This is a genomic window from Halalkalibacter urbisdiaboli, assembly GCF_002156385.1.
Classification (GTDB): Bacteria; Bacillota; Bacilli; order Bacillales; family Bacillaceae_D; genus Halalkalibacter_A; species Halalkalibacter_A urbisdiaboli.
In genome coordinates, this window is sequence record NZ_MVJM01000002.1 from 57,672 (window position 1) to 115,342 (window position 57,671).

Sequence of the window (57,671 nt, forward strand, 5' to 3'; positions counted from 1 at the left end):
ATACACTTCAAGTGCTACTTTTACTTGCTGTTTTTTTAACCAGTGGTAAATTTGAGATTTTCCAGATAGATGATACGCTGATTCAGCCTCAAGTTGAATTTTACAGGCTTTATCCTTCTCATGTGCAAAATGCCATTGAATTTTCGAACCAAGTTTTAAACGAACAGATGCTTGACAAGCTGGACAATAAAAATTTACTCTTTTACGAAGTTGCTTTAATTCGTCCACATTCCATGGTTCAGCCATTGAAATTAGAATGCCATTTTCAGTTTTTGCTGTTAACATAACCCACCTCCTTAAATTCTCATAATAAATTCTATCCCCTTTCTTAAAAAACCTTCAAAAAGTAAAAAATTGGTCAAAAAAACATGTTAATTTTTACTTAGAAACCCAAGGTCACAAACCGACCGGCCATTCTCTTCGCTCGCTGCTCACCGAAACGAGTAGACCGCTCGTTCCGGTCGAAAGACAAGCAGCGGCTCCGTTCTTTTTTTATGAAAAAACCCAAGGTCACAAACCGACCGGCCATTCTCTTCGCTCGCTGCTCACCGAAACGAGTAGACCGCTCGTTCCGGTCGAAAGACAAGCAGCGGCTCCGTTCTTTTTTTATGAAAAAACCCAAGGTCACAAACCGACCGGCCATTCTCTTCGCTCGCTGCTCACCGAAACGAGTAGACCGCTCGTTCCGGTCGAAAGACAAGCAGCGGCTCCGTTCTTTTTTTATGAAAAAACCCAAGGTCACAAACCGACCTTGGGTTTCTATAGTAATGGGGAGAGGAGTCTTGATGTGGATTCAATGATTCTGTGATAAATAGAGCGATTTTTAAATAGTTCATAGCTAATTTGGTTCGAGTGCTCTAAATCATATACAAAATCACTGACTAAGGTTGTTACACTTTTTGTTCGATAAAGGTACGCATTGACTTCAAAATTCAGATGGAAGCTACGCATATCCATATTCGACGTTCCTATTGAAGCAATTTCATGGTCAACAATAATGTATTTACTGTGCATAAAACCGCGATTGTATTCATAAATTTTCACACCTGTTTCCAATAACTCTGGGAAATAAGAACGTGATGCGTGAAAAACAAGACGCTTATCTGGTCGGTTTGGAACTAACAAACGAACATCAATCCCACTTAAAGCTGCAATTTTCAATGCGCTTAAAATATCATCATCAGGAATAAAATACGGGCTTGCAATCCATATTGACTTTTTTGCTGAAGTAATCATCGAGAAAAATAGCTTTTTATTTATCTCCCAACGTGTATCAGGTCCACTCGCAATCATTTGTACTCCGCCATCAGGCTTTAATGAAGCTAATGTAGGTGATAAATAGCGTGGACTTAAAATGGTTTCACCCGTTTGATAAAACCAATCCTGTAAAAAAACCAATTGTAATGAACGCACAACTTCTCCTCGTACATAAAGATGTGTGTCCCGCCAATAACCGAAATACTTGTGCTTCCCAAGATACTCATCTCCAATATTTAGGCCCCCTACAAAACCAACCACTCCATCAATCACTGCAATTTTGCGATGATTACGATAGTTAATGGTATGTGTTAAAAAAGGGAGCTTCACTGGTGAGAAAGAAACCATCTGAACACCAGCCCCACGTAATTCTTGGATATACGCTTTCGATAATTTCCAGCTCCCGACAGCATCGTATAGGAAGCGAACCTCGACTCCTTCATTTGCCTTTTCTATAAGGATATCTTTTAATTCATGCCCAAGATCATCATTTCGAACGATATAATATTCAAGATGAATATGGTGCTCTGCCATACGTAGCGCCTGGAGAATATGTGCATACGTTTCTTTCCCATCTGTTAATACTTTTGTCTCACTCGCAAACGATATCGGATTGTTTCCTAGCTTATGAGCAAGCCGAAATAAGAGCTGCTGATGCCCTCCCATTTTTCGCAATTGATCTTCATCCAACTGCCGTGACCCTTCGATTTTGTGAAAAGCTTGCTCATCCAAAATTGCTTTTTTAGAAAATGTTCGATTTTTACGATGATTTTGCCCAAACATTAAGTAAAAGATAAATCCAACAATCGGAAAGACCGCTAAAACAATTAGCCAGGTTAACGTTTTGGTCGGATGTCGATTTTCAAGGAAAATAACAACACCTATAAATATACAGGATAGTGTAACTAACACACTAATTGCACCAACAAACCACCCTCCCCAGTACCCCTTTGTCATATATAAAATCACTAATACGAAAGAGAGGAATGCTAAGATGTTTATATTGTTTTTCATCGTTCTTTCTCCCCTACAAACCATTCTGTACTCTATTATAAAAAAATAGAGCCGATTTCTCACGAAAATCGGCTTCTACACTTCATGTTAGCGCTTTGCAAATGACTTTCTTAATACGCTTAATGCGCTTTCTCCAACAATTTCTTTACCGTATTCTCTAATACGATAAATGGAAACATCAGATTCAAAGCCATATTCAAGCATTTGACTTAGCATATCATCTTGTTCATCTTCATTATAGGTTTCATCGTTAAAGACCACATGCAAGTAATAACGTCCCTCAAAATGATAAAGTTCATTTTCCAAATCATCTACAAAGAAGTTATGGCTAAGTGCAATAATGTCTTCAAAATCTTTAAAGCTGATAATCAATTCTAGATGGTCAGCTTCTTCATCAAAATCATCTGTATCGTCTGACATCAAATCAACAAGATTTTGTTCGATATCATTCTTATCCTGTCCTACTGGTATTTCCAGGCGAACGTTCCCATCTGACACTTGCCCTCTTGTCACAACAATTTCTAAACCCTTATCTAAAGCATGAACTTGAATCCATAAAGGTCCATCTAATTCAAACTCATCTCTATCATTAGCTTCGTTCATCATTTCGAAGAAGAGCTCTTCTCCACGCTCACGATTGTACCAAATCTCATCCCTGTCAAAACCTCGGTCCTCAATATCTTTATACGTAATAAAGAATTTAATTGTCGTCTCATTAACGCGTTCAATATCCATTTCGCTCTCCCTCCTGTCATTTTGATTCTAATGGAGAAGAACTTCCATTAAAAACATACATATTTACTTCATTACCCTTTTTCTAGGTTTTCAACCCTGACTAGAAATAAGATATTCAGAAAGAGCTTGTTCTTTCTGTTATCTCTATTTTATGATAAAACCTTTGAAAATGGAAATCTTAAAATTTGGATTTAATTAGATTTTTCAGAAAATAACCTTATACTACTTAAAAAATCCAAAAAAAACAGATTCATCCTCGCTTTTTTATCATAAAATTCATTCCTAATCAATATACGTTTCTTATACGGGTTTTAAGAGACAAGCCTCTTATTAACTTTCTATTCTCAATGATCACCATATGAAAAGTCAAGATTGAATATTAATAAAAATTCAAAGAATTTAAAAGGATGATGCAAAACATGGACACTGAATTTATCATTTCTCTTCTGACAATCATTGGAGTCGACATCATTCTCGGTGGTGATAATGCAATCGTTGTCGCTCTAGCTTGTCGAAACTTACCCGTACATATTAGAAATAAAGCAATTGTTCTCGGGATAACGTTAGCTCTGTTTATTAGGATGGGACTCACCGTCGTTGCGGTCGAACTTCTTGAAATCCCATTTCTACTTGCGATTGGAGGGGGCCTGCTTATCTTTATCGCATATAGCTTATTATCCGAACAAGATGATGAAGCAAATATTGATGGGGGTACAAGTCTATTAAGTGCAATAAAAGCGATCGTCATTGCAGACTTTGTAATGGGATTTGATAACGTAATAGCTGTTGCTGGGGCTGCTCATGGCAATAAGGTACTTGTAATGATTGGACTTATAGTCTCAGTACCGATCATTATTTGGGGAAGCAAATTAATTTTAAAAGCATTCGATCAGTTCCCTATTATCATTTATGTCGGAGCTGGTATTCTCGCTTTTACTGCTACTCGAATGATTACACATGAAGAAATGCTTGCACCATTATTTATCCATCACCCTATGTTTAAAATCGGATTTCAAATCGCTGTCATAAGTGGAGTCCTTCTCTTTGGTTGGTTAACCAAGCAAAGAAAACAAACGTACTCCTAATATAGAAAGCCTTCTACAAATCAGTTTGTAGAAGGCTTTTATTAATTGACAAGGCGTTGAGCCTCTTGTAAGTGGAATGTACGGACTTTTCTAGGTAAGAAACGGCGAATCTCCGCTTCATTATACCCTACTTGTAGCCGCTTCTCATCTAAAATAATAGGGCGACGAAGTAATCCTGGATTTTCACTAATGATTTTAAATAATGTTTGTAAAGGTAAATTTTCAAGTTCCACATTTAATTCTTGAAAAACCTTTGAACGAGTTGAAATAATTTCATCAGTTCCATCTTCCGTCATACGGACAACTTCCTTTACTTCTTCAACTGATAAAGGGGATGAAAAAATATTTCGTTCTTCAAATGGTATATTATGTTCCTCTAACCATGCCTTTGCTTTACGGCATGAAGTACAGCTTGGTGATGTTAATAATGTAACCATCTTTGGACCTCTCCTTCCAGAATTTGAGATCTATGACGAACAAGGTTGTAAAATCTTATAGATTATCAACTTATATTATATAAGATCGTTAAACACTTGTATAGACATATGAAAAAAATAATTGAACAAATATTAAACAACATACGACAATTTATATCTACTCTGTTATTTCCTTTAAACTTTACCCTAATAACTCTATCATAAACCTTTTTATCGAAAAAAAATACCTTTTTAAACATAAATGTTTATTTAGTCACAACTTTATAAAATCCCCATTTTCCACTCATACTTGTCGCGTAATCGTCACACGTTAATAGATGTACCCAAATTTGAGAATCCTTACAAATGATGGACTCTACATAAAACAACATCAGTTTAACTAGGAGATGAAGATGTTGAAGACACACGCTTTAGTCATTATCGTCCTTTTATTTACAGCCTGTTCAACAGAAGACATAACGAATGAACAAATCGATAAACAAATCACGCTCGTTGAGACGGAAACGATTAAACAATCTCCTCTTCAGCAGAATATTGAATTGTCTTCCGGTCAAATCATCCCTCATACAAAAATTCCTTTGTTTACTTCACTCCCTCTTGAAGTAACAGATGTTCATGTAAATGTGGGAGAAAAGGTTCAGCGGGGTGACATACTTTTAACACTTAATGACGAAAAAATAAGGTACCAAGTAAACCAAGCAAGAGAGGCGGTAAATGAACTTGAAAAAGGTTTAAATGAGGCCATCCAATTTAATCAAACAATCAAGAATAATGTTACAGATATCAAAGCCCTCGAAGATGATATAAGGCAGTCAATTGAACAATCACAAGCATTAGTACAATCGTTTTCTTCAGAGGAGGAAATCCCACTCCTAAATATTTTACAATCATCGTTAGAAGTATCCATAAAACAAGCTGAACTGACACAGAAAGCAGGGTTTCTGAGCCAAGCAATTCCAATTAATACGTTTGAGATAGAAGCTCAATTAAAAAATGCAAAAGAAAATCTACGACAAGCAGAAGAAACTTTAGAAGCAACAAAATTAACAGCTCCAATTACTGGTGTTGTTGCTCAACTTGATGCTGTCCAAGGTCAAACAATACTACCTAACCAACCTATTGTCCTAATTGCAGACTTAATGCAAATGAACGCAACCTTTTCTGTAAACAACTATCAAATGATGCAACTTCAACAAGGAATGAAAGCTCAAATCAACGTACCAGGTTTAGCTGAACCAGTAACAGGTGAAATCAAAACGATTTCCCCATTAGTTAATCCTGAAACTAATTCTTTTGTCGTTCAAATTCCTCTCAATAATGAAGATTTAGTTTTAAAAGGTGGAATGCGTGTAACAGCTCAGGTCCATATAGAGGAAGTTAAGGACTCTCTCGTCATTCCTACGGAAGCTTTGTTATTTGGGGAGGATGGACCCTATACCTTTGTTGTCAAAGGGACTCAAGTTAGACGGCAACCCGTAAAATTAGGTGTAAGAAATAACAACCTCCATCAGGTCATTTCTGGTTTAAACAGTGGAGATCTCGTTGTTACGACTGGTAAACATCGTCTTGTCGAAGGTTCTGAAATAAAAATCCGAAGTGAGTGAGCACATTATGAATGTAGTAAAATTATCAGTTTTACGTCCAGTAGCCATGTCCATGTTTATCCTATTATTACTCATATTAGGGATTGTCTCACTTCGTAATTTGCCCGTGGATCTCTTTCCAGAACTCACCTTTCCTGTTGTCGCTGTCACAGCCTCCTATGAGGGTGCGGGTCCAGAGGAAATTGAACAGCTCGTTAGTCGGCCATTAGAAGAGGTGTTGTCAAGTATACCTAATGTCGAATCTATTTCTTCTACATCTCGGACAGGTGGATCACTTATTTTAGTTTCCTTTAACTGGGGTACCGACATAGACTTTGCTACTTTAAACATGCGTGAAAGGATAGACCAAATTCGTGATGTGTTACCAACTGAGGTTGCTACGCCTCAAGTCTTACGTTTCGATCCTAGTCTTTTGCCGATCGTACGACTTGGAATTACTCAAACTGGTGTAGATTTAACAGAAATAAAAAAACTGATTGAATCTGAGATAAAGCCAAGGATAGACTCCATTGAGGGTGTAGCTGCTGTTCAAATTGAAGGTGGAGCCGAAAGAGAAATTCAACTAACTGTTGATCCAACTAGATTAGCTACTTATGGCCTAACATTAAATCAATTACAACAAATCGTAGCTAGTGAAAATATAAATGTACCTGGAGGTCAAATTACGGATGCCAACCAAACGCTACCTATTCGAATCACCGGTGAGTTTACATCCATTTATGATTTAGAACAATTGCCAATTGCTACGAATGAAGGGCTTGTTTTATTGGAAGAGCTTGCCGATATACGTGAAGTTTCCACAACTCAACAAGAAAGCTATCTAAACGGAGAAGCGGCTATTGGTTTAGCTATTTTGAAAGCATCTGGTACAAATACAGTCACAGTTGCTAGAGGGATTCATAAAGAAATAGAGGAATTAAAGCAACAACTCCCGGATGAAATTGATATTCGTTCAATTTTTGATCAAAGCCGCTTTATTGAACAATCAATTCGAGCTGTTGCTTGGAATATTCTCCTTGGAAGCATTCTTGCGTCCGTTGTGCTTTATTTATTTTTACGTAACATTCGAAGTACGCTTATTATTGGTTTATCTATTCCAATTTCAATTACAACAACTTTTTTGTTTATGTTCTTTTACGGAGAAACTCTTAATGTCCTGACGCTAGGAGGGTTGGCACTTGGTGTAGGGATGATGGTTGATAATGCCATCGTTATTTTAGAAAATGTTTATCGAAAGCGCCAACTTGGCCAGAAATTAAAGGAAGCTTCCATATCAGGAACAACAGAAATCGGTGGCGCTATAATTGCTTCTACTTTGACGACTGTCGTTGTCTTTCTTCCAATTGTTTTTGTAGAAGGTCTCGCCGCTCAATTATTTAAGCCATTAGCTATCACTGTATCCTTCTCTCTAATCGCTTCATTAATCACAGCTTTAATTATAGTCCCCCTTTTATCTTCTATATTTATGGAGGTGAGCAATGAAGCATCCGCTTTCCAAAGGGGCTTTGAACGTACAAGAAGCAGTTATAACCGTTTGTTAAAATTCTCATTAATGCGGCCAAAATCAGTTATTATTACAGCACTGCTATTCCTTTCAGCTGCTTTAGCATGTATTCCGTTACTTGGAACCGAATTTCTACCTGCACAAGATCAAAGTTTTGTGAGCATTGATGCAAGACTTCCCGTAGGAGCGTCTCTTGAAGAAACCTATAATATTTCCAAGGAAATTGACGAAAGAATTCGATCCATTCCAGAAGTCGACATCGCTTTTGTAACTGTGGGTGGAACTGATAATTTCACTGTAAGTGCAGGTTCGCAAACAGAAAGGGCAACATTCAACCTTTTACTAACAGATATCCGTGAACGGCAGCGTTCAGATTTAGAAGTTGCCGAAGATGTAAGAAACCGACTTTTAGATATCCCGAATGTGTCAATAAAAGTTTCCGCTAGTGAGACAGGACTAACGGAGTCCCCCATTTCAATTACAATTAAGGGTCCAGATTTATTAACATTACAGCAACTGTCGAGCGAACTTATTGAGCTTATCTCGACAGTTGAAGGTGTTCGAGAGCCTTCATCTAACTATAATAACGGTAGTCCAGAAATAACCGTTTCAATTAATCGCCAGACTGCAGCCTCTTATGGCTTAAGTAGTGTTCAAATTGCTAATACAATAGGGAATGCGACAAAAGGTTTGATTGCGACAAAATTAGCTCGAGATGGACAGGAATTTAATGTTCGATTAAAAGTTGAGGAGAGATATACCTCCTCTGTTGAGCAATTGGAACAACTTTTAATTGAAACCCCATTAGGTGAAGAAATTCCATTAGCAACTGTCGCAGATGTCAAAAGAGGACAAGGTCCGAGTACAATTAGACGCTCTGATCGTTTACGTGAAGTAACGATTACAGCATCTTTACTAAATCGAGATTTAGGTAGCGTTATTTCTGACATTGAAACGAAAATCAAAGAAGATATTCAGCCTATCCTACCAAGTGGTTACCGTATTACCTTCGGTGGACAAAACGAACAAATGAACGATGCCTTTTATAAGCTTAGTGGTGCAATTGCTCTTGCAATTGTTCTTGTGTATATGGTAATGGCAGGGAGATTTGAATCTTTTTTTTACCCGTTTATTATTATGTTTTCAATTCCTGTTACTGCAATCGGTGTGATTTTAGGGTTATTATTAACTTCTCAACCATTAGGAGTTGGTTCACTTGTTGGCATCCTTATTTTAACAGGGATTGTCGTTAACAATGCTATTGTGCTTGTCGACTATATTAATACACTAAAAAAAGAAGGCTACGCGACTTATGATGCCATTATTGAAGCAGGCCCTACAAGGTTACGTCCAATATTAATGACAGCCTTAACTACGATTCTCGGGCTCATTCCATTGACACTAGGTTTTGGAGAAGGGACAGAGATCCAACAACCAATGGCGATTGTTATCGTATTTGGATTAGCGGTCTCAACCTTTATCACCTTAATATTAATACCAGTTATCTATTTCTGTGCGGATAAACGTAAGAGCAGAAAGACTGTAACCTTGCCCTAAAAATAAAAAAAGGTTGTTCCAAAGAGTTTTAACCTTTTGGAACAACCCGAAATAATGTTAGAAGCCTAACGATGAATTGGTTTCTCATCCCTTAGATTTTTTTTAAGATAACCCTTAACGAGGCCACTGAAAAAACCTTGAAAGTCACGCTAGGAAGCAGCAATGGCTCCGCACGTTGCACGCCTGCTACAGGCTTTTTTAAAAGATGGCAACAGCTCCGCACATTGCTTAGAGGGCATTGAAAAAGGGAAAAGCACCCTTTTTCAGTGCCCTCCCCTTAACCCGTTGTTCTTCTTGATGATTGAGGTAATGGACTTCGTTTCGATTTCTCTTTCCAATTCTTCACGTTTTTCTTTAAGAAATCCTTTAACATCTCACGCTTTTTCTTTTTTTGTTCTTGCTTTTTCTTCATTTTCATATGGAAACACCACCTTTATTCATTGGCGTTCCGGAGGACTTATAGACTTGACTGTTCTTTCTCTTCGTCATAAGTTAGCACTTGGTCTACCGCTTCATATGAGGCACCATAAAGTTCTTCGTCCTTATACGTATGAATATTTTCATACGTATGCTTCATTTTTTCATAAATGCTATGCTCGGACTCATCACTTGGTGACCAGTATAATATTTCTAAGACGTTAATTTCGTTCGTTGCAAGAGAGCGTCGTCGGTAGCCAATTGATTCTGCGTGTTTAAAGCCCTCACGGTTATAAAAATTTAAACGTTTTTGTGTGTCTGTATCTTCGTAATCAATAGGTTCAACTTCCAAAATAATCGGTTTCCCTTTTGCTTTTAATTGATTGAGCAACTTTCTCCCTAATCCCTGTCCACGGGCCTCCTTCGAAACAAACAAATAATCGACAAAAATGAAATCATCTGTTTCTACGTACATCATAACATGATTTTGTCCTTCATCCTTATGGTAAATGTCTGCTTTTTCTTTAAGAAGCAGATCCATATGCTCTTTCGATTTCATTTCTTCTATCGGAAAATATTGATTTAATTTTTCGTACCAATTCAATGTTATGACCTCCACACATTGTAGTTACTATTATTATATGCTTGATGTGATAAAGGTTAAACTTTATCATTTCCGTAAATAAAGGTAAGAACATCCTTTTATCATACTTACCTAAGGTTATGTAACGGACACTTAAAATCTCATCCAAATACTTAAGGATGCTAATAAAAAAGCGTGCACAGCAATGGCTCCGTTCGCAACGCATTGCATAAAGGCTGTGCCAAAAGGTTAAAAAACAACCTTTTGGCACAGCCTCTTCTATGGTTTATAATTAACACCTTCTGTATACCTGTTCGAAGCATTCCATAGTAAAAATTCTTGAATTCCGTGTTCATGTAAGGCACGAATCTGTGCCTCCACTTCCTCTTTACCATATTTTTTGTAATTGCCCTTCCCTAACCAGCTAGCTGTAAAATCTTGTATCCATGGTCTAGAGGTTGGTCGATTTTCCAATTTATCTAGCACTTTGTTTTCTACCTTAGCGTATTCACTTGTTAATTCATATGGATAGAGGTCAGGCTTATCAATACCAAAATAAGGTGTCCAGTGACTAGGATAAATCATTGAAGATATAACATCGACATTCTCTGAAATTTTCGAGAAGTTTTGACCAATCCCTGGTGCTTCTTCAATCGTCGCAGAATAACCAAAAATGTCAACTGAAACATCAACATCAAATGAAGATAGTTCTTCTTTCGCATAAGCAACAAAATCAGTAACAGCCTGAACACGACGTTTAACTTTGTTATCTCCGTCTGTATATTCGCCTAACTGATAATCGAGCTGTTCATCACGGCGTTCAAAGCCTTCAGGAAATCGTACATAATCAAATTGAATTTCTTTAAATCCCATTTTTGCTGCTTCCTTTGCAATGTCCACATTGTATTCCCATACTTCTTTTACAAAAGGGTTTACAAAGGATTCACCTCGACCATTTTTCCATACTTGGCCATTTTCGGTAAAGGATAATTCGGGACGCTCATTGGCTAATTGTGTATCTTTAAATACAACGACCCGAGCGATAGGATAGATGTTATTTTTTTCTAATGTTTTTAACAACTTTTCAGTATCTCCGATATATTTTTTTGAGATACCAAAAAATGGTGAATCCTCTTCCGGACGATACGTTAAATGACCAAAATCATCTTTAATGTCAATGACCATTGCATTTAGTTCGGAATGATTAACAAGCTCAAGTAAGCTGTTAAATCGTTCCCCTCCCGCCGAATTACCAGTTACATATACACCGCGAACTCCATCTTCTGGATATGAAAAATGATATCCAGAATCAAATGTAAAGCGTGCCATTTGATCTGGTAAAGAAAGCAGAGTGCGATTCATGGATTTAGTTTGATGGTTTTTCACAGATACTTGTTCGTTTGCATGAATCACTAAAGGTGAAACCACTGCTATTACCATAATCATGAGCACAAAAACCACTTTTTTCCCCATATTTACTCACAGCCTTTTCTCTGGTTTTGTGTCCTCACTGTTAGTGTATGTACTAGTCCTCATCTTTAGCATCCCAATCTTCAGGAAGTGGTTCCTCAAGTTCCATTAGCAATTGTTTCCTTTTAATATCTAACTGTTCTTTATGCCAGCTAAATTGTTCTTTATTTAATAAAAATTGTTTCCCATCGAAAACAGCTTTAATGTGTCCAAGTTGAATTTGTTCAACTATATAATCTTCCGTAACACCTAAATATGTGGCTAGCTCTTGTATACTTACATACATAAGACTACCTCCCATCAAATTATAACGGTTTATGACGAAACTTGTCATTAAAAATCAGAAATGACCTAAGCAATGACTTACCTGTTCAAATCGACAAAGAGTAGAGATTTGTAATTCAGACAAAAAAATAGGTGTCTAAAGGTTATACTCCTTTAAACACCCTTTCTTTAGGCAGAGATCGGAAGGATATGCATAAAGATTAAAAAGAAGTGAAGAACACTCCCTGCAAGAACAAAAACATGCCAAACAGCATGGTGAAATTTAAAGCCACGCCACACATAAAAGATTGTACCTAATGTGTAACATAGGCCTCCGGCAATTAATAAACCGATTCCCGCCACTGATAATGCTTCCATCATTGGCTTTATAGCAAAAATTGCCAACCACCCCATGAGTATATAAAACAAAGTTGACATGAATAAAAATCGTTTAACAAAATATGCTTTAAAAACAATTCCTATAGTTGCCAAACCCCAAACAATTCCAAATAGAGTCCAGCCTAATTTACCTTGAACAACAATAAACATGATAGGTGTATACGTTCCTGCAATAAACAAGTAAATGGACGCATGATCAAAAATTTCAAATAAATTTTTGATTCTTCCCTTTGGCAAGCTATGAAGCATAGTTGATGAAAAGTAAAGCAAAAGCATCGTAACCCCATATATGGTGAAACTAACAATGTGCCAAGCTGTTCCATGCAAACTGGAGAACACGATTAATAAAACTAAAGCAGCTAAGCTTAATAAGATCCCAACTCCATGAGTGATAGCATTGGCAATCTCTTCTGATTTTGAAAAAGTATGTGTTGTACCCATCATCCGCTCCTTTCAGCTTACTATTCATTATATCAGAAATGAATGGATTTAACCGCTTGATAAGAAAAGTTTTATAGCACGAACATGTAATTTTTCCAAACGATGACAGTTGCATCGGACAAACACCATTTATATAATAGTAAAAATACATTCTACACTAAAGGAGGTCGGGCAATGTGAGATATGTAACGCTGTCTCAACTATTTGAGCATCCTATTACACAAAAATATGTTAAACGTTCTGGAATGGCACACGCAATTGCCTGCGCCTACCATGCGTTTCGTTTAGCGAAGCAATTTCAAGTAAACCCAGACCATGCGACTAAAGCGGCCTTTCTTCATGATATTGGGCATTACACATGGTATCGTAACGGGCAATGGGATTATGATTTATATAAGGAAAATGATATCCATGCTATAAAGGGAGCCGAACGGGCACATAAGCTTCTAATACGATTAGGCGAGCATCCCCGAGCTGCAAAAGCGATTGCTCTTGCAATATTATTACACACCGATTCGTACTTGCCAAAAGGACATCTCCATTTAGATCCTCTACAGAGAGTTGTTGCTTTAGCAGACGAAGCTGATGAAGAGCCAAGCGGAGATCATCACTATCGGCAAATATCTGATGCCCGAGCACGTAAAATGCTTGTTGCTCTCGACCGAAAAGTTGAAGATGCTTTACTTTCTTGGGAGAGTATTGATGAACAAAGTGGTTAAAGGTAATGAAAGACTTAGTGATTATATATACAAAAATTACACCGACCTTTTTATGAGAGTTTTGTTCGTTTTAGGGCACACTTTCATATAAGGTCTTTTGTTTTTTTAAAAGGAGGTCATAGGCAAATGGTATTTATTTTGTTTATATTAGCTGCTATTGTCACCGTTTTTGCAGCAATTAAACTCTCTACATATGCGGATACAATCGGAGAAAAAACTTCTTTAGGTGGAATGATTGTTGGCACGATATTCTTAGCAGGTGCTACCTCTCTTCCAGAGGTTACTACAACTGTTTCAGCTATCGTCCTAGACACACCAGACATTGCCATTGGAAATGTGTTCGGAAGCAATATGTTTAATCTTTTAATCATCGCTTGTTTTGATTTATATTTTCGAAAGAACCAAATTTTCCAATCTGCAGAAAAAACTCATTTTTACACAGCTAGCCATGGTCTGTTGCTAATCATCGTCGCTTTATTAGCCTTAACGATTCGTGTTGACTATTCTATCCTTGGTATTGGTATTGATATTTGGTTATTGCTTGGAATATATGCATTCGGAATGTGGGTGATTTCAACCGTTTCGAAAAAGCAATCTGAGAATCAATCCGATTCAAACTCGAATGAAAATGTACCTGACGTTTCAGCCATCCCGTTAAAACGGGCGATTATAGGCTTCATTATTGCGGCTATTTTCATTATGGGAGCAGGAACATTATTAACCGTTACTGGGGACGAAATTGCTGTTGTTACTGGACTTGGCGCTAGTTTTGTCGGCAGCTTTTTAATAGCTTTAACAACATCCTTACCCGAAGCAATCTCCGTTCTAGTTGCTTTACGACTCGGGAATAATAATTTGGCACTTGGCTCAATCCTTGGAAGCAATCTCTTCAATATTCTTATCCTTGGTTTAGCTGACATTCTTTATCGACAAGGTCCGATTTTATTAGCTGTATCAACAGTCCACCAAATAACAGCCTCTGCAGTTGGTATTCTTTCAGTTGTTGTGCTTTACTCACTGATTAGAAACCCACAACAAAATGCTATAAGATACGCCTTACCTTCAGCAGCCCTCGTTTTCCTCTATTTTATATCCTCTTATTTAATATTCATTCAATAGCAAAACGTTCTACTTAAAAGGGGTGGCTCAAAGGCATAAAGCGGGCACAGCAATGGCTTCGTCCACTACGCGCCTTACGATGAGAACCCCACTCATCGTAAGGCTTCTAAAAGATGTAGCGACTACGCTCATTGCATGAAGGCTGTGCCAAAAGATTAAAAAACAACCTTTTGGCACAGCCTCTTCAATTATCGAAATATAACTAAATCTTCCATCATGTCATACGTTAGCCCGCCATTAATTCTTTGCACGATGATCCCATCTTCATCAATAACAATGGTTGTCGGGATACCGATGATTTGGTATTGCTTTAACAGCTCTCCGTTTTCATCTAATAACACATCAAAAGGAGCTCTAAAATGATTTAGGAAAGGTTGGATCTCCTTTTTACTTTTCTCCTGGCTTGTCATATTAATCGCAAGAAATACCCCACCTTGCTTTTTAATCCGCTTTTCCATCTCGACAATGATCGGCATTTCTTCCTGACATGGTGGACACCATGTTGCAAAAAAATTAATAACGACTGGCTTTCCTTCAAAATCTGAAAGCGCCACTGTATCCCCTCGTAACGTTTGTAACTTAAAGGGAACTGCTTCATTGCCTACTTGGACTCCTGATTGTACAGAAGCTGCTACCGCTTCCTCCACTTGTTCAAATACACTTTTCGATTGACTATACATAAAGCCAACACCACATAAAAGGACGATTAACACACTACGATAAAATGCTTGACGACTTTTCATCCTTCATTCCTCTCTTCGTTCAAGATGTTATAATGTAACGTATGTCCAAACAAGCAAAATCATGCGAAATGAGGGAAAAGTAATATGTCCAAATTACAAATTTTACAGCTTGCTGCCGTGATAGCACTTGGCATTTACGTTGTGATTATGTATCAGAGAGGAGACGGTGTGAATTGGTTGTTTTACATCATTGCTGCAATAAACCTAATTTTATGGTTTTTAAGACAAATTGAGCGAAGAAAAACAAACTCTAATTCAATCGAGAATTAATATTTTTTGCATGAACTTTACAAAAGTCGTACATATTAGTTATACGCTAACAGTAAAGGTGATGCTCATGAATCAAAAATTCCATAAGATGAAAGATTTCCTTTATTATTTTCTCGATTTGTTTTTCGAGCTTGAATATGAACATATCGAACAGCCTTCTCTTAGGAAATCGATCAGTTCCAAGAAAATATTAAACAAAACGTAGCTACCGGTTGTTAGGGGTAATTGTATCAAAATTGCCCCTAAGACAGGATATAACAACCTTGTCTCTGTATTGAAATTTGAGCGGGAGTCTTCCCAATCATCTCCCCATCTCCATGAATGAACAATGGCTCGTCACTATCAACTTTAATAGAATCAACTTGATGATACTCAACTCCGTCTTTCGCTACATGGCTTCCATTAAATACACGAGGAAACAACAACAGCAACTTTAATTTTGAAAGTCCGTGGACGATACATACATCTAATTTCCCATCCTCACTTGAAGCCTCTGGGCAGATTTTCATGCCTCCACCATAGTAAGGATGATTTGCAACCGCTATTAACCAAACATTTTCCACTACTTTTTGATTTTCGTTTAATGTTACTTTCAACGTTGACGGTTTATACGAATGAAGGACTTTAAGTACACTTAACACATATGATAAACGTCCAAACCACCTTTTTAACTTCATTTCATTTGTAACTTTAGCGACCATGCCATCAAAGCCTAATCCTATGACAGTTAAACAGTATCTATTTCCAATTTTCATTAAATCGCTCCATTGTTTTTCACTTGTTAATAAGGACTCTAATTCCTTTCTTACATTTTTACTTATACCTCTTGAACGAGCAAAATCATTTCCAGAACCAGTTGGTATGACTTTAAAAGGGAGTGACGTACCTGCTAAATGATTGACCACTTCATGGAGAGTACCATCCCCTCCAAGTACAACTACAGCCTTAATGTTTTCTAAGGTATTTTTTATTTGCTCAATAAAAATGGATACATCGTCTTTCTTATGACTTATAACAACCTGATAGGCAATATCTTGTTCTTGAAGGATCATTTCAATCATTGTCCATTTCTTTAATGCTTTTCCATTTCCGGAATACGGGTTCACGATAAAACCGTACATCGCAACCTTCCTCTCTATTTCAGTAGCAACCATTTTTCCCTACCTAAAAAAACTTATACTAGTGAGCACTAAAAAAGGTGCTTTTCCCTTTGATGTGACCCCCTAAGCAATGTGCGGAGCCGTTGTTGCTTCCTTGAATGACTTTGAAGGGGTTTTTCATTGGCTTCTTATACCTTCTATTTGGGAAAAAGTGAATATTTTCCACGATTATGAGTAAATTACAAATAAACCAAAACCAATTTCCCTCAATGCTACTTCTGGAGGTGTTTATGAAGGCTCTACAATTTGACTTTGATATTCCGAAATACATCTTTACAAAAGCTCTTGGTCGTTGGTTTCCTACCCTTCATTGGGATTCAACATTCTCTTGCCTAAGGTGGCAGGAGACAGATGAACCAACATTACCAAATGAACATTGGGCTAAGGTCAAAGTAAAGTATGGGGGGATATGTGGAAGTGACATGAATTTATTATTTTTACACGATAGTCCAGCCACATCTCCTTTTGTTTCTTTCCCATTTACAATTGGCCATGAAGCGGTCGGACAAATCGCTGAACTGGGACAACAAGTAGAAGGGCTACAAGAAGGACAAAGGGTTGTCGTCAACCCCATTTTATCTTGTGAAACAAGAGGAATGGATCCCTGCCCCGCCTGTCAGCGAGGAGACGAAAGTCTTTGTCATCATAAAACAAAAGGAACCATTGAGCCTGGTTTATTAATCGGAGCCTGTCATAATACAAGCGGTAGCTGGAGCCCCTACCTTGTAGCTCATAAAAGCCAGCTTCTTCCCCTTCCTGATGAAATAAATGATTTAAATGGTGTATTAATCGAACCTTTTAGTTGTGCATTACATGCCGTACTGCGAAATCCACCAAATAAAGGGGAGCAAGTATTAGTGATCGGTGCCGGAGTAATAGGTTTATGTGTCGTTGCAGCTTTAAAAGCACTTAACTTTGATTGTTCCATTACCGTTTTAGCAAAGCATTCCTTTCAAGGTGACATGGCTAAACAATTAGGGGCCGAACATATCGTTTATTTAAAGGATTCATACGTTGAAAAACTCGCTGCACAATTACAAGCCGACTGCTTAAAGCCACTTTTTGGACAAGAAGTTATTCAAGGTGGAGCCCAAACTGTATATGAATGTGTCGGAAAAAAACAAAGCATTCACGATGCTCTTCGTTTTGCAGAAAGTGGTGGGACCGTAATTTTACTAGGTTTAGCCAGTATAATAAAAAACGTTGATTGGACATACGTTTGGTTAAATGAGTTAACAGTTAAAGGTTGCTTCGCTTATAGCTCAAATGAATTTGAAGGAAAGAAAATGAATACCCTTCAAATTGCCGTGGAGTTAATGAGAAGAGGGGAAGTTGATCTCTCTCCATTAATTAGTCATCGATTTCCTCTCCAGCAATATAAACAAGCATTTCAAACTGTAACGAAAAAAGGAAAAGCAAATGTCATGAAAGTTGTATTCGAACACGATCAAACATCTATTGGAGGCTAACCAAATGAGAAACTTCACCTTAGGTTCACAACCATCTAGTCCATATTTACAATGGTTTTCAAAGAAATTAATCTCGACTTTTTCTGAACACGGTTTTTGTTATAAGGACGAAGCTGTTGACCCCCTTCAGCTCGTATTTCATTTTATTACTGAAGATGATATTAAGCCTTTTCGCCGAAAAGCCCAAGCTACATTTGTTGTCTCTATATTAGAAAGTCATGGAAAGCCGTATGACTTATTTACCGAGGTTTATCCATTTTTAATCCGCTCACTCGCTAATCATTTCATTTATGTAAACCATCAATCAGGTAAAACCACATTACATTTTTTAACCCCTGAACAAGGTTGTTATTCCATTGAATATCGTGAAGGTGATGATGTTGAACTATTTTTCACAAAAGTTTATAAACGTCTTCAACCATTAACCTGCTCACAGCTCGTTATAGATAATCACTATTCAGAAGATCTACCTGCTGATTTGTGGGCTGGAGATCGAATTACACGCTCTCTAAGTACCTCCGGAAAAAAATTAGATGAGTTGAATCTATTACCTGCTCCTTTTCCTCTTGAGCATTATTTAAGTAAAAGGGATTTACGTCATCTACAAAAGCTCTATGGATTAGGTGGGTTAAGCTATGGAAACTTAAGTGCTCGTTGTGATGATGAGCATTTCTGGATGAGTGCAAGTGGCATTGATAAATCAAACATGACAGAGATTGGCCGTGATATGCTTTATATTAAAGGGTACAATGAGGAGAATAACCATATTGAAGTAAGCATCCCACCGAATATTCAACCTAAGAGAGCGTCTGTCGATGCCATTGAACATTGGATGATTTATAAAGAGCATCCTAAAGTCGGAGCAATTGTCCATATTCACGCTTGGATGGATGGGATCGAAGCTACCGAGATTAATTACCCATGTGGAACAATCGAACTGGCTGAAACAGTTGCTTCCCTCGTTCGCCAGGCAGAAAAGCCAGAAGAAGCTGTGATTGGTCTTAAAAACCATGGTCTTACGATAACAGGAACTTCATTAGAAAACATATTCGATCGTATTGAAGGAAAAATACAAAATCAAGTTCCAATGTCTTAAATGAACTGTAACAAAATCAAATGGGTTGCCCCATAGGCCAAAACGCCTTTGGACAACCCTTCTTTTTGTTATTCTGTTTTCTCTTTTTTATATTTAGCCATTTCAAGATGATGAATGACATCACTAATTTTTTTCGCAGCATCAGGCTTTTTTAATTTTTTTGCATTTGAGACCATTGTTTGATAATAATGTTTATCAACGAGTACTCGGTCTAAAACAGGTGCCATTTCTTCTGCAAATTCTACTTTTACCGCTGTACCAAACTCCTCTAACAACTCTGCATTCTGCTCCTCATGGCCTGGCACAGGGTCATAAATAATAATAGGTGTTTCACATGCAAGTGCCTCGGACATTGTTAAGCCTCCTGGTTTCGAAATAATGACATCACTTGCTCGTAAATAGCTTGTGAATTTTTCCGTAAAAGGAATCACTTCAATGGAATGTTTACTTTTTACTTTTGTAATTTTTTGTGCGACTCTTTGATTCATACCTGTCATACACAAAACTTGAAGCGGTTGGTTTAGTTGTTCCATATAGTGAAGAATTTCGACATACCGACTTAGTCCGAGCCCACCACCAGTAATGAGCAAGGTTTTCTTATGCGGATCTAATTGGAGAGCCTCTCTAATTTCTGAACGAGGGATCGTTACATCCGGTACAGTCTTGATAGGAATCCCCGTACAATAGCATTGAGCCACCGGTATATTATATTTTTTTGCAAATGATTCAATATGAGGAGACGCAGTAAAATAACCATCAATTTCAGGTCGAATATATGCTGGATGTAATCCCAAATCTGTTATAACAGTGTAAAGTGGAATGTTAAGCTGTTTCTTTTGTTTTAATTTTGATAAGAATGCCGTAACAAATGGATGAGTTGATATCATCACTGTTGTGTTTTGTTTTTTAATTATCGCCTCAAGGCGTTCACAAAAGAAGGAACCTACATGATCCATAATTAAATACCATGAGTATTCCCCACCATATCGATATAATCGTCCCCAAATTTTTGGGGCTAATCGTAGTATCGTTAAATACATCTCTAAAAACATTTTATGCAATAATGGATGAATCGATTGAAATGTATCGATCACACTAACAGATGCACCTTGCTTTTCAAATTGCTCTTTAAGTGCTTTCGACGCTTCGTTATGACCATTTCCAATCGACGCCGAAAATATTGTGATGTGATTCATGACCGAACCTCTCTTTCCTTGCCTGTATTGATGGAAATTCTTAAGAAAAAAGAGTGCTTAGTTAAAGATGAGCAAAATGTATTTATAGTAATAGTTTTCACTTTTTTTGAATGAACATTCATAAGGAATGCATCTTAATTGAAACAGCCTATTTCCATATCAGTTTAAAAACACCATATCTGTGCTAGGTTTTTTCTAAACGATCTGATATGATTTTATTTAGTAGCGATGTAAACGCTGTTCGTAAGAGAAAGGATGTGCAACATGAAAACAGTTTTTTCAGGAATTCAGCCTAGTGGTACGTTAACACTTGGGAATTATTTAGGGGCAATGAAGCATTTTGTAGACATGCAAGACGAATATCACTGTTACTTTTGTATCGTTGACCAGCATGCTATTACCGTTCCCCAAGACAGAATAAAGCTTAGAGAAAATATTAAAAGTCTTGCTGCCTTATATTTAGCTGTTGGTATTGACAACCAAAAGGCGACTTTATTTATTCAATCAGAGGTACCTGCGCACGCTCAGCTAGGGTGGATGTTGCAGTGTGTTTCTTATATAGGGGAACTCGAAAGAATGACTCAGTTTAAAGATAAATCGGAAGGGAAAGAAGCGGTATCAGCCTCTTTACTTACGTATCCTCCACTTATGGCTGCTGATATCTTATTGTATAAAACTGATATTGTCCCAGTCGGTGAAGATCAAAAACAGCATCTAGAGCTTACTAGAGATTTAGCTGAACGATTCAACAAAAAATACAATGATATTTTCACCATACCAGAAGTAAAAATACCTAAAGTCGGGGCTCGAATTATGTCCTTAAATGACCCTTCGAAAAAAATGAGTAAATCAAATCCGAATCCAAAAAGTTACATATCAATGCTTGACGACGAAGGCACCATTCGCAAAAAAATTAAAAGTGCAGTTACAGATACAGATGGGGAAATCCGTTTTAATCGCGAAGAAAAGCCTGCTGTTTCTAATTTACTATCTATATATTCCTTGTGCTCTGGTATAGCTATTTCAGATTTAGAAGAGCAATATAAAGGTAAAGGGTACGGAGATTTCAAAAGTGATTTAGCAGAAGTTGTTGTTAAAACACTCCAGCCAATCCAAGAGAGGTACTATCAATTAATTGAGTCGACAGAGCTTGACGACATCCTTGACAAAGGTGCAGAAAATGCTCATAAAGTTGCATCAAAAATGGTGGAAAAAGCTGAAAGAGCAATGGGACTAGGCCGTAAAAAGCGCTAAAAAAGCAAAATAGCCGTCAATAAAGCATTTTGATTGCAATCAAAAAACGGGAGACTACCGCCTCCCGTTTTCTTTTTGTTTTAATAGCCGTTATTCTTTTTCCATATCTTCCCGACAAAAAAAGAAAGACCTAAGGTACCTACAAGAATCACAATTGCAAGAACCTGCATCACGCCATATGCAAAACTATCCATTTTTCTCCTCCTCACTCTGCCCTTTCACTATTTATTATAGGAGAGAACGAAAGGGTTGTAAATGAGTGAATAAAAACGTTCAAACGTTCCTCACAGAGCATGTCCAATCAAAGATATATCATAGGCTCCAAACCTTGTTCCCTTAGTCACAATTACTTATGTTATAAAGTATGAAGCCATGACTGTATTTTTGGACAGCTAAACTCCACTATATGTTACCCAATTTTTACGTTTACTTAACACTTTCTCCTTGTTCTAATTCCCAAAGCTTTTCAAGAAAGCTTTGCCCCTTTACCATGGCCTCACAAAGTTGATAATGTCGGCTTGTCCAACCTTCTTTAACTGATTGAAATAAGTATCGCCAAGCTTCATCACGTTCCATATGTTGTATGTTCTGGTAATCATGAGGGGCCCATTCCGTACACCAGTAGCGAACTTCAGCCTCATGTCCAGATGTATAGAGTTGATCAAGAGCCATGTAAAGTAATTGTTTGAGTTGACGTTCCTTTCTAGTTAATCCTAGCATATCCTCTGGACTCGGTGATAGGATATGATACCCCTTCATGTCTACTTTATCCTCTAAATCAAATCGTTCAAATTCGTGTTGCACTAAAAGCTCGTACACCATTCTCTCTTGTCTTGGTGTTAACCGACTTTTACGAATCGGCGTTTTATAACCCATTGTGTCAACAGCTATAATTCGACTTCCATCTGTGGCGATAAAACAATAATCAAGCTGTATACGAGACATATTTTTCCTTAAAAAGCTTTGATTATGGACCGCGTCCAAAAGGCGATCCGGTAACTCTGCAATATCATTTTCAATATAATTGAACAAATCCGTACTCACTTTTACAAGGATTGCTTGATCCAGTATTTCAATTCGGTCATCTGGCCGCCACTCAAAAAAACTACAAACATTGTATCCATTTTCTTCACCTTCAAACCAATTGACCCAAACATCCCTAATGTGGACCATACTTTGTCCCCCTTACTGTGAATTGAATTGTATCAACAGTATAGGCAAGGCGTAGGAAGTTTATTCCACGATTCACTAAAACATTCCATACAGTCCTACTCTTTTCTCTTTCTCCCAGTATTCCCTTTCCATGTTAAAGATCCGAAAATCAAAACCATACCAATGATAAATAGATAGAATTCAATTCTTGTCACAATAAACTCTATATAGGCTATAAACTGATAACCTGTCGTTAATAAATTTAAATAGGCAAGCAAACTTATTCCTCCGACTACCGCTAAACAAAAGCCGACTAGTAAGAAAAATAATCTAATCATAAAAATCCCTTCCAAAGTGCAACCTACCGTTAATTAATTCCATTTAGATCCCTCCATTGTAGTAGCGTACATTTTCAATATTTCAGATGAGGAACGTCCTAACCATTCTTTTGTAGTAGCTGGATATTTTGTATTAATCGTTTGCACTACTAAATATCCCCAATAATAACCAAGCCACTTTGGAATTCCTAGTGTTGAAGCTCCATATAAATAGAGGTAATGATTGTCGCGTCCTTTTAAAAATAGATGTGGTTTTAACCAACGTTCAAACCAAGTATCCTGCCAGGTGTCATCATAATAAGAAGTCCAACCTGCTAAGGCATGTTTTCCAACTTCTTCGTTGACTGCAAGTTCCGCAAGACCCTCCATAAGCATAGACTCTACTAATGGTATTGTTTCTTCGGTTTCTTCTGTATTAGATAAGCGGCAAGCATGATGATACTCGTGTGTAACTAATGCACGTACATCATCTTCTTTAATTAATCCATCAATAAACAATATAATAAGCTTGGGGAGAGTCAGTCCCATTTTTTTACCTAAATCAACCGTAATGATAGGATGTTTAGCTTCAACTGGGAAGAGGTATATTGGAATATCGGGCCCACCCCATTTTTTTTTCAACCTTTCAAATTGGTCTTGAACAATATACCACCAATTCTTGTTGAAAAATGTTTCCAGTGTAGATTCGATGTTAGTATCTGCAGAAAACAAACCTAAGTGATTTAAGTAATGGTGAAAACCTTGAATATCTTCGGTTTGAAATCGTTCAGCTAGAGGATAAATAATTGTTTGTTGTTGTAATTTATACTTTTCGATTCCATTACGTTTCGCTAACCATTGCTTCAAATATAGTGTAAGCCACTTATCTGTACGAACGACTCCCATTTTCATTCCTCCTATCCTTATAGATAGTCTATGTGAAATATAAAAAGAATGACCCGTCACTTGACTGAAATTAAACAAAAATTATAGAGAGGTATATCACAGCGGTATGTTTCAAGCAATGTGCGGCCGCCTGTTTTAAAGCTCTCTACAAGTGGGGTTCTTCTAGAGTAGCGTGCAGCGTGTGGAGCCATGGTCTTCTTTCACTAATACACCGTTATTAAGTGCATTATCATTTTCACAATAAAAAAAAGCGGCGGGCCGCTTTTTTACGATATTTCAATTAAAATCTAATTTCCAACTAAAATAATCATTGTTTGGATTTTTTTCATAACGGAGTTTAGCATTAAATTTTGTCCCTTTTTTACTCGTTAACCCTTTTACTGGAGCCACTCCATTCGATAACAGTGATTTCACCATCGTTTTCGTAGGTTTTTTCTTCATCGTTGCCAGAAACTTATCATTTTTCCAGATGACAAATTTACAGCCTTTTTTCCAACCACTGCAGCCAAAGCCTTTCTGTCCTTCAATTACAGCTTGACCACAAAGAGGGCATTTTCCTAAAACCTCATTGGCGTTCTTCCTTTTCGAGACTTCGTGGATGGTCACATCTCTCTCCCTAATTATCGTTGCTACCGCATTTGTTGTGAACTCAAATATCACTTGTAAAAACGACTCTTTTGTTACTTTCTTTTTTTCAATGTCTGATAACGTTTTTTCTAGTCGTCCGGTAAACTCCAAATCGAATAACTCTTTAATTGGGAACGTCTCAACGAAGCGTTTCCCTAAATTAGTACATATCAAGTTCTTATTTTCGCTTTTAATATACCCAACGTCTGTTAATTTCTTAATCGTTTCTGCACGAGTAGCTGGTGTACCTATACTAAAACCACTTAATATCGCTGATAAGATTTCTTCACTTTCTTCACCTTCATCTTTACCTTTACCACATGTCTCCATTATTCTTAATAACGTTTTCTCCGTATGAAGCTTTGGAGGTTTAGTCACATGCGACTGAACTGTTTGGTCAACCGTCCTTACCTCTTCCCCTACATTTACGAAAGGAAGCAGGGTATCCTTTGATTGTATCTTTTCAACGAGCTTCCAGCCATCAACAAGCTGCACTTTTCCTTTCGAATGAAAGACGCCTTTCATAGGTTGAGTTTGAACCTTTGTTATAAGCTTTGTTTCCTCATACTGCGCTAAAGGCATAAACTGCATAATAAAACGGTTCTTTATCGCAGTATAGACTAACTCCTCGTCTTTCGTTAATGCCTTTGGAATGACATAGGTTGGAATAATTGCACTATGGCTTTCAACCTTTGCTGAATTAAAGACACGTTTAGATTTTATAAATTTAATTTCATTTTCATAGAGTAATCCTTTTTTTATAACATCAAGTACTTTCGCAGCTCGGCCAACAAGCGTTTCCTCTAACACGACACTAGCAGTACGTGGATAGGTTATCGCCTTTTTTTCATATAACGACTGCGCCACTTTTAAGACTTTGGCGGACGTCCACCCCCGATATTTGCTTGTCATATATCCTTGTAAATTGGTTAAATTAAATAAATATGGCGGATACTCACGTTTACGCTCCACTGATTTATCTATAATCGTTGCTGGTTGATTCTGTATGGCCCTGGCAAGCTCCTGTAACAGCTCTTTATTTTTGAAGGAATCCTTTTCTTCTACATAAACTCCCTCGTACTCCTCACCTTCTATTGTTGTGAATTTTGCAGTCAATTTATAGTACGGCTCAGCAACAAATTGCTCAATTTCAGTTTCACGATCATAGATAATCTTTAATGTAGGTAATAACACACGACCAACATTCAATACAGAGCCTGTCCCTTTCTGATACTTTAAAGTTGTGACAGACGTTAAATTAATCCCAATAACCCAATCAGCCCACTGCCTACTTATACCAGCATCTTGTAGAGGCTTTAACTCTGTATTAAGTTTTACATTTGTTAAACCATTCCGTACTTCATCAGGTGTCCATTCATTTAACAATAACCGGTATACTGGCAAGGAAGATTTAAGCGAGGCTAAAATCGTATCACTAATAATTTGACCCTCTCGATCGTAATCACATGCAGAAATAATCATCGTTACGTCTGGCCGATTAACTTGTTGGTGGATAATTTTCAATTGCTTTTTTGCTCCAAGATCTTCCTTCTCTCGGTTACGAGGGTTACTTTTTACTTTATATTTAAAGTTTGAAGGAATAAAAGGAAAGTTAGCCATATTCCATTTGGCCATTTTTTTATCATAATCCTTTGCATCGTATAGCTGGAGTAAATGTCCAAATGCCCATGTAATGATATAGCCATTCCCTTCAAAGTAACCGTCTTTCTTTGTTTTTATATTTAATGCATCTGCGATATTTTTTGCGACAGATGGTTTTTCGGCTAGTATCACTTTACTCAAATTCATATCCTCCTTGCTTACACATAACAACATTGTAGCAAAGATTCACGTTTATACTCACTATTTTTTCATTTCTGTGATATGCTAGACCTGCAAATTATATATGAAGGCAACCATAAATTGAGAGCGCATTTGCTAAAGGAGAGCAACTATGAAAACGTTACATTCTAGACCATCTGCTTACACTCATTTTAGCCGTTCTGAATGGGCAGCTTTATCTGCGTCAACAGTAACGCTATCTGATTATGAGCGCAAACATCTCCCTAGTTTAAATGAAACCATTTCAGAAGATGAAGTTTCAGATATCTATTTACCACTTTCACAGCTTTTATATATGCATATGACGAACTCCATGAATTTACATAATGATTTGAATTCCTTTTTACGAAAGGAAACAAAAAAAGTCCCTTTCGTTATTGGAATCGCCGGAAGTGTTTCCGTTGGTAAAAGTACGACAGCTAGATTAATTCAAGCACTTGCTACACGTTGGCCTAACCGTCCAAAAGTAGACTTAATTACAACAGATGGCTTCCTCTATCCGAATGCAACACTCGAATCGAAAGGGTTAATGAAACGAAAAGGCTTTCCAGAAAGCTATGACATAACGAAGCTGATTCAATTTTTAAGTGATGTTAAGTCCGGTTCTCCTTATGTCGAAGCACCTGTCTATTCTCATCTAACCTATGATGTTTTACAGGATCAAGTTCAGGTTGTTTCTGAGCCTGATGTCGTCATTGTTGAAGGAATTAATGTCCTACAAGTAAATAAAAAGAAACGTGAAATTCCTCATCTATTCGTCTCAGATTTTTTTGACTTTTCAATCTATGTTGATGCTGAGGAATCAGATATCATTCAATGGTATATCGAACGCTTTAAGCTTTTACGTAATACCGCATTTCAACGTCCTGAATCTTATTTTCATCAATATCGGCATTTAACCGACAGAGAAGCAACTGCAATCGCCACCGAGATTTGGACAAACATTAATGGGATCAATTTAGAAAAAAACATTCGACCTACACGACACCGTGCTGATTTAATACTAACAAAGGCTGCAGGGCATAGAGTAACGCAAATTTCATTAAAAAAACGGTAAAAGTCCTAAAATAAAAAAAATGCCCTTTTAAGAGGTTTTACGCTCACTAAGGGCATTTTTATCATGAAACTATTTAGCTACCTTCTTCCCCCAGACCGCTTCTCCAAACTGCTCAGAATAGCCTGTAAAGATAATCGTCTCAGTCCAATTTTCCCAGTCCCATGCAGGAGCAACGACTACAGTGTCTACCCAATAATCATTAGGTGCATCATCAGGAGCATACCAATATAGCTTTAATGTGTTTTCTCCGGTTAATTCCCAGTAATCTTGGCTAGTCTCTTCGTTTAGTTTTCCGTTTGATAAAAGAGACAGTTGTTGCGACTGTAAAACATTATCATTTAAACGATCGAGAACAATATTTTCCCACTCTCCTATCACTGCTTTTTTACTCATTTTTTGTTCCACTTCACCCGCATATCGCTGTGGTGAAACTGCTGGCCACCCATCTTCGGTCCAATATAATTTTCTTACATGTAAATGAGACCAATACGGATCATTTCCTGCCCTTGCATTATGAATGAAGTAATAGTCATCTCCATCACGTAATAAACCATTATGTCCTGTCCCCTGCCATCCACTGTCATTCTCAAAAGCATAGGAACCAACAATTTTTGTACCAACATCTGGAGAACCAGTAACACTCTCTATATCTACAAGGTCATTCTCATTATAATCAAGATAAGGTCCAGTAATTTCCTTTGATCTTCCAACTCTCACATTATAAGTATCTTCAAGCCAACCATATGATACAGTCAAATAAAAATAATCGGTATCTGAGTGATACATAATCGCTGGTCCTTCTAATGCTTGGTGGTCCTGTCTCCCCTTATTCGCAACCTGTGTTCCTTGGTTTCCAGGCTCCTTTAACTTTCCTGTCTCTTTATTTAATTCGGTAATATAGATTCCACCAGCATAGGAACCAAACACCATCCATGGCTCTCCCTCTCTATCAAAGATAATTCCCGGATCAATTGCATTTACTTGATATTCATCACCATTTTTAGTCTTGAATACCTCACCTTTGTTCTCCCAAGGGCCTTCTATTGATTGACTCGTTGCTAGTCCAATATATGAGTTTTTTGTACCGAATTCTGAAACAGAATAGTATAAATAAAAGGTTCCATTCATTTCAACAACATCAGGTGCCCAAAATATGGAGGCGCCATTTGTCCACTCCTTTACGTCTTCTGGGACAGCATCAAACACTCGTCCGACAAATTCCCAATTAACTAAATCCGGTGATTTCCGTACCATTATTCCAGGTTTAGGCTCACCAGCTACCATATAGTCAGTTGAGAAAACATAATACATCCCATCAACTTTAATGATTTCTCCATCATGTGTGTTGTTTGTCGTCCATTTAGCTTCATTATGCATAATCGCTGCATCGACTTTCGAAATCGGTTCTTCAGCCGGAGGCTCTGGCATGGTAATACTAACATCTTCTTTCACTAAAAAGTAATATAAAGCTAGTCCTATAAAGAGGCTAAGGAACAATAAGCTAGTTATTATATAAGCTCTGTTTTTCATGGCGTTCTCCTTTTCACTACATTTAACAATTTAGGATGTTTACCTTTCATCACGTTTCTCTATTAAAAAGAAAGAGAATGCCAGAATTCAAACCTGACACCCTCTTCTTCTAAAACAGTTCGTTTACTTTATCGTTACTTCGTATCTGCAACTGGCTTTGTATCAGGAACTGGTTCACCGAAAACTGGGAAACCATCTTCATCCCAAGTTATGACTTGAGCACGTGTGTGACGATTTGGATCGTATAGTGGATCCCCTTCAATCTCTTTATAATTTCTAGCATGATAGATCATTACATCCTGTAACCCATCTTCAGAAACTGTAAAACTATTGTGTCCAGGACCATATTGACCTGTTTTCTCACTTGTTTGGAATACAGGTTCCGGATGCTTTGTCCATGAGTTAGAATCTAGAAGATCACTCGTTTCTGAAGCATAAAGAAGTCCCATGCAGTAGTTATGATTCGTCGCACTTGCTGAAAAAGCGATAAAAATTCTACCTTGCTTTTTGATAACAGCTGGACCTTCATTAACAAGAAACCCTATTTTTTCCCACTCATATTCTGGAGTCGTAATCATTACAGGTTCACCCGTAATCGTCCATGGATTTATCATTTTTGCAATATACAGATTTGAATTCCCGACAATATCAGGATCTTTTTGCGGCCACACTAAATAGCGAGTACCTTCATGTTCAAATGTTGTAGCATCAAGTGCAAATGACTCCCATTTTGTTTTAATCTGGCCCTTTTCAATCCATTCACCTTCAAGTGGATTTTCAGCTTCGTTTTCTAACACGAACATACGGTGGTCAAACAATCCTTCGTTTGTTTCAGCTGTTTTTGCTGCTGCAAAATAAATGTACCATTTTCCGTCAATATAATGAATTTCCGGTGCCCAAATATTTGCGCTCATTGGGCCTCTGTCGTATTTCCACCAAACCGTTTTGGGTTCAGCTTCACCTAAGCCTTGGATCGTTTCAGATCTACGTAGTTCAATTCGATCGTATTCTGGAACAGAAGCTGTAAAATAGTAATAGCCATCTGTATGTTTATACACCCAAGGATCGGCACGCTGCTCAATCACCGGATTACTATAATTATACTTGTCCATCTTTAAATCCCTCCAACTAACATTTTTATTACCTCAAAAATATATTAAAAGCTCTCCATATTATTCTCAGATCCAAGAGCATATGGAGTATTCTATTAACCTTTTATTCCAGTAACAGCCACAGACTCAATAATCTGTCTTTGGAAAATAAGGAATACGATAATAATCGGTAACATCGCTACAACAGATGCTGCCATGATTAAAGGAAAATCATTTTGAATCGCATAATACGCATTAAAGTTCGCAATCATTAATTGAATCGTCATTTTTTCTGGACTGAATAAATAAATTAGTGGACCTAAATAATCATTCCACACAGCCATAAACCATAAAATAACTTGTGCAGCAATTGCAGGTTTGATAATCGGTAAAATAATTCTCCAATACGTTCCAAACATTGAGCTACCATCAATCGTCGCCGCTTCAATTAATTCATTTGAGATTCCATTCAAATACTGTCGTAGAAAAAATAACATAAATACATTCCCAAGCATTTGCGGCACAACTAATGGAAGTAACGTATCAATCCACTCTAATTGAGAGAAAACCAAAAATTGTGGAATCATGATAACTGGGAAAGGAATCATCATCGTAGCTAGTAATCCAAGAAAAATTTTCTCTTTATGAGGAAACTGCATCTTCGCAAATGCAAAAGCCCCTAGGCTTGTTGCAAACGTTCCGAAGAGAATGATCGGAACCGCCATGTATAAACTGTTTAAAAAGCCTAAATGAAGAGGTGCCTTTTCCCAAATTTCTACATACTTTGTCCAAACAAACGGGTCAGGAATCCACTTTGGCGGCATTATTAACGTATCTCGATTATTTTTTAATGACGTTGAGATCATCCAAATTAATGGAGCAATCATAAAGATTGCGCCGGTTGTAAGAAATAAATGGGCTAATGCATTTTTAAGCTTCTTACCCGTACTAGATTTCATCGTTGAAACATTTGATTTTTCATCTATTTTTACCTGTGTCATCTTTTACCCCCCTTATTTTATTCATGTACCCATCTGTTCGACAATTTAAATTGAATGTACGTGACAATAAACATAATAATTCCTAATACCCATGCTAATGCACTAGCATAGCCCATTTCGTAATAAACAAAGGCTTTTTGCCATAAGTAGAACACGACAGAGGCAGCAGCATAATTAGGACCACCGTCCGGCAACATAATCTGAATCTCTACAAAGATTTGTAATGTGTTAATGATCCCTGTAATGATTAAGAAAAATGTAATCGGCGTCAACAAAGGTAATGTGACAAACCGGAACTTATGGAGAAAGTTTGCTCCATCTATTTCTGCTGCTTCATATAACTGTTTCGGAACGTTTTGCAAAGCAGCTAAATAAAAGATAATCGTAATCCCGATTCCCTTCCATATTCCCATGATAATAATCGCTGGTTTAACAAAAGCTTCATTTCGAATCCAACTCGGTCCTTCAATACCGAATAACCCTAAAAAGTAGTTCATTAAACCGTAATCTGTGTTATAAATCCATTGCCATAAAATCGTTACCGCAACTAAAGAGGAGATCGCTGGTAAATAATAAATAACACGATAAGTGGCTGTTCCTTTAATACCTTGATTCATCCATATAGCAATAATTAATGAAAGAAATAGACCTATTGGAACGCCTAGTAAATATACAGCAGTGTTCCAAAGGGACTTCCAAAACTTAGCGTCAGAGAATATCGTAATATAGTTACTAAGACCAACAAATGTAGCTGGTTGGAGAATATTCCATTCTGTCAAACTAATATAAATCGAATAAATCATCGGCCCAGATGTAAATACTACGAACTGAATCAATAACGGTAAAATAAATAAATATGCAAGCATACTTTGTCTTTTTTTCAGAGCATTCACCTTTTCATCACCTCACAAGTAAAATGAATAGAGAGGGTAGAAACGCTTTTACGCTTCATACCCTTCTCAAATCAATTATTGACTAGCTTTTGCTTTGTTCGCTTTTTCAATAGAATTGTCTAGCAATCTTTGAAGCTCAGGTTTTACTTCATGTACATATTCTTCAGCTGTTTTTCTACCTTCATAAACATCAACTACTGTTTGAGCGAAATAGTCAAACCACTCTCTATCATACGTTAACTCATGTGGTAAAGGCTGTGACTGATGTTTGATAACATTTAAGAAAACTTCTTTGCTTTCAGGTTTAAAATCTGCCTCTAAATACTCTGTTTCAGCCATATCTACTAAGTTAGGAACTTGTGCACCACGGTTCATAAGATTACGTTGCGCATCCTCATCAACTGTTAAGTAAGCGGCTAAATCAAACGCTTCTTGAGGATGTTTAGTTGTTGCAGAAACAGCAAATCCTAAAGAACCTAACCATGTACGTGACTCACCAGTATTAGGACTTGCAGGCCAAGGCATTAAGTCATAGTCAAAGTCTAACTCCCAGAATGCTGCTTGATCCCAAGGTCCCATCGGGAACATTGCCGTTGTACCGTTTAACCATCTTTGGTAACTGTTTGTTGATTGCTCTTGTTCTTGAGAAGGTACGACGTTGTGTACTAAACGTAAATCAGCAACATATTGTAATGCTTCGATAAATTCAGGCTCATCAATAATAATTTCAGTTGCATCTTCATTTAACCAATGACCGCCATTAGAGTATACTGCTGGCTCTAACCACCAGAAACCTGCACCAAACTGCTCAATTTCTTTGTTGTTGAATCCAGCATCATTTGGTGTATTACCAGCATTATCAACTGTCAACTGCTTTGCTACTTCAGTAAATTCATCCCACGTGTAAGGGTCTGTACTACTTGGATATTCAAGTCCAGCAGCATCAAACAAGTCTTTGTTATACGCATACGCAAACGGACCTACATCTTTTGGAAGAGCATAAATACGCTCATCAACCGTATATCTTGAAATTCCACTTTCCCACATATTATCTAAATCTAATACAGATGATTCATTAGCTAAATCTGTAATATCAAGAACTCTTCCTGTATCAACATAGAAATTTGTATCTCCAGCACCTAAATAGAAGATATCAGGTGTTCTGTTACCTGCCATTAATGTTTGAAGTCTGGTACTGTAATCATCACCAGGTGTTACAACAAAATCAACTTCGACATGAGGATTTTCAGCTTCGAAATCTGCAATAATTGTTTTATAGATTTCTTCCTCATGTGGCTGTGCCCAAATATTCACTGATAACTTAACTTTTTCTGGTGAATCTGAATCTGAACCGGACTCAGAGCCATTTGAGTTATTATTTGATGAACAACCCATTAAAGAAATACTGATAACTAACAACAATACTAAACTTGTAAACCACTTTTTCTTTGTCATTGTTTAAACACTCCCTTTTCTACATCGTAAATGTTTTTATAATAGAGAAATAATCTCATATTAACTTTTTTCCAATTAAACAAGTACCCGTACTATCCATCCCAGTAAAGACGATTGTTTTCTGCTCATTCTTCCAATCCCAAGCCTCTAAAAACTTTAACTCGATCGTTTCGCCTGTCTCCGTTTCTGAAAGGTGAACGGTTATATCTCCTGTTTTCTCCCATTGATAAGTTTTATCAAGCATGTTAAGTTTTGAATCTTCATAGATTTCGATAATGAAAGAATGGTTCATCCCATCCTTTTCTCTTATAAACTTAACCGTATCCCATTTTCCAATCATTTCACTTTTATCAATTTTCTTAATTTCTTCCCCTGCATAACGTTGAGGTGAAATAAGCGGCCATCCAGTTTCAGTCCATAACATTTGGCGAATCTGCATACAAAACAAATCTTTCTTATCAGGAATTCTTGCATGGTGACAAATATAGTATTGGCCCTCGTCTTCTAAAATGGAGTTGTGCCCCGGTGCCATCCAACCGTCACCGTCCTGAAATTGATACCCAGCCAATAATTTCGTACCGATTTCATCAGAAGGTCTATATTGATCATCGCTCAAGTCTTTTCCGTTGTAATCTAAAAATGGTCCGGTAATTTCTTTTGAGCGCCCAACACGAACATTGTAATTAGAGAATAAAGAGTCATACGATACGAATAAATAATAGTAATCGTATTCAGGGTGATAAATCATATAAGGTCCTTCTACCGCCCCTTCTTTCGTTTCATTCTCTCGTTTCGCAATACAAATCCCCTCATCATTCGGTTCGGCTAATTTCCCTGTCGTTTTATCTAGCTTTACAGCATAGATTCCTCCAAAAAAAGAACCGTAAATCATATATGGCGTGCCGTTTTTATCGGTAATTAAATTTGGATCAATTCCATTTGGTTTATTTTTCTTTGATGTTTTCAACACTTCTCCTCGGTCATGCCAAGGGCCATTGATAGAAGAACTAGTTGCGACACCAATAAATGACTGATTGGTACCAAATTGCGAGGCGCAATAATATAGAAAGTAAGTACCATTCCACTTCACCACTTCTGGCGCCCAAAGGCCTTTTGCTTGTGTCCATTCGAAAGCATCTTTCGGAACACCTTCTAAGGCATGTCCAACCCATTCCCAATCGATTAAATTCGATGACTTACGAATTTGAGCACCAGCTCCTATTTTACAATTCGTTGAACTTGTTTTTGTATCTGTTGAGAACACATAATAAGTATCACCGTCTTTAAAAATAGATGGATCATGAGCATTATAAATGGACCATTCTTGTGGGTTGTCATTTAGTGCACGTTCCACTTCACTTAAATAATTAGGAGGCTTAACCGGCCCTCTCATTTAATTCCCCTCCTTAAACAAAATGATGTAAAATTTATAATTCAGCTACTTGATTAACTAATTTGTTAACTGAATTACATTTATTATAAATTTTTATTGTATGCGCTGTCAACGATTTTATCGATCTTTTAATTTTATTATGAAAATAATTTCTCTGTTATCTCATCCCATCCCAAATATAAAAAGTACTAATATAGCACTAAATACAAGGATAACACTCCTTCTCATAATGATGATTAGGATCAAATAAACTTTATTGTAATATTATGTAATAGAGATAACAGAAAATATATAGCTGTTTTTTTAATGAAAGTAATATTATAATACAATTAACATTTAAGTTAATTAGTAAGGGGGAGTATGATGAGAATAGTTAGTATTCGGTGGAAAAATATGAAGCTTGGTTGGAAGTATGGTTTAGCATTTTTATTAACATTAATGCTGTTTGTCACCTCTACGACCTATATTGTCTTTCAACTGCAATTTACCGAAGATGAAATCGAAAGCCTAAATAAAAATGCAGATCGTTCAATTATTCTTTCTGATTTAATTTTTCTTTATCAACAAAAACTGACTCATATCTACAGCTATTTGCAAACAACAGATATAGATGGTCGCCAGGAGCTTATTCGCTTCAAGTATTATGAAGAAGGAAATGAAAAGATTGATGATTTGCTGTCGGAAATTGAATCATCCTTGTCTTCCACAGAAATGAAAGATTTATATCAACTAGTGATCACGAATGCCGAAAACTTAAATGATGTTTACTATAATGACATTGCATCAGATAAATGGGTCGGCAACCCTACTTATAAAGATCAAGCAAAAGATAAAGCCGATCGATTGAATTTTAATATTAATTTTGCCCTTAGTGAATTAAAGCTCCTACTAGACAGTGAGAGACACTCGTCAAAACAAGAAGCATCAGATCAAATATCGAATACAAAGCTCCTGTTAATTTATTCAATTTTGTTTTCATTAATAGTGGGGACAAGTATTTTATTCATTATAAATAAGTTAATAAATAAAGATTTAAAGAAAATTCTCTTGTTTAGTGAAAAAATGACACAAGGAAATATCTCAGTTGAAGATATAAATTTGCGAGGGAAAGATGAATTTGGACAAATTGGTATAGCTTTAAACAAATTGAAAGCGAGTCTTCATTCTATTATTAATAATCTTTCAGATGTTACTCGGAGTGTCAGTACTCAAAGTGACGTTTTAGAGCGTTCGTCTAATTTACTTAGTTCTGAAAGCCTACATATTACTCAATTTACAAAACAGCTCTTGTCTGTTTCAGAGAAACAATCATCTGCTACATTAGATATTGCGGATAACACAACAACTTTTATGAAAGAGCTTACTATGATTGAAACTTCGGGTACAGAAATTGCGCAATCTGCAGAAAAAATGCTTACATTATCGACAGCTGGTAATGATATGATGAATTCCTCCGTAAGTAAAATGACGAATATTCATTCTACACTTACAGATGCACGAAGCAAGATTACTTACCTGAATGATAAATCAAAAGAAGTAAACATAATTGTAGAAGTAATCAAGAGTATCTCAGAAAAAACAAATCTATTAGCATTAAATGCTTCAATTGAAGCTGCAAGAGCAGGAGATATAGGAAAGGGATTTGCAGTTGTTGCACAGGAAATTAGAAAGCTATCGCAAGAGGTAGAAACATCGATTTCTAAAATTACCGATATCACACTAAACATTCAAAGTGAAACGGGTGTCGTTAATTCAGCCTTATTAGAAGCCTTTAAAGAAACTGAAGAAGGCATTTCCATTATTAAAGAAACTGGTCATAATTTTAATGAAATTCAAAAAAATATTATTTCTACCGTGAAAGAAATCAGAGAAATATCAAGCAAAATATCGACGATGTCAGACGGAAGTAAACAAATTGAAGAAACACTTATACACTTCACTGCTAGTACTGAGGAAACAACTTCAAATATGGAAGTCGTAAATCAATCTGTTGATAAACAAAATCAATCGATCACGGAGATTGAACAAAATACTAAGGCGTTAAATTCAGCTAGTGAGAAATTAAATCATTTAATTAAGCAGTTCCAAATATAAATACCCCCTTTGAGGGCACTGAAAAAGATAAAAACCCAAGGGCACTGAAAAACTACTTCTTGTAACTCAAAGAAGAAGTAATGGCTCCACACGTTGGGCGCCCTGCTATGAGAAAACCACTCATAGCAGGGCTTTCAAAACCAGGCAACGGCTCCACACATTACTTAAAGGGTACTGAAAAAGGGAAACCCATCCTTTTTCAGTACCCTCACAAAATAGAGTTTTTTTTATTTACAAACCAATTCCCCGCTCACCTCATACATAACAGCGTTCCCGCCTACTTTTTTGAGATTTATACACAGTCTTGTTACATAAATGTAAAATAGACTCTTCAACCGCAACATGAAGGGATCCATCCTCTCACTGGAAAATTCTTTATAAAGATCATTTGTGCTCCTTCTGGTAGTTTAGTAGATATCAACTAGTTTAGGAGGCTAACATGAAACAAACATTAATGATTTTTTCACTACTTTTAACCTTTGCCTTTTTTGGGGCTACCGAACAAGTAAAAGCGAATACAACTACCCATGTTGTGAAGCAGGGAGATACATTTTATAAATTAAGTAATCAATATAATCAACCAATCGCTGCAATTAAGCGTATAAATAATCGCACATCGAATGCTATATATGTTGGAGAGAGATTAACCATTCCGGCTGCTGTTTCAAATGCAGAAAAGGACTTGTTAGCAAGACTAGTTCACGCCGAGGCAAAAGGCGAACCTTATGCTGGTAAAGTTGCTGTAGCTACGGTCGTCTTAAACCGAGTCGATAGCAAGCTATTCCCTAACAGTGTAAAAGGGGTTATTAACGAAGTGAGTCCATCTGGACATTATGCCTTTACGCCAATTAAAAACGGTGCAATTAACAATCCAGCTAATGCAGAAGCACACAGAGCTGTAAAAGAAGCGTTAAATTACCGCGGATTAGGTAGCGGTTCACTATACTTCTATAATCCTAGAACCTCAACTAGCAAGTGGGTTGCAAGTCGCCCTCAAACAGTCATTATTGGAAACCATGTTTTTGCTAGATAGGTTGAGACTTTAGGATTAATTGAAGCAAATTATTTAGGGATGAATATCGGGGACTCTCCCCTATTCATCCCTTTATTTATACAAACAAAACAAAATGCTCTTCATCAATGTATTCTCCATTCACTTTAAGGGCTCGTTCTTCTTTTGCAAATGTTTTAAACCCTAATGACTCGTACTTTCTTTTTGCACGTATGTTTTCCTTTGCTACAACTAGCTGAATCTGCTCAATCCCTTCAAGCTTTGCAAATTCTATTGCTTTATGTAATAATGAGTTCCCGACACCTATTCTTCTACATTCAGGTACTACATAGAAGCTTGTAAATGATGCTTTATGCTTCATTTTCGCTAAATGTGATTGGACGATGCCAAGGATCCCAATTAATTGATTTCTTTCCGAAAAGGCTCCTACATAACCGATACTTTTACTAAGTAAGCTAGTAAAATAAGCTATCGACTCGTTTTTCTCTTCATGATAGCTAGCAGCAAATGCCTTGGGAAGCTCATGTAATGCTTGAAGCCGCAAACGTCGAAACATCTCCACATCTTTGACTGTCAACAATCGAATTTCCATCGTTCCCCCCCTTCTACTGGCTATACTTTATTCTTCCATTTTCAAAAAAAATCATGCTTCTCTTTCGCCATTCTTGCGATTCCTGTATATAATGAGGAAAAGAGCGTAGAGGCGGTGTTGAAAAATGAACCGTTTAAACCGAATGAGAAGGGTAACCTCCCTTCGAAGCAATCGCATTCGAACCGATTATGTTAATCGAATGGCCCAATCTCAAAACGTCGAAAAAATTGAACGTGTCGCTCGAATTACAGAAACAAAAACACCACTTCGTCAGCCTTCCGAGAATTATCTGCTATCCTACGACCATTTTTATAAGCAACGACAAGAACTAAAGTTAGAATTTAAAAGATTTTATTATCACGAACAAGCTTTTTTCAATGCAATCAAAACTCTAGATAAGGGTGATACCCACATTCTTTCTCATACGGATCAATTAATTGATAAATACAATAATGCTTTGTTAGCTGTTATTGATTTTGATAAGATAGCTGGAACAGATCATTCCTCAGCTATTCGAGCCGTTTTTCAATCTTTTTCAGAAGCTTTTTCAAAAATTGGTGTCTTTGAAACCGAAGAAGGTCTTCTTAATTTGGATCCTCGTAGATTTATTGCCTTTTTGAAGGAATCAGAAGACTCAGTCCGGACCTTTATTACTACCTTTAAAAGAATGGTCCTTAAAGAGTATCGGTCATTTTTCGCCATACGCCTACCGGTTCAAAAAGGGAATCCTTATGAGCAACCGATATTTTCGATAAAAGGTCTTATTGTTGAAGATATAGGTTAACATAATACTTCTACTACTAAGACATTATAAATGAGTTAATTTAAATAATTTTTAACGTTTGGAGAGTTTTTCATGCGCTATGTTTTATCTCATGTAAATATCGACTTTGATGGTTTTGCTTCATTATATGCAGCTACCTTGCTATATCCAAAATCTATAATGGTCATGCCAGATACTCAGCACCCTACGGTGAGACAATACCTCTCGATTTATCGTGATCATTTTACCTATATATCAATAAAGGATATTAATTGGGAGAACGTAGAGGAGCTTATCCTAGTTGATGTTGCAAATCCTAAACGAGTTGGACTACCTAGCTCGTTACCTGAACATATTCACATATCCGTTTATGATCATCATCCACCTGATGAAAATAATATTAAAGCCAACAAACAACAAATTGAGCAAGTTGGAGCAACCATTACGTTACTGCTTGAACAATTAATAAGCCAAGGTTACGCCCCGACAGAAATTGAAGCTACACTGTTTGGATTAGGCCTATATACCGATACAGGGTCGTTTGCATTCAGCCATACAACATCTCGTGATTTAGAAGTAGCTAGTTTTTTATTAAAGAATGGGATGAACCTTGAGCTTGTTAATCGCTTTTCCGAACAGCTTCTCCTTAATCAAGAACAGCAAATTCTTCAAAGCCTGCTCCGAAATATAGAAACATTTAAAATGGATGGTCAAGTCATTGGACTAACACGTTTTGAACAAGTAACGTACTTAGGTGGCCTCGCTTCACTTACGCATAAAGCTATAGATGCTGCAAATGTTGATGGCCTTGTTTCAATTGTAAAAATGGGTCAACATGTTTACGTTATTGCAAGATCCCAATCTGAACGTGTCAATGTTCGAACACTTATTACACAATTAGGTGGAAATGGACATGAGAAGGCCGCGTCCGCAACAATAAAAAAAAGTGAAATCGCACCTGTCTACACTAAAGTCAAAGCTCTTTTACAAACTATGATTCGCTCAGCAATCACAGCTCAGCTCTTTATGGTTTCCCCCGTGAAGACCGTTTCAACACAATTAACCATTAATGAGGTTGCTGAAAAAATGTTTCAGTATGGTCATACCGGATTCCCTGTTGTTGATGAGCATGAGAAAGTTGTCGGAATCATTTCGCGCCGAGATATTGATAAAGCCTCACATCATCAACTTGGTCATGCACCTGTTAAAGCTTTTATGACAGAAAAGCCGATTACACTGTCACCCTCTGCAACATTAGAAGAAATTCAGGAAACGATGATTCAATACAATATTGGCCGTGTACCTATTGTTTCAGAAGAACAGCTCGTTGGTATTATTTCACGTACAGATGTTATTGAGATCCTTCATAATAAAAACCATCGCAACTCTTTAATTAATTCAGCTATAACCGTACAAAAACATAACGTTAGCGAACACTTAATACAGCAATTAGACAAGAACCTGTTTCATTTACTTAAACAAATTGGACAAGAGGCAGATATAAAAAACGTTCAAGCGTTCCTAGTTGGAGGTATTGTTAGAGATTTATTACTCGAACGAACAAATGAAGATATCGATCTCGTAATTGAAGGAGATGGGATTGCTTTTGCCCATCATTTACATCAAAAATATGGCGGAAGTTTAAAGGAACATGATACTTTTGGAACGGCTTCGTGGACGACGAACTCGGGGGAAAAACTTGACATTGTATCATGTAGAACCGAATACTACGCGCTTCCAGCATCGCTTCCAACTGTAAAGCTTTCTAACCTGAAGGAGGATTTAGCAAGACGTGACTTTACGATTAATGCGATGGCGATAAAGCTAAATACAACATCCTTTGGTGTATTAGTTGATCTTTATCAAGGTATGGAGGACTTAGTGAAACGTGAAATTCGAATCCTTCATAATTTAAGTTTTATTGAAGATCCTACACGAATTTTTCGAGCAGCTAGATTTGCGGCACGGTTTCGTTATCATTTAGCCGCTCAAACGGAAAAGCTTGCACGTAGCTCAGTATCCTATTTAAGTAAGCTGTCGATTAACCGAATCATACATGAATTGGAATTAGTCTTCAAAGAATCATCTTTCATTCAAGCCGTGTATATATTGCAGGAACTAACCGTTTTTGAACATTTGCTAAAAACCAAGACCGAGAACATACAAATTATTCAGCTTGAACAAATCACAACAATACATAAGGCAGTTGATTATTTTGATTGGTTTGCTTTTCTAACTAGCCTTATTTTTAAAGAGGATAATTGGAAACAAGAGCTAACAAAATATGCTATAAAATCGACTCATCAAACATTTCTTGAGGAACTTGAAAGACTAGTAACGTATTTTAAAGAAACGGAAGCGAAGAACATCACCTTTGGAAGCTTTCATCAAAATATGAAGCAAGTCTCCTACCGAGCACTTCTATTTTTTTCGAACTTTACAGAGGCAACGTGCTTTATTCGGAATTATCTTGAGCGAAGAAAAGATGTAAAGCCCTTTTTAAACGGACATGACTTAAAACAATTTGGCATTCCACAAGGTCCAATTTATTCAACTTGTTTGCTCGAATTAGAGTGTTTGATGCTAGATGATAAAATTACTTCGTTTGAGGAAGCAAAAGAATGGGCAATTCAAAAGTACCTGTAGCATCCTCCTTCCTATTACCATTTTTACTAACATGATTCCGCTAGGTCATGGGATACTAAGAACCAAGAAAAAAGCGTCGGACAATAACGAGAGCATTGAAGCAATGTGCGGAGCCGTTGCCATCTTTTTAAAAGCCTGCTATGAGTGGGTTTCTCATAGCAGGCGAGCAACGTGCGGAGCCATTGCTGCTTCCTAGCGTGACTTTCAAGGGGTTTTTCAGTGCCCTCACAATAATAGTCTTTTTCTCCTTTAACTATTCAAATTTTTTCTCAGCAATTGTCGGTTTTTCTGTTATAATATAGGGTGTTATGTAGAAGGAGGAAGGAAATTGGATACCCGAATGAACCGTAAACGAAAACAATCAAAAGCACCTAAGAAAAAGAGACGTAAGCTTTTTCTTATGTTTTTAGCTACATTCTCTGTGCTTTTTCTCGTATCAGCAACGTATGCAATGATCCAATACGAAACCGGTCGTTCCACTGCTGATAACCAAATTTCAAATGAAATTGTAGAATCAACCAATTTAAATAGTGATAACGAATTTATTGCTAATGAACCCGAAAATAATGAACCGATAAATGTTCTATTTATCGGAGTTGATACAGATGAAGGCCAAAAAGCAAGAACGGATACAATCATGATTGCACAGTATGATCCGAACCAAGGTGATGCCAAAATTGCTTCGATTATGCGTGATACCTATGTTGAAATCCCTGGTTATTCTAATAATAAAATAAATGCATCTTTCTTTTTGGGTGGTCCGGAGCTTCTCCGTCAAACAATCGAAGAGAACTTTGATATGGATATTCATTACTATGCAATGGTTAATTTCGACGGATTTGTTAAAGTAGTTGATACGATTGCTCCTGATGGCCTTGCAATTGATATAAAAAAACGAATGTATTACCAAGATAATGCTGCAGATATGTTAATTGACTTCAAACCTGGGCTACAAGCGTTAGATGGTAAAGAGGCTCTTAAATATGTACGCTTTCGAAACGATGGTTATAATGATTATGGCCGTGTAGAACGTCAGCAGGAAGTACTGACATTATTAAAAGACGAATTATTAACTGTTTCCGGCATTGCAAGGGTTCCTCGTTTAATTGGATCGGTCGAGCCTTACATTGATACAAATATAAAGACAAGTAAAATGCTAAGTATAGGAAGAGATTTTATTTTAAATCCGGTTAAAGAGGTTGAAACCTTACGAATTCCGGTAGATGGTGGGTTTACCGAAAGACGATACAGTGTTGGAGACGTTTTGGAATTGGATTTCGAAAAAAACCGCGAAGCCCTACACAGCTTTTTTAGTTCGTCAAACCAATCAGTAGCTACCGAGCAACCGAGCGATCTAGAAGAGGACTCATGAACCTTTGCAAAAGTTTTGAAATAGGAACGTAGCCTGATACTAATGTTAAAGAACGCGTTGTCTCTGCGTGCACAGCAATGGCTTCGTCCGCTACGCGCCTTACGATGAGAACCCCACTCATCGTAAGGCTTTTAAAAGATGTAGCGACTACGCTCATTGCATAAAGGCTGTGCCAAAAGGTTAAAAAACAACTTTTTGGCACAGCCTCTTCTTTGTTTATATATTAGCTAAACTGTTTGAATACTAATGTTGCATTATGACCGCCAAAGCCGAGTGAATTACTCATTGCAGCACGAACCTGCTGCTTTCTTGCTTCATTTGGTACATAATCTAAATCACAATCTGGATCTGGCGTTTCATAATTAATGGTTGGAGGAATGATACTATCCACGATCGCTTTAACTGAGAAAATCGCTTCTACTGCTCCGGCAGCACCTAGTAAATGACCCGTCATTGATTTTGTTGAACTAACCGCTAGCTTATATGCATGGTCTCCAAAAACAGTCTTAGCTGCCATTGTTTCAAACTTATCGTTATAAGGTGTACTTGTACCATGAGCATTTAAGTAATCGATGTCCTCAGGTTTAAGACCAGCATCTTCAATTGCCTGACGCATTGCCCGTGCACCACCTTCACCTTCTGGCGCAGGCGCAGTAACATGGTGCGCATCTCCAGTTGCACCGTATCCTACGATTTCGGCATAAATCTTTGCACCACGTTTTTGAGCTGATTCAAGGCTTTCTAAAATAAGAATACCTGCACCCTCACCCATTATAAATCCATCCCGATTTGCATCAAAAGGTCGAGAAGCAGTTGACGGATCCTCACTCAAAGTGACTGCCTTTGCTGAGCAAAAACCTGCAACAGCCATATTCGTGATTGGGGCTTCAGCACCACCAGTAATCATTACATCTGCATCGCCTCGTTGAATGACCTTAAACGCATCACCTATTGAGTTCGTCCCAGAAGCACATGCTGTAACAGAACAAGAATTGATCCCTTTTGCTCCTGTCATAATTGATACTTGTCCTGAAGCCATATCTGGAATTAACATTGGAACAAAGAACGGGCTTACACGACGATGTCCTTTTTCTAAAAAGTTATGAAATTGCTGCTCATACGTCTCCATACCACCAATTCCAGACCCAATCCATACACCAATACGTGGAGCAATCTCCTCGGTAATTTCTAAATTTGCATCTTTTATAGCCATTAGAGCAGAAGCCACAGCAAATTGAGTAAAACGGTCCATTTTACGTGCTTCTTTTTTATCCATAAACTGTCCTGGATCGAAGTCATGAATTTCAGCTGAAACCTTCATTGGAAAATTTTCAGCTGGTACTCGTTTTAATAAACCAACTCCTGATTTTCCTGCAATCGCATTTTCCCAAGTTGTAGCAACATCAAGTCCTAATGGTGTTACCATTCCAAGTCCTGTTACGACGACACGTCTTTTTTCCATGAATGCTCTCTCCTTTTCAATAGTGCTATCTCAATTCTGTTTAATTATCGTCCCCAGACCATGGCGACCGACCCCCACACTAAGCCAGCTCCAAATCCGACTAAAACGAGGACGTCACCATCTTTAATTTTTCCGGCATGTATTTCATCAACCATGGCCATTGGAATCGAAGCTGATGACGTATTCCCATATTTATGAACAGTTTTTGACATCTTTTCAATCGGTAAATCAAGGCGCTCACGAGCTGCCTCCATAATCCGAATGTTCGCTTGGTGTGGAACAAGAAAGTCAACATCCTCCTTCATTAAGCCAGCTTTTTCTAACACACGTAATGAAGAATCGCCCATTTGCCTAACAGCAAACTTAAACACTTCACGACCATTCATCTCAAGGTAAGGACCCTTTTGATTAATATGCATTGCTCCGGCCCCATCAGCCCCTAACTCAAAAGCAAGAATTCCCTTACCTTCCGAGACAGGACCAAGTACAGCAGCTCCGGCTCCATCCCCAAAAAGTACTGCTGTATTTCGATCATTCATGTCTGTTACTTTCGATAATTTCTCGACACCAATAACCAATACATATTTATATGCGCCCGTTTCAATAAATTGTTGAGCTGTTGCCATTCCATAAATAAACCCAGCGCAGGCTGCGCTAATATCCATTGCCGCGGCCTTCTTTGCTCCAAGCCTTTCCTGAATTAGTGTAGATACCGTAGGAAAAGGCATATCTGGTGTGACGGTAGCAACTAAAATTAAATCAAGTTCCTCAGCTGAGACTTCCGCATGTTCCAATGCCTGTTTTGCTGACTCGTAAGCCATATCTGAGCTCTCGATATCATCAGAGGCAAAGCGTCTCTCCTCTATTCCTGTTCTTGTTCGAATCCATTCATCAGACGTATCTATTCTTTTTTCAAAATCAATGTTTGTCACGACCTGGTCAGCAATATAGCTTCCCATACCGTATATTCCCGCTTTCGTCATGTGTTTTCCCCTTTCACTCTCCACTAGAGTTATTTACGGGTTATTCTTAGTACCTGATACTAATTTTATAATAGTTTGCCTTTTCTGTCTAGATGATAAACAGAATCAGGCAAGTGCCTCCACACCTATGTGATTCTTACACCATAAACTAAAGAGAACCTATATTAAAGGAGGTATAAAAAGATGTCCGAAGAGAAACAGCAACAGCCACAACCCGATTTTTTTACCGATCTTATGTTTGGTTCCCAGGCTCGGCAAAGAGCAGTGTCCGATTCCGGGCAAGGACAAACCGAACCATCATCCAGACCTGACGAGGTAGCATCAACGACCGGGGAAAAACCGAATGAGACAGAACAAACCCAAGTCATTCCAGACAAACAAGTAGAACAGCTATTAATGCTTGTTCAAACGCTTGGCCCAACGATTGAAAAGCTTGCCCCATTAGCCGGTGTCATCCAAACCTTTTTCAAAAATTTCAGTAAAAAGGGGGAAACTGAAACGAAAAAAGGAGCCAATAAATCATGATTTATTGGCTTCCCTGTTCCTACCATTACAGCATTACTGATTTTCCTTTTGGCCAAGCTCTTCCATTAAATCAAAAAAGAGTTTGTCCATTTCATTCAGTAGTTCTTGTTCTTCATCTGTATTTGGCTTCATCTGCTTCGTTTGTTCATAGGTAGAAAGAAAGCCTTCAATATCACCTGTCCGAATTTGAGCAATACTATAATAAACAAAAAGACGAATTTGATTCGCTCCACTTTGCTTCATTAATGTTACAAAGGGGGATAGCTTTTCAATAGCTTCATGATCTTTCTTCTGCTTCACTAGCTGAAATCCTTCTTTCATTTCTAGTGCAAATGCTTTTAATTTTTCCTGTTTGCTCATGCCTACTCGCTCTCCTCTCATGTACTCCTTTGGCTAGAGGTGATTTACAATATAATATTCATAGTAGAAAAAAGACTCAGTCCGGTCAATCCGGCGAGTCTTTTCGATTGTTTATTCCTTTGAGGTTACCTCTTGTTTTCCAAGCTCATAGGCTTCAGACATCACGTTTAACAACAACTCTAGCATCGGCTGCAAATCTTCCATGTTAAGTTCAATTCCCTTATCGTCAAGAAATTTCTTCCCTTCCGGTAAATGCTTCATTGCAATCTGCATAAATTTCATATTCATCTCTGGATTCATTGTAAATCACCTCTTGTCATATCTCTCTCAATAAAGATACTATGTCCGAAGTTTGAACGCAAGTAAAGGCATTTATTCCTTAGGCAGTTCCCCTGTTTCAATATAGTAAAGCACAGCATCTTCAATTTCATGTTTTATCGGTTCAGGAACTTTTGAACTAAACGTCCCAAGCGATATTACACCATCTTGGAAATCATAGATTTGGTTTCCGGCCTCAAGTTTCCCCTCTAAATATTGTTCAGCTACGAGTTCATAAAGATGATCAACATGTTGTACTGTACTTGTTAACACGGTCTTCTCTCCTAAATCAGATTGGTTTCCAACATATCCAATCGCATAGAGACCGTCATTTTTTGCTTCTTCAATTATTTTGATCGTATAACCATCACCCGTCGGATAAAAAACATCCACATCATCCGCTTTCATCTTTTTAAAAAGTCCTAAAGCCTTTTCTACATTCGACCATTCATTGACGTAATCAATGTGAACGTTAGAGTCGGCATTTCCATATGCAGCACCCTCTTGAAAACCCTTTACTTCAGGCTGCCAGGAATAAGCTGCAATTACACCTATTTCTCCACTATTACTCATCTTTGCTGCAACCATCCCCGCAAAGAACCCCATTGCATAGCTTGAAAAATGTATACTTGTAACGTTGTTTCCGGTGACGTCACCATTAAAGCTAACAAAATGAATATCTGGATATTCATCTGCTATTTCCGAAAAAAAGTCAGCAAAAATCCGACCATGTCCAAATATAAGTGAAATGTTATCTTCAGAGAATTCCTTCACAGCTCTCTTTACTTGATCTAATGTATCGACATCTTCTTTAAAAAACACATCCACACCTAAATTACTATGTATATTTAGTAAGCCTTGATAGCCTTTACTATTCCAGCCCCGGTCATCTATCGTCTCTTCTAATAAAAGACCGACACCTGTAACAGTAGAAGGTGTAGTTGTCATCACTGGTTTACATCCTGCAACAAACATTACCATAAGCAGCAAGATAACTTGTATTCGATGAATCTGCATGTTGACACTCTCCCTATTCATTCCATCCTTCTAGTATATCGTATAAATGGCTATTTTTCTTGATTTTTAATGTCCTACTATTCGTTATATCTATTCTAAACTCCTTGTTCCTTGAACAAAATAATGATTTTGTTACCAATTTTTAATCTTTCCTTTCATGAATCAAAAGGAAAAGATGATCCTAACTTATAACCTTGTTATAATGAGTTGTACTCTATTTGTAGAAACGAGGAACAAGAATGACTTATGAACAAGCCGTAAAGTCTCGTCGTACGTTTGCAATTATTTCGCATCCGGATGCCGGGAAAACAACATTAACAGAAAAACTTCTTCTTTTTGGTGGAGCTATCCGAGAAGCGGGGACTGTCAAAGGAAGAAAGAATAGTAAGCATGCCATGAGTGACTGGATGGAAATTGAAAAGCAGCGTGGAATTTCGGTTACAAGTTCCGTTCTTGAATTTTTATATGATGGATACCATGTAAACATTCTCGATACTCCTGGACATGAAGATTTTAGTGAAGATACGTATCGAACCTTAACCGCAGCCGACTCAGCTGCCATGTTAATTGATGCTGCAAAAGGGGTCGAAGCTCAGACGAAAAAGCTCTTTAAAGTTTGTAAAATGAGAGGAATCCCGATTTTTACTTTTATGAACAAGCTTGATCGTCAAGGGAGAGATCCTTTCGAATTAATGGAGGAGTTAGAGGATTTATTAGGTATTCGTTCTTATCCAATGGGCTGGCCAATTGGAATGGGGCAATCCTTTTCAGGCGTTTATGATCGACATGAGAAGAAGCTTGAACTCTATAATCCGAAAAACCCTAAAGCGATTGATGTCATTCAACTAACGGGGCCAGATGATCCAAAATTAGATGAAGCAATCGGAGATTCAGCTCTTGTCGCTCAATTTCGAGAAGAGTTAGAGCTACTTGATGTAGCAGGCGATCCATTTGATGCATCATTAATCGCTAAGGGAGAGTTGACACCTATCTTTTTCGGAAGTGCCATTTCTAGCTTTGGTGTTCAAACCTTTCTAGAGCACTTCTTAAAGCTCTCACCTTCTCCAACTCCACGCGAGAGTACAGGAGGATTGATTGACCCTTTAAACCATCAATCGTTTTCGGGCTTTATTTTCAAGATTCAAGCAAACATGAATCCAGCTCACCGAGATCGTATTGCTTTTCTACGAATTACCTCTGGAAAATTCGAACGAGGGATGGCTGTTAAACATGTTCGTTTAGGTAAACAATTAAAACTTGCTCAACCAACACAGTTTCTAGCCCAAAGTCGAAGCATCGTCGATGAAGCTTATGCTGGTGACATTATCGGCTTATTCGATCCAGGTAATCTACGAATTGGCGATACACTTGTAGAAGGCTCTGGGTTTGAGTTCGATGAAATGCCGCACTTTTCACCTGAGCATTTTAGTGCGATTACAGTTAAAGAGGCATTAAAACATAAATCGTTTGAGAAGGGCTTACAGCAGCTAACGGAGGAAGGGGCTATTCAGCTGTTTAAAACGTATAATCGTTTCACAGAGCAACAAATTGTGGGTGTTGTCGGTGTTCTACAGTTTGAAGTATTAGAATATCGCTTAAAGCATGAATATCATGTCGATATCCAGCTTGAACGTTTATCCTTCTCATTTGCTCGTTGGGTTGATGGGCCTGAAGACGAACTTGAAACGTTTAAGCGTGTCCAGCGAAACTTAGTTACAGACCGTGATGGAAGACTTGTCGTCCTTTTTGAAAATGAGTTTCAAATGCGGACAGCAACCGATAAATATCCTGATTTACAGTTCTACGAAAACTCGTTTTATCGAAAGAAATAAACAGCAACAAGGGTGTCTTAGAAGGTTATCACTAACCTCGTAAGACACCCTTGTCTTTTATCCTTCATTGTTCTCTTGTTTCTCAAGCTCAGCTAGCTTTGCTAACAAAATATGCTGCGGCATATGCATGATTTGCTCAATCGGTACGTTTAAAGATTTCGATAACTTTTGCGCAGTTTCAGCAGATATTTGAAGTGGTCGCATTATATATCTCCTCCCTTTTTACCTCATTGTACCTAATTAATATGGAGAATCCAATTTCTTTATCTTAAAGTTCCTGTCGAGATGATTCTCGTTTCTACATGAGCTGTAATTTCTGCATTTTTAAATGCTGCAGTCCATTTCTCTTTAGACCACCCTGCCGCATTCTTGATTCGGAAATGCTCCCCAACTGCGATCGGATCTATACCTAATTCCTGGGCTTTCTTCATCAGATTTATCATATCCTCTTCTAGCCGCTCACTTATTTTTTCTTGAAGTTCTTCGCGTTTCACACTTGTATCTAATGTTCTTTGTCCATCGTAATCAACAATCGAGCCTCTTACATATAGATGTAAAAATATTTTTGGATTATTCAAATCACCATTGACCTTTGCATGGTAACGAGTCCCTACAAATTTTAGAATCGCCAATTCTTCATCCTTTTGCGATTCTTTCTCTCCCGGAATTTGAATAGAGATATCAGGAAGTTTACGCCGTTTCCTCATCGCTTCAAGTAATTTCGCTTCATCAGGCTCAATCGTATCGATCATTTTATCCTTTTTAAACAGTGCCACCTTAGATATTTTTAATGAATCATTATTTACAAATTCTAAGTATGGTGCAAGTGGATCGGACACTTCATCCGTTTTTCGGTAGATAAAGTGATGCAACGTTGTGAAGGGGCTAAAAGCTGTCACCTCTCTAGGTGTTAATAATTCATTTAAGTACACATTAATCTCAGGCTTATCTTTATAATTAGCAGATAAAATTTCCTCTACATTTCCTTTTACAATCGCAATGTAAACATTTGTGCCTATTTGCGGATCACGATAAATATTCTCGAGTACTTTCCACAGCCCCATCTTCCTTGAATATTCTTCACTAAATAGTAAGACACGTAATTGAGATGTCGTTAAAATTTTATCCGATAAGGTAGAGACATCCATAATCGATTGATGTGGTAATTTCACCACCGTTGAATATTGCTGAACCTTCTCTTCAGCGTCTTTCTGTGGCTGTGGCAATGTCACGGTTACTTTCGTATTCTCCTCATCAACATAATCAAACCCCATGACACCAACCATCCCTAAATCCTCCAAATGAGGGCGCTCTGTATTTGGATTCGTACATCCTACTAAAGTAAAAATAACAGAGATAATCCAGACATAGTAAACCCTATTCATGAGAACCCCCTTTGCGATGTCTAACAGCATGAACAGCTAAAAGAAAAAGTGGCAAGACCAGCAATCCATACCCATAATAAACACTCCACTCATCAAAAAGTTTTAAATGGAAATGAATTGGGATTGGACCAAAAATCAAAAGCCATGAAAGGAAAGCGACTACGATTAAGTGCCATGTTCGGTTTTTATGTTTAGATAAAAGAGCATCCATGCCCCTTTTCGCAACCCATAAATACGCTGAACCTGTTGATAAAATTAAATAGACCCATAATGATGTTCCAAAGTTTTCAATCCGTTCAACAAACGGTAATTGAACGGCCTGAAAAAGATTAAGAATCGGATATTTTAAATTTTGTAGCTGCCACGGTGAAAAATAAACGACACAAGCAATACAAACAATGACATAGATTAGTACCACAATCCAAATACCAATGGTTGTATGAAGATATGCTTTCCGTTTGTTGATTATATAAGGGTAGTAAAACAAAATTAGGCCATAGCCAAACATCGAACGTGCACCATCATGCAACGCTAGGACCCAGCTTTCACCACTCACCTCAAAGGTAGGGATAACATGCAGCCACTGACCAGACTGGAACGCCCATTTTGTATAATAGATCATCCACATCGTAAAAAAGAAACCAATGATACAAAAACGCGCAACTGATTTTATCCCACCAAGTACAATGCTAATTAATACTCCGTATAAAAGAATTGACGGTTCTAATAACGTAAATTGCGGTAAAGTGAATGTCTGAACAAGGCGTAAATACGCTTGCGTGATACTCGCTACTTGTACAACTCCATATAGAAGAAGAATCGCATTCACGATTTTTCCAAAAAATTTCCCTAAGAGTTTTTCGGTTATTCTAAACAATGAATCTTCTGGGTAGCGTTTGCATAGTAAAACTACTGGGATCAAGGTAATATTCGCCAAAATTCCAAGACATATCGGAACAAGCCATTGATTATAGCCCACATGGCTAAGATCTTTAGGTAATGTAAACAAACCCACGCCAACCATAATGTTTTGTGCTAAGAAGATCACATGATATTTATTTAACTTTTTCATCTTCCCTGTATCCATTTACAACTACTCCTCATCCAAAGGCCGAATCAAGTCCTTTTTCGCTCTGGAGATTCCAGGTCTTTTAGCAAAGAATTGAATTGGAGCTCTTAAAACACTATTTAATAGGTCACTCCACTTTCTCGGAATAATTGGAGACATAAATGGCGAGCCCAGGGAAGTCAAATTAGAAAGATGATTGAACATCCAAGCTAATACGATCATTTGCCCAAACATGCCTAACATCCCAGCTGCTAAAATATATGAATAACGAATAAACCGAATCGCGTTACTCATTAAGAAATTAGGCGGAATAAACGAAAGCAATGCAGTTACAGCAACGAGGACAATTAAGATATTACTGGCTAGCCCTGCTTCAACGGCAGCCGTACCAATAACAATACCGCCAACAATACCAATTGTTTGACCGATTTTTGTAGGCATTCGCGCACCGGCCTCCCGCAGGACTTCAATGACAAGCTCAATAATTAACACTTCAATCATTGGGGGAAACGGCACCTGCGAACGTGATTCAGCTAATATCGTTAGTAAATGCGGTGGCAGCATTTCCGGATGAAAGCTTAGTATAGAAACATACGTTGATGTTAAAAAGATAGAAATAAAAAAACCAGCTAGACGTAATGTTCGAAGCATAGTTGTTGTCGTCCAACGATTGTAATAGTCCTCTGGTGAGAAAAATAATTCTAGAAATGTAACTGGAAGTATCGCCGCTTCCGGGCTACCATTGACTATAAATAAAACTTTTCCATTTAATAATTCAAAAACCGCATTATCAGGACGAACAGTCATCCCGAATTGCGGAAATGGAGAAAACGGCTTGTCCTCTAACATTTGTTTTAAAACAGGTAACCCAATAAACCCATGAAATTCAATATTTTCAATTCGTCTAATCACGCGCCGGACATTTTCATCGTTTGCGATATTTTCCATATATAAAATCGCAACATCATTCTTTGTCTCAGTTCCGAGAAGCATCGATTTCGTTTTTAATTGTGGAGAGCGAATTCTTCGCTTAATAAGCGACAAGTTAGTATCTAGACTCTCTACGAATGAGTCTTGTGGACCAACAACCGTTGTTTCATTTTCCGGTGGCGTTATGGATCTAGCGGGTGCACTAAATGTATCTATTTCAATATAAACTTCATCGTCTTCAAATAGCAGGACGGTATACCCACTTACTACGTCGTGAATGAGTTTCGGTAGTTGATCCTTTTCTAGCACCTCATAATTTTTAAAAATGTCCTCTGGATCCGCTGTACTCGTATCCTCTAACGGCTGTAAAACGATTTCCTGTAATGTTGTTGATGTAACAAGTGTACTTAAATAAATGATTGTAATTTTTTTATCTTCAATTGTTATTTCTTTAAATACAAAATCATCAATGTTAGCTAAGCTTTTTTTGATTTCCTCTTTCGTAATGGTTTGTTTCATCTTCGGATTGGCAAGGTTGGTATCATCCGGTTGCCTATCTGTTGTGCGTTTAACAAGCTGTTTATACTTATTCCAAAACATTCCACCACACCTCGCACAAATCTCTTATGTAAAAGAGTTCCCGATCAAAACTGGATTATGTACCAAAAAAAAGTCTGCATTGAATTTCATGCAGACTCGTCTAATAGATCGTATTACCTTTACCCCTTATCCTTTCTACCTCTACGGCGGTAAACTATTTCAACTGTTATTCCGGCGATAATTGCCAAAATGACACTTGTACCCTCTTCGAATCCCAACCCTGCAAAACAGAGAAGATAAATCAAAAAAGTAACTAGCGCAAAAATGAATACTCCAATAATCGTTTGACGAACTTCCACCTTTTCACGTCCTCTTTTCACAGTCCTTGCTGTTTTTGCCATTGTGTCATATGTTGGCGCTGTTTAGCAAGACCTTCATCAATGGTTGTTTTCGTCTTAAACCCTAAAACCGAAGCTGCTTTTTCGGTAGAAAGAGTAGCAGCAGGCTCTCTTTTTTCAAACTTATGACATCCTAGTTTATTAACAGCCTTGAACCAAGCTTCAGAATCACCTGAGGCAATTTGAATAATCTCATTTTTCTTATCTGTTGTTGCAGCTAGGATAAAAGCATCAACCACATCTTCAACATAGACTAAATCAAGTGTCGTTCGATCATACGTGATTAACTCCTTCTCAACACCCTCCATGATCCTTTGATACGTCATATCATCTCGTTGCCAGGGACCATACACTGTTGGTAAGCGAAGTATCATATAGGGGACTTTCTTGTTGTTCTTTTCCTTTATAATTGATTCACTGGCTAGCTTCGTAATCCCATAGGGAGACGTTGGATTGGTCGGTGTTCGTTCAGAAATCAAACCAGGCCGAGCACCATAGACTTCGATGGTCGAGGCATAGATAAATCTCGTTTTAGCATGGCATGCGTTTAATAATGTCTGAGTCACCTTAACATTCTGTTCAATCACTTCAGCAAGACGCGTCCACTTGCTATCGTATTTTGTTTTCGCAGCTAAATGAAACACCACGTCTACGTCGCTCAACATTGCATGTAAATTATCAACGTCTTCTATTTTCTTATTAATTAATTGAAAGAGCGCATTTCTCCCTATTCTTAGATGCATTTCTTCTTGCTGTTCACGACGTTCACTAGGCATTTCATCTATAGCGATTACTTCAATTCCTTCTTCAAGGAGTCGTTTACAAAGGTGAAATCCAATAAACCCCATACCACCAGTGACAACAACTTTTTTCATCTACATTCTCCTCTCATAAAATCTTTTCATTTTTTTCAAAAAAGGAGCACGCCGGCTGGATAAACGTGGAGAATGTTTTTCCTCGTCCGTAAAGACTTAATTGAATTAAAGGAGCTTTCCCCTTATACTTCTGCTCAAATGATTTACTGTGTGTCTCAAATGGGAATTGCTTATCATGCATATCATGCATAATCCGAATCGGTGGACTATCAGCACGAAACTCATAGGCAAACATTTGATCAAACCAGTTTGAATTAAGCTCATTTTCTTTTACTTGATAAGCTTCCTCAAGTTCTTTTAAAAAACGTTTATAGAATAACTTATTCTGCTTTTCTTGGTAATAGTACGCTTGTGGATAAATGCACGGATTGATGAAAAAGGAAGAACGAATGATTTCTGCTCTTCTTTTTAATAAATCAAATGCTACAAGTGCCCCAGTACCTTCAGCCACTAGGTGAACTCGTTTATTTAATATCTCTCGCTTTTGCAAATAGTAATAAAGTAATTCAGCTAATCGACATGCTTTCTCATTCCCCCAATGTCGTCCAAATAGATTTGAGGTAAGCACTGTATAACCTTTTTCTAATAAAGAGAGCAAGAACATTCTCCTTTCAGGATGTTGCTCCCAAATACTTGTACGCTCTTCAACAGGTTGTTCATGATCGTTTAGTAATAGTATGGCAAAACCATTTGGACGCTCTGGGAGATACGTAACGCTCCACTGTTTGTCAATACAAACGTACCTAGCTTGTTCTAACATATCTTCCACTCCCAATGTTTGCTTATCTTCTCTGTTAATACGGTATGCAAAACTTAGTGAGAAGGGAAGCGGGCAGTTCTACCTTTTACCGTGTAAGTAAAAACAAAAAAATCCCCAAAAAGGCTTTTCACCTATTTGGGAATTCCGCTAGTTATTTCTATTATCTTTAATGTCTCCGCTTTGGTCTTGGAGCCCATTTCCGGTTATGGTTTTGTGTATCTGGAAAAACATCACCGGCACTAAGCTTGACTGATTTTGGATTTTGAACCATATCACCTGTTTCACCGATTTCTACATAAATGCCATTATTCGGTGCCTTTTGACCAGGTTCAAATTGATGACTTTGTCCCATCTTGTCATCCCTCCTTCAAGCTTAGGATAACCGATTCTGTCGTAAACATGAAAGATTTATACGTTAGCCATCAATGCAACTAAGACAGCCTTTTGTGCATGTAGACGGTTTTCTGCTTGGTCGTAAATAAACGAATGCTTACCATCAATAACTTCTGCTGTAACCTCTTCACCACGATGTGCTGGAAGACAGTGTAGGAATATAAAGTCATCTTTTGCAAGTGCAGCTAACTCTTCATTTACTTGATAAGGAGCTAATGCTGCTTCACGTGTCGATTGTTCTGCTTCATAACCCATGCTAGCCCAAACATCTGTATAAATAACATCCGCATCTCTTACCGCAGCCTTTGGATCTGTCGTAACTGAAATATGAGCCCCTGTTTCTTTTGCAGCTTCTTTAGCACGAGCCAAAATCGTTTCATCTACACCATAGCCTTCAGGTGTTGCAACAACAACATCCATTCCAACCTTTGCTCCAGCAGCCAATAATGAATGAGCAACATTGTTTCCATCACCAACATAGACCATTTTTAAACCACGAAATGATTTCTTTTGCTCCTTAATCGTTAATAAATCAGCTAGCGCTTGACAAGGATGGTACGCGTCCGTTAAAGCGTTAATAACAGGGACTGATGAATATTCAGCTAGTTCCTCAACTTTTTCATGGGAATTCGTACGAATCATAATGCCATCAACATAACGGGATAATACATTTGCTGTATCTTTGATCGGTTCGCCTCTACCGATTTGAAGATCACGAGGACTTAAAAATAATGCATGTCCGCCTAATTGTGTCATACCAACTTCAAACGAAACTCGTGTCCGTGTTGACGCATTTTCGAAGATCATTCCAAGTGATTTACCTGCTAATAATTGTGGACACTCGCCTTTTTTCTGCGCTTCTTTCAATGTTAATGCATTTTCTAACAATTGTTCGACTTCTGTTGATGTATAGTCAAGTAATGTTAGTAAATGACGACCAGTCAATCCTATTTTAGTGATCGATACCATGTTTATGCCACATCCTTTTTATTCGAGTCCTCAAAAGTCCCCTTTGAGGACTCGCTTTTTAATAAGTCTCTACTTTAGTTGAGACTATCCATTCTTGAAGTGAGTTCAATGTCCGTTTCGCCGGGTCACTATTTCGACCTTTTAACATTGCGTCAAGAGTAGAGAGCTCTGTAACAACGGTTAAACGTTGCATCAAGGCTTTCTGACGCTTTTCTTTACCAGTCTTAAAGCCTGGCTTTGGTAAACTAATGACGGCAACTGGCTTTTCAGATTGTAGCCATTCATCAAAATTCTCTGAAATTAACGTGAACCCATGAGT

The 57,671-nt window shown here is 37.6% G+C and carries 55 protein-coding genes (2 of these 55 cut by a window edge); 17 read left to right on the forward strand and 38 right to left on the reverse strand.

Going from position 1 to position 57,671, the window contains the following annotated elements:
- The 3 genes from B1R93_RS08195 to mecA all read right to left on the reverse strand — a co-directional run.
- Positions 1–285: the 5' portion of a competence protein CoiA gene (locus B1R93_RS08195; RefSeq protein ID WP_088103499.1), read on the reverse strand. The gene continues 918 nt to the left of window position 1, outside the view; only the first 285 of its 1,203 coding nucleotides appear in the window; its start codon is at positions 283–285; its stop codon lies off the left edge, out of view.
- 474 nt (positions 286–759) lie between these two features.
- Complete coding sequence (gene cls, locus B1R93_RS08200) at positions 760–2,271, reverse strand: cardiolipin synthase (protein ID WP_088103500.1); 1,512 nt, start codon at positions 2,269–2,271, stop codon at positions 760–762.
- Between the two features lie 87 nt (positions 2,272–2,358).
- Entirely contained in the window at positions 2,359–3,006 is a 648-nt protein-coding gene (gene mecA / locus B1R93_RS08205) for an adaptor protein MecA (RefSeq protein ID WP_088103501.1), read from the reverse strand.
- Between the two features lie 419 nt (positions 3,007–3,425).
- On the opposite strand from mecA, the gene B1R93_RS08210 reads away from it, so the two are divergent.
- Entirely contained in the window at positions 3,426–4,091 is a 666-nt protein-coding gene (locus B1R93_RS08210) for a TerC family protein (protein WP_088103502.1), read from the forward strand.
- Between the two features lie 41 nt (positions 4,092–4,132).
- Here B1R93_RS08210 and spxA read toward each other — a convergent pair whose 3' ends face one another.
- Positions 4,133–4,528: a transcriptional regulator SpxA gene (spxA, locus tag B1R93_RS08215; protein WP_088103503.1), complete on the reverse strand. Its 396-nt coding sequence runs from the start codon at positions 4,526–4,528 to the stop codon at positions 4,133–4,135.
- A 392-nt stretch (positions 4,529–4,920) separates the two neighbouring features.
- Between spxA and B1R93_RS08220 the strand changes: the two genes are divergently transcribed.
- Together B1R93_RS08220 and B1R93_RS08225 are read left to right on the forward strand one after the other, a co-directional pair.
- The gene (locus B1R93_RS08220) at positions 4,921–6,132 is read left to right on the forward strand and encodes an efflux RND transporter periplasmic adaptor subunit (RefSeq protein ID WP_165763768.1); all 1,212 of its coding nucleotides are present in this window, start codon (positions 4,921–4,923) and stop codon (positions 6,130–6,132) included.
- Between the two features lie 7 nt (positions 6,133–6,139).
- Entirely contained in the window at positions 6,140–9,193 is a 3,054-nt protein-coding gene (locus B1R93_RS08225; RefSeq protein WP_088103505.1) for an efflux RND transporter permease subunit, read from the forward strand.
- Positions 9,194–9,470: 277 nt separating this feature from the next.
- Here the strand turns inward: B1R93_RS08225 and B1R93_RS22965 are convergent, their stop codons facing one another.
- The 5 genes from B1R93_RS22965 to trhA all read right to left on the reverse strand — a co-directional run bounded on the left by B1R93_RS22965 (position 9,471) and on the right by trhA (position 12,767).
- Positions 9,471–9,611 (reverse strand): hypothetical protein, encoded by a 141-nt coding sequence (locus tag B1R93_RS22965; protein WP_165763763.1) that lies wholly within the window; start codon positions 9,609–9,611, stop codon positions 9,471–9,473.
- 39 nt (positions 9,612–9,650) lie between these two features.
- Positions 9,651–10,214, reverse strand: coding sequence for a GNAT family N-acetyltransferase (locus B1R93_RS08230; protein WP_088103506.1), 564 nt, complete (start codon positions 10,212–10,214; stop codon positions 9,651–9,653).
- Positions 10,215–10,472: 258 nt separating this feature from the next.
- Complete coding sequence (locus B1R93_RS08235; RefSeq protein ID WP_088103507.1) at positions 10,473–11,666, reverse strand: putative glycoside hydrolase; 1,194 nt, start codon at positions 11,664–11,666, stop codon at positions 10,473–10,475.
- 52 nt (positions 11,667–11,718) lie between these two features.
- Positions 11,719–11,949, reverse strand: coding sequence for an excisionase family DNA-binding protein (locus tag B1R93_RS08240; RefSeq protein ID WP_088103508.1), 231 nt, complete (start codon positions 11,947–11,949; stop codon positions 11,719–11,721).
- 167 nt (positions 11,950–12,116) lie between these two features.
- Positions 12,117–12,767: a PAQR family membrane homeostasis protein TrhA gene (gene trhA, locus B1R93_RS08245; protein ID WP_088103509.1), complete on the reverse strand. Its 651-nt coding sequence runs from the start codon at positions 12,765–12,767 to the stop codon at positions 12,117–12,119.
- 176 nt (positions 12,768–12,943) lie between these two features.
- Here trhA and B1R93_RS08250 point away from each other — a divergent pair, with 176 nt between their 5' ends.
- Both B1R93_RS08250 and B1R93_RS08255 read left to right on the forward strand, forming a co-directional pair.
- Positions 12,944–13,486 carry an HD domain-containing protein gene (locus B1R93_RS08250; protein WP_088103510.1) on the forward strand — a complete coding sequence of 181 codons (543 nt, stop codon included), beginning with the start codon at positions 12,944–12,946 and terminating at the stop codon, positions 13,484–13,486.
- 126 nt (positions 13,487–13,612) lie between these two features.
- On the forward strand, positions 13,613–14,605 hold the full coding sequence (locus B1R93_RS08255; protein WP_088103511.1) for a sodium:calcium antiporter: 993 nt from the start codon (positions 13,613–13,615) through the stop codon (positions 14,603–14,605).
- Between the two features lie 188 nt (positions 14,606–14,793).
- On the opposite strand, the gene B1R93_RS08260 is transcribed toward B1R93_RS08255, so the two are convergent.
- Positions 14,794–15,348 (reverse strand): TlpA disulfide reductase family protein, encoded by a 555-nt coding sequence (locus B1R93_RS08260; RefSeq protein WP_088103512.1) that lies wholly within the window; start codon positions 15,346–15,348, stop codon positions 14,794–14,796.
- A gap of 84 nt (positions 15,349–15,432) precedes the next feature.
- Here B1R93_RS08260 and B1R93_RS08265 point away from each other — a divergent pair, with 84 nt between their 5' ends.
- The gene (locus tag B1R93_RS08265) at positions 15,433–15,618 is read left to right on the forward strand and encodes a hypothetical protein (protein WP_088103513.1); all 186 of its coding nucleotides are present in this window, start codon (positions 15,433–15,435) and stop codon (positions 15,616–15,618) included.
- A gap of 242 nt (positions 15,619–15,860) precedes the next feature.
- Here the strand turns inward: B1R93_RS08265 and B1R93_RS08270 are convergent, their stop codons facing one another.
- Positions 15,861–16,772: a diacylglycerol/lipid kinase family protein gene (locus tag B1R93_RS08270; protein WP_088103514.1), complete on the reverse strand. Its 912-nt coding sequence runs from the start codon at positions 16,770–16,772 to the stop codon at positions 15,861–15,863.
- A 236-nt stretch (positions 16,773–17,008) separates the two neighbouring features.
- Here B1R93_RS08270 and B1R93_RS08275 point away from each other — a divergent pair, with 236 nt between their 5' ends.
- Together B1R93_RS08275 and B1R93_RS08280 are read left to right on the forward strand one after the other, a co-directional pair.
- Positions 17,009–18,247: a zinc-dependent alcohol dehydrogenase gene (locus B1R93_RS08275; RefSeq protein WP_088103515.1), complete on the forward strand. Its 1,239-nt coding sequence runs from the start codon at positions 17,009–17,011 to the stop codon at positions 18,245–18,247.
- Between the two features lie 4 nt (positions 18,248–18,251).
- Positions 18,252–19,343 carry a class II aldolase/adducin family protein gene (locus B1R93_RS08280; RefSeq protein WP_088103516.1) on the forward strand — a complete coding sequence of 364 codons (1,092 nt, stop codon included), beginning with the start codon at positions 18,252–18,254 and terminating at the stop codon, positions 19,341–19,343.
- 68 nt (positions 19,344–19,411) lie between these two features.
- On the opposite strand, the gene B1R93_RS08285 is transcribed toward B1R93_RS08280, so the two are convergent.
- A complete protein-coding gene (locus B1R93_RS08285) occupies positions 19,412–20,539 on the reverse strand; it encodes an MGDG synthase family glycosyltransferase (RefSeq protein WP_088103517.1) in 1,128 nt (375 codons plus the stop codon).
- Positions 20,540–20,803: 264 nt separating this feature from the next.
- Here B1R93_RS08285 and trpS point away from each other — a divergent pair, with 264 nt between their 5' ends.
- Positions 20,804–21,793 (forward strand): tryptophan--tRNA ligase, encoded by a 990-nt coding sequence (trpS, locus tag B1R93_RS08290; protein WP_088103518.1) that lies wholly within the window; start codon positions 20,804–20,806, stop codon positions 21,791–21,793.
- Between the two features lie 426 nt (positions 21,794–22,219).
- Here the strand turns inward: trpS and B1R93_RS08295 are convergent, their stop codons facing one another.
- From B1R93_RS08295 to B1R93_RS08310, 4 genes are all read right to left on the reverse strand, one after another.
- A complete protein-coding gene (locus tag B1R93_RS08295) occupies positions 22,220–22,966 on the reverse strand; it encodes a YjbA family protein (protein ID WP_088103519.1) in 747 nt (248 codons plus the stop codon).
- A gap of 95 nt (positions 22,967–23,061) precedes the next feature.
- Positions 23,062–23,283 carry a YuzI family membrane protein gene (locus tag B1R93_RS08300; RefSeq protein WP_088103520.1) on the reverse strand — a complete coding sequence of 74 codons (222 nt, stop codon included), beginning with the start codon at positions 23,281–23,283 and terminating at the stop codon, positions 23,062–23,064.
- Between the two features lie 33 nt (positions 23,284–23,316).
- Positions 23,317–24,168: a DUF2268 domain-containing putative Zn-dependent protease gene (locus B1R93_RS08305; RefSeq protein ID WP_165763769.1), complete on the reverse strand. Its 852-nt coding sequence runs from the start codon at positions 24,166–24,168 to the stop codon at positions 23,317–23,319.
- Positions 24,169–24,444: 276 nt separating this feature from the next.
- A complete protein-coding gene (locus B1R93_RS08310) occupies positions 24,445–26,598 on the reverse strand; it encodes a type IA DNA topoisomerase (protein ID WP_425348940.1) in 2,154 nt (717 codons plus the stop codon).
- Between the two features lie 151 nt (positions 26,599–26,749).
- Between B1R93_RS08310 and coaA the strand changes: the two genes are divergently transcribed.
- Complete coding sequence (coaA, locus tag B1R93_RS08315; RefSeq protein ID WP_088103523.1) at positions 26,750–27,694, forward strand: type I pantothenate kinase; 945 nt, start codon at positions 26,750–26,752, stop codon at positions 27,692–27,694.
- Between the two features lie 69 nt (positions 27,695–27,763).
- Here coaA and B1R93_RS08320 read toward each other — a convergent pair whose 3' ends face one another.
- The 6 genes from B1R93_RS08320 to B1R93_RS08345 all read right to left on the reverse strand — a co-directional run bounded on the left by B1R93_RS08320 (position 27,764) and on the right by B1R93_RS08345 (position 35,057).
- Entirely contained in the window at positions 27,764–29,224 is a 1,461-nt protein-coding gene (locus B1R93_RS08320) for an arabinan endo-1,5-alpha-L-arabinosidase (protein WP_088103524.1), read from the reverse strand.
- 134 nt (positions 29,225–29,358) lie between these two features.
- Positions 29,359–30,336: a glycoside hydrolase family 43 protein gene (locus B1R93_RS08325; RefSeq protein ID WP_088103525.1), complete on the reverse strand. Its 978-nt coding sequence runs from the start codon at positions 30,334–30,336 to the stop codon at positions 29,359–29,361.
- Positions 30,337–30,431: 95 nt separating this feature from the next.
- Positions 30,432–31,274: a carbohydrate ABC transporter permease gene (locus B1R93_RS08330; RefSeq protein ID WP_088104623.1), complete on the reverse strand. Its 843-nt coding sequence runs from the start codon at positions 31,272–31,274 to the stop codon at positions 30,432–30,434.
- A 59-nt stretch (positions 31,275–31,333) separates the two neighbouring features.
- On the reverse strand, positions 31,334–32,209 hold the full coding sequence (locus B1R93_RS08335) for a carbohydrate ABC transporter permease (RefSeq protein WP_245308241.1): 876 nt from the start codon (positions 32,207–32,209) through the stop codon (positions 31,334–31,336).
- 75 nt (positions 32,210–32,284) lie between these two features.
- A complete protein-coding gene (locus B1R93_RS08340; protein WP_088103526.1) occupies positions 32,285–33,664 on the reverse strand; it encodes an ABC transporter substrate-binding protein in 1,380 nt (459 codons plus the stop codon).
- A 55-nt stretch (positions 33,665–33,719) separates the two neighbouring features.
- Positions 33,720–35,057 (reverse strand): arabinan endo-1,5-alpha-L-arabinosidase, encoded by a 1,338-nt coding sequence (locus B1R93_RS08345; RefSeq protein ID WP_088103527.1) that lies wholly within the window; start codon positions 35,055–35,057, stop codon positions 33,720–33,722.
- A gap of 363 nt (positions 35,058–35,420) precedes the next feature.
- Between B1R93_RS08345 and B1R93_RS08350 the strand changes: the two genes are divergently transcribed.
- Positions 35,421–37,151: a methyl-accepting chemotaxis protein gene (locus B1R93_RS08350; RefSeq protein ID WP_165763770.1), complete on the forward strand. Its 1,731-nt coding sequence runs from the start codon at positions 35,421–35,423 to the stop codon at positions 37,149–37,151.
- A gap of 439 nt (positions 37,152–37,590) precedes the next feature.
- Positions 37,591–38,184: a cell wall hydrolase gene (locus B1R93_RS08355; protein WP_088103529.1), complete on the forward strand. Its 594-nt coding sequence runs from the start codon at positions 37,591–37,593 to the stop codon at positions 38,182–38,184.
- A gap of 76 nt (positions 38,185–38,260) precedes the next feature.
- On the opposite strand, the gene B1R93_RS08360 is transcribed toward B1R93_RS08355, so the two are convergent.
- Positions 38,261–38,755, reverse strand: a complete 495-nt coding sequence (locus tag B1R93_RS08360) for a GNAT family N-acetyltransferase (protein ID WP_088103530.1) — start codon at positions 38,753–38,755, stop codon at positions 38,261–38,263.
- Between the two features lie 124 nt (positions 38,756–38,879).
- On the opposite strand from B1R93_RS08360, the gene B1R93_RS08365 reads away from it, so the two are divergent.
- The 3 genes from B1R93_RS08365 to B1R93_RS08375 all read left to right on the forward strand — a co-directional run bounded on the left by B1R93_RS08365 (position 38,880) and on the right by B1R93_RS08375 (position 43,536).
- Positions 38,880–39,539: a hypothetical protein gene (locus tag B1R93_RS08365; protein ID WP_088103531.1), complete on the forward strand. Its 660-nt coding sequence runs from the start codon at positions 38,880–38,882 to the stop codon at positions 39,537–39,539.
- A 72-nt stretch (positions 39,540–39,611) separates the two neighbouring features.
- Positions 39,612–42,164, forward strand: a complete 2,553-nt coding sequence (locus B1R93_RS08370) for a CBS domain-containing protein (RefSeq protein WP_088103532.1) — start codon at positions 39,612–39,614, stop codon at positions 42,162–42,164.
- A 328-nt stretch (positions 42,165–42,492) separates the two neighbouring features.
- Positions 42,493–43,536 carry an LCP family protein gene (locus B1R93_RS08375; protein WP_088103533.1) on the forward strand — a complete coding sequence of 348 codons (1,044 nt, stop codon included), beginning with the start codon at positions 42,493–42,495 and terminating at the stop codon, positions 43,534–43,536.
- A gap of 223 nt (positions 43,537–43,759) precedes the next feature.
- On the opposite strand, the gene fabF is transcribed toward B1R93_RS08375, so the two are convergent.
- Entirely contained in the window at positions 43,760–44,998 is a 1,239-nt protein-coding gene (gene fabF / locus B1R93_RS08380; protein WP_088103534.1) for a beta-ketoacyl-ACP synthase II, read from the reverse strand.
- A 44-nt stretch (positions 44,999–45,042) separates the two neighbouring features.
- Positions 45,043–45,981 carry a beta-ketoacyl-ACP synthase III gene (locus tag B1R93_RS08385; RefSeq protein ID WP_088103535.1) on the reverse strand — a complete coding sequence of 313 codons (939 nt, stop codon included), beginning with the start codon at positions 45,979–45,981 and terminating at the stop codon, positions 45,043–45,045.
- A 183-nt stretch (positions 45,982–46,164) separates the two neighbouring features.
- Between B1R93_RS08385 and B1R93_RS08390 the strand changes: the two genes are divergently transcribed.
- Positions 46,165–46,506 (forward strand): hypothetical protein, encoded by a 342-nt coding sequence (locus B1R93_RS08390; RefSeq protein WP_088103536.1) that lies wholly within the window; start codon positions 46,165–46,167, stop codon positions 46,504–46,506.
- 33 nt (positions 46,507–46,539) lie between these two features.
- Here B1R93_RS08390 and B1R93_RS08395 read toward each other — a convergent pair whose 3' ends face one another.
- From B1R93_RS08395 to B1R93_RS08405, 3 genes are all read right to left on the reverse strand, one after another.
- Positions 46,540–46,866 (reverse strand): hypothetical protein, encoded by a 327-nt coding sequence (locus B1R93_RS08395; protein ID WP_088103537.1) that lies wholly within the window; start codon positions 46,864–46,866, stop codon positions 46,540–46,542.
- Between the two features lie 111 nt (positions 46,867–46,977).
- A complete protein-coding gene (locus B1R93_RS08400) occupies positions 46,978–47,166 on the reverse strand; it encodes a ComZ family protein (RefSeq protein WP_088103538.1) in 189 nt (62 codons plus the stop codon).
- Between the two features lie 72 nt (positions 47,167–47,238).
- The gene (locus B1R93_RS08405) at positions 47,239–48,201 is read right to left on the reverse strand and encodes a BMP family ABC transporter substrate-binding protein (protein WP_088103539.1); all 963 of its coding nucleotides are present in this window, start codon (positions 48,199–48,201) and stop codon (positions 47,239–47,241) included.
- A 239-nt stretch (positions 48,202–48,440) separates the two neighbouring features.
- Between B1R93_RS08405 and B1R93_RS08410 the strand changes: the two genes are divergently transcribed.
- Positions 48,441–50,033 carry a peptide chain release factor 3 gene (locus B1R93_RS08410; RefSeq protein WP_088103540.1) on the forward strand — a complete coding sequence of 531 codons (1,593 nt, stop codon included), beginning with the start codon at positions 48,441–48,443 and terminating at the stop codon, positions 50,031–50,033.
- A 57-nt stretch (positions 50,034–50,090) separates the two neighbouring features.
- Here the strand turns inward: B1R93_RS08410 and B1R93_RS08415 are convergent, their stop codons facing one another.
- The 10 genes from B1R93_RS08415 to B1R93_RS08460 form a co-directional block, all read right to left on the reverse strand.
- Entirely contained in the window at positions 50,091–50,237 is a 147-nt protein-coding gene (locus B1R93_RS08415) for a YycC family protein (protein WP_088103541.1), read from the reverse strand.
- Between the two features lie 59 nt (positions 50,238–50,296).
- Positions 50,297–51,418, reverse strand: a complete 1,122-nt coding sequence (locus B1R93_RS08420) for a Ger(x)C family spore germination protein (protein ID WP_165763771.1) — start codon at positions 51,416–51,418, stop codon at positions 50,297–50,299.
- Entirely contained in the window at positions 51,411–52,505 is a 1,095-nt protein-coding gene (locus tag B1R93_RS08425) for a GerAB/ArcD/ProY family transporter (RefSeq protein WP_088103543.1), read from the reverse strand. The genes B1R93_RS08420 and B1R93_RS08425 overlap by 8 nt, the downstream gene beginning before the upstream one ends.
- A 6-nt stretch (positions 52,506–52,511) precedes the next feature.
- Positions 52,512–54,017 (reverse strand): spore germination protein, encoded by a 1,506-nt coding sequence (locus B1R93_RS08430; RefSeq protein WP_245308242.1) that lies wholly within the window; start codon positions 54,015–54,017, stop codon positions 52,512–52,514.
- Positions 54,018–54,136: 119 nt separating this feature from the next.
- A complete protein-coding gene (locus B1R93_RS08435; RefSeq protein ID WP_088103544.1) occupies positions 54,137–54,316 on the reverse strand; it encodes a hypothetical protein in 180 nt (59 codons plus the stop codon).
- A gap of 17 nt (positions 54,317–54,333) precedes the next feature.
- Positions 54,334–55,230: an NAD-dependent epimerase/dehydratase family protein gene (locus B1R93_RS08440; protein WP_088103545.1), complete on the reverse strand. Its 897-nt coding sequence runs from the start codon at positions 55,228–55,230 to the stop codon at positions 54,334–54,336.
- A 13-nt stretch (positions 55,231–55,243) separates the two neighbouring features.
- Positions 55,244–55,990: an alpha/beta hydrolase gene (locus tag B1R93_RS08445; RefSeq protein ID WP_088103546.1), complete on the reverse strand. Its 747-nt coding sequence runs from the start codon at positions 55,988–55,990 to the stop codon at positions 55,244–55,246.
- 166 nt (positions 55,991–56,156) lie between these two features.
- Positions 56,157–56,342, reverse strand: coding sequence for a YjzC family protein (locus B1R93_RS08450; protein ID WP_088103547.1), 186 nt, complete (start codon positions 56,340–56,342; stop codon positions 56,157–56,159).
- A gap of 56 nt (positions 56,343–56,398) precedes the next feature.
- Complete coding sequence (argF, locus tag B1R93_RS08455) at positions 56,399–57,352, reverse strand: ornithine carbamoyltransferase (protein ID WP_088103548.1); 954 nt, start codon at positions 57,350–57,352, stop codon at positions 56,399–56,401.
- A 58-nt stretch (positions 57,353–57,410) separates the two neighbouring features.
- Positions 57,411–57,671, reverse strand: the 3' portion of a protein-coding gene (locus tag B1R93_RS08460; protein WP_088103549.1) for a carbamoyl-phosphate synthase (glutamine-hydrolyzing) large subunit. Its footprint extends 2,895 nt past the window's final position; only the last 261 of its 3,156 coding nucleotides appear in the window; its start codon lies beyond the right edge, outside the window; its stop codon occupies positions 57,411–57,413.

Bases quoted from the DNA above. Each gene is read 5' to 3' on its own strand.
- cls (WP_088103500.1), bottom strand. From the start codon at position 2,271: ATGAAAAACAATATAAACATCTTAGCATTCCTCTCTTTCGTATTAGTG.
- mecA (WP_088103501.1), bottom strand. From the start codon at position 3,006: ATGGATATTGAACGCGTTAATGAGACGACAATTAAATTCTTTATTACG.
- B1R93_RS08210 (WP_088103502.1), top strand. From the start codon at position 3,426: ATGGACACTGAATTTATCATTTCTCTTCTGACAATCATTGGAGTCGAC.
- spxA (WP_088103503.1), bottom strand. From the start codon at position 4,528: ATGGTTACATTATTAACATCACCAAGCTGTACTTCATGCCGTAAAGCA.
- B1R93_RS08220 (WP_165763768.1), top strand. From the start codon at position 4,921: ATGTTGAAGACACACGCTTTAGTCATTATCGTCCTTTTATTTACAGCC.
- B1R93_RS08225 (WP_088103505.1), top strand. From the start codon at position 6,140: ATGAATGTAGTAAAATTATCAGTTTTACGTCCAGTAGCCATGTCCATG.
- B1R93_RS22965 (WP_165763763.1), bottom strand. From the start codon at position 9,611: ATGAAAATGAAGAAAAAGCAAGAACAAAAAAAGAAAAAGCGTGAGATG.
- B1R93_RS08235 (WP_088103507.1), bottom strand. From the start codon at position 11,666: ATGGGGAAAAAAGTGGTTTTTGTGCTCATGATTATGGTAATAGCAGTG.
- B1R93_RS08240 (WP_088103508.1), bottom strand. From the start codon at position 11,949: ATGTATGTAAGTATACAAGAGCTAGCCACATATTTAGGTGTTACGGAA.
- trhA (WP_088103509.1), bottom strand. From the start codon at position 12,767: ATGGGTACAACACATACTTTTTCAAAATCAGAAGAGATTGCCAATGCT.
- B1R93_RS08255 (WP_088103511.1), top strand. From the start codon at position 13,613: ATGGTATTTATTTTGTTTATATTAGCTGCTATTGTCACCGTTTTTGCA.
- B1R93_RS08260 (WP_088103512.1), bottom strand. From the start codon at position 15,348: ATGAAAAGTCGTCAAGCATTTTATCGTAGTGTGTTAATCGTCCTTTTA.
- B1R93_RS08265 (WP_088103513.1), top strand. From the start codon at position 15,433: ATGTCCAAATTACAAATTTTACAGCTTGCTGCCGTGATAGCACTTGGC.
- B1R93_RS08270 (WP_088103514.1), bottom strand. From the start codon at position 16,772: ATGGTTGCTACTGAAATAGAGAGGAAGGTTGCGATGTACGGTTTTATC.
- B1R93_RS08275 (WP_088103515.1), top strand. From the start codon at position 17,009: ATGAAGGCTCTACAATTTGACTTTGATATTCCGAAATACATCTTTACA.
- B1R93_RS08280 (WP_088103516.1), top strand. From the start codon at position 18,252: ATGAGAAACTTCACCTTAGGTTCACAACCATCTAGTCCATATTTACAA.
- B1R93_RS08285 (WP_088103517.1), bottom strand. From the start codon at position 20,539: ATGAATCACATCACAATATTTTCGGCGTCGATTGGAAATGGTCATAAC.
- trpS (WP_088103518.1), top strand. From the start codon at position 20,804: ATGAAAACAGTTTTTTCAGGAATTCAGCCTAGTGGTACGTTAACACTT.
- B1R93_RS08295 (WP_088103519.1), bottom strand. From the start codon at position 22,966: ATGGTCCACATTAGGGATGTTTGGGTCAATTGGTTTGAAGGTGAAGAA.
- B1R93_RS08300 (WP_088103520.1), bottom strand. From the start codon at position 23,283: ATGATTAGATTATTTTTCTTACTAGTCGGCTTTTGTTTAGCGGTAGTC.
- B1R93_RS08305 (WP_165763769.1), bottom strand. From the start codon at position 24,168: ATGGGAGTCGTTCGTACAGATAAGTGGCTTACACTATATTTGAAGCAA.
- coaA (WP_088103523.1), top strand. From the start codon at position 26,750: ATGAAAACGTTACATTCTAGACCATCTGCTTACACTCATTTTAGCCGT.
- B1R93_RS08320 (WP_088103524.1), bottom strand. From the start codon at position 29,224: ATGAAAAACAGAGCTTATATAATAACTAGCTTATTGTTCCTTAGCCTC.
- B1R93_RS08325 (WP_088103525.1), bottom strand. From the start codon at position 30,336: ATGGACAAGTATAATTATAGTAATCCGGTGATTGAGCAGCGTGCCGAT.
- B1R93_RS08330 (WP_088104623.1), bottom strand. From the start codon at position 31,274: ATGAAATCTAGTACGGGTAAGAAGCTTAAAAATGCATTAGCCCATTTA.
- B1R93_RS08340 (WP_088103526.1), bottom strand. From the start codon at position 33,664: ATGACAAAGAAAAAGTGGTTTACAAGTTTAGTATTGTTGTTAGTTATC.
- B1R93_RS08345 (WP_088103527.1), bottom strand. From the start codon at position 35,057: ATGAGAGGGCCGGTTAAGCCTCCTAATTATTTAAGTGAAGTGGAACGT.
- B1R93_RS08350 (WP_165763770.1), top strand. From the start codon at position 35,421: ATGAGAATAGTTAGTATTCGGTGGAAAAATATGAAGCTTGGTTGGAAG.
- B1R93_RS08355 (WP_088103529.1), top strand. From the start codon at position 37,591: ATGAAACAAACATTAATGATTTTTTCACTACTTTTAACCTTTGCCTTT.
- B1R93_RS08360 (WP_088103530.1), bottom strand. From the start codon at position 38,755: ATGGAAATTCGATTGTTGACAGTCAAAGATGTGGAGATGTTTCGACGT.
- B1R93_RS08365 (WP_088103531.1), top strand. From the start codon at position 38,880: ATGAACCGTTTAAACCGAATGAGAAGGGTAACCTCCCTTCGAAGCAAT.
- B1R93_RS08370 (WP_088103532.1), top strand. From the start codon at position 39,612: ATGCGCTATGTTTTATCTCATGTAAATATCGACTTTGATGGTTTTGCT.
- fabF (WP_088103534.1), bottom strand. From the start codon at position 44,998: ATGGAAAAAAGACGTGTCGTCGTAACAGGACTTGGAATGGTAACACCA.
- B1R93_RS08385 (WP_088103535.1), bottom strand. From the start codon at position 45,981: ATGACGAAAGCGGGAATATACGGTATGGGAAGCTATATTGCTGACCAG.
- B1R93_RS08390 (WP_088103536.1), top strand. From the start codon at position 46,165: ATGTCCGAAGAGAAACAGCAACAGCCACAACCCGATTTTTTTACCGAT.
- B1R93_RS08395 (WP_088103537.1), bottom strand. From the start codon at position 46,866: ATGAGCAAACAGGAAAAATTAAAAGCATTTGCACTAGAAATGAAAGAA.
- B1R93_RS08400 (WP_088103538.1), bottom strand. From the start codon at position 47,166: ATGAATCCAGAGATGAATATGAAATTTATGCAGATTGCAATGAAGCAT.
- B1R93_RS08405 (WP_088103539.1), bottom strand. From the start codon at position 48,201: ATGCAGATTCATCGAATACAAGTTATCTTGCTGCTTATGGTAATGTTT.
- B1R93_RS08410 (WP_088103540.1), top strand. From the start codon at position 48,441: ATGACTTATGAACAAGCCGTAAAGTCTCGTCGTACGTTTGCAATTATT.
- B1R93_RS08415 (WP_088103541.1), bottom strand. From the start codon at position 50,237: ATGCGACCACTTCAAATATCTGCTGAAACTGCGCAAAAGTTATCGAAA.
- B1R93_RS08420 (WP_165763771.1), bottom strand. From the start codon at position 51,418: ATGAATAGGGTTTACTATGTCTGGATTATCTCTGTTATTTTTACTTTA.
- B1R93_RS08425 (WP_088103543.1), bottom strand. From the start codon at position 52,505: ATGGATACAGGGAAGATGAAAAAGTTAAATAAATATCATGTGATCTTC.
- B1R93_RS08430 (WP_245308242.1), bottom strand. From the start codon at position 54,017: ATGTTTTGGAATAAGTATAAACAGCTTGTTAAACGCACAACAGATAGG.
- B1R93_RS08440 (WP_088103545.1), bottom strand. From the start codon at position 55,230: ATGAAAAAAGTTGTTGTCACTGGTGGTATGGGGTTTATTGGATTTCAC.
- B1R93_RS08445 (WP_088103546.1), bottom strand. From the start codon at position 55,990: ATGTTAGAACAAGCTAGGTACGTTTGTATTGACAAACAGTGGAGCGTT.
- B1R93_RS08450 (WP_088103547.1), bottom strand. From the start codon at position 56,342: ATGGGACAAAGTCATCAATTTGAACCTGGTCAAAAGGCACCGAATAAT.
- argF (WP_088103548.1), bottom strand. From the start codon at position 57,352: ATGGTATCGATCACTAAAATAGGATTGACTGGTCGTCATTTACTAACA.